Origin of the sequence: Hyphococcus lacteus (assembly GCF_041058985.1) — a bacterium.
GTDB lineage: Bacteria > Pseudomonadota > Alphaproteobacteria > Caulobacterales > Parvularculaceae > Hyphococcus > Hyphococcus lacteus.
In genome coordinates, this window is sequence record NZ_JBEHZE010000001.1 from 2,110,796 (window position 1) to 2,168,466 (window position 57,671).

The 57,671-nt window shown below is 50.4% G+C and carries 53 protein-coding genes (2 of these 53 running past the window's edge); 31 read left to right on the forward strand and 22 right to left on the reverse strand.

Annotation, left to right across the window (positions count from 1 at the left end; all coding sequences use genetic code 11):
• The 3 genes in view from leuC to leuB are tightly spaced (each overlapping or abutting the next) and all read left to right on the forward strand, a layout consistent with a single transcriptional unit that may run on beyond the window.
• On the forward strand, positions 1-964 hold the 3' portion of the coding sequence (leuC, locus tag ABFZ84_RS10040) for a 3-isopropylmalate dehydratase large subunit (protein WP_369313885.1). It extends 467 nt beyond the left edge of the window; the window shows 964 of its 1,431 coding nt (coding positions 468-1,431); its start codon lies off the left edge, out of view; its stop codon occupies positions 962-964.
• Entirely contained in the window at positions 964-1,542 is a 579-nt protein-coding gene (gene leuD / locus ABFZ84_RS10045; RefSeq protein WP_369313886.1) for a 3-isopropylmalate dehydratase small subunit, read from the forward strand. The genes leuC and leuD overlap by 1 nt, the downstream gene beginning before the upstream one ends.
• On the forward strand, positions 1,542-2,582 hold the full coding sequence (leuB, locus tag ABFZ84_RS10050) for a 3-isopropylmalate dehydrogenase (RefSeq protein WP_369313887.1): 1,041 nt from the start codon (positions 1,542-1,544) through the stop codon (positions 2,580-2,582). Before leuD ends, leuB begins: the two co-directional genes overlap by 1 nt.
• Positions 2,583-2,589: 7 nt before the next feature.
• On the opposite strand, the gene ABFZ84_RS10055 is transcribed toward leuB, so the two are convergent.
• Positions 2,590-3,036, reverse strand: a complete 447-nt coding sequence (locus tag ABFZ84_RS10055) for a nucleoside deaminase (protein WP_369314568.1) — start codon at positions 3,034-3,036, stop codon at positions 2,590-2,592.
• Between the two features lie 88 nt (positions 3,037-3,124).
• Between ABFZ84_RS10055 and upp the strand changes: the two genes are divergently transcribed.
• Positions 3,125-3,760 (forward strand): uracil phosphoribosyltransferase, encoded by a 636-nt coding sequence (gene upp / locus ABFZ84_RS10060; protein WP_369313889.1) that lies wholly within the window; start codon positions 3,125-3,127, stop codon positions 3,758-3,760.
• On the opposite strand, the gene ccmE is transcribed toward upp, so the two are convergent.
• Entirely contained in the window at positions 3,757-4,191 is a 435-nt protein-coding gene (ccmE, locus tag ABFZ84_RS10065) for a cytochrome c maturation protein CcmE (protein ID WP_369313890.1), read from the reverse strand. The two genes, upp and ccmE, sit on opposite strands and share 4 nt — an antisense overlap.
• Positions 4,192-4,332: 141 nt before the next feature.
• Here ccmE and ccmA point away from each other — a divergent pair, with 141 nt between their 5' ends.
• The 4 genes from ccmA to ccmD are packed head-to-tail and all read left to right on the forward strand — an operon-like array spanning position 4,333 to position 6,549.
• Positions 4,333-4,968 carry a heme ABC exporter ATP-binding protein CcmA gene (ccmA, locus tag ABFZ84_RS10070; protein ID WP_369313891.1) on the forward strand — a complete coding sequence of 212 codons (636 nt, stop codon included), beginning with the start codon at positions 4,333-4,335 and terminating at the stop codon, positions 4,966-4,968.
• Positions 4,965-5,651, forward strand: coding sequence for a heme exporter protein CcmB (locus tag ABFZ84_RS10075; RefSeq protein ID WP_369313892.1), 687 nt, complete (start codon positions 4,965-4,967; stop codon positions 5,649-5,651). Before ccmA ends, ABFZ84_RS10075 begins: the two co-directional genes overlap by 4 nt.
• Positions 5,652-5,705: 54 nt before the next feature.
• Complete coding sequence (locus ABFZ84_RS10080; RefSeq protein ID WP_369314569.1) at positions 5,706-6,416, forward strand: heme ABC transporter permease; 711 nt, start codon at positions 5,706-5,708, stop codon at positions 6,414-6,416.
• Position 6,417: 1 nt separating this feature from the next.
• A complete protein-coding gene (ccmD, locus tag ABFZ84_RS10085; protein ID WP_369313893.1) occupies positions 6,418-6,549 on the forward strand; it encodes a heme exporter protein CcmD in 132 nt (43 codons plus the stop codon).
• 10 nt (positions 6,550-6,559) lie between these two features.
• Here the strand turns inward: ccmD and ABFZ84_RS10090 are convergent, their stop codons facing one another.
• The 4 genes from ABFZ84_RS10090 to ABFZ84_RS10105 all read right to left on the reverse strand — a co-directional run bounded on the left by ABFZ84_RS10090 (position 6,560) and on the right by ABFZ84_RS10105 (position 12,786).
• A complete protein-coding gene (locus tag ABFZ84_RS10090; RefSeq protein ID WP_369313894.1) occupies positions 6,560-7,453 on the reverse strand; it encodes an alpha/beta hydrolase in 894 nt (297 codons plus the stop codon).
• Between the two features lie 38 nt (positions 7,454-7,491).
• The gene (locus ABFZ84_RS10095) at positions 7,492-8,319 is read right to left on the reverse strand and encodes a DsbA family protein (RefSeq protein WP_369313895.1); all 828 of its coding nucleotides are present in this window, start codon (positions 8,317-8,319) and stop codon (positions 7,492-7,494) included.
• Positions 8,320-8,371: 52 nt separating this feature from the next.
• The gene (locus tag ABFZ84_RS10100) at positions 8,372-9,850 is read right to left on the reverse strand and encodes a M48 family metalloprotease (protein WP_369313896.1); all 1,479 of its coding nucleotides are present in this window, start codon (positions 9,848-9,850) and stop codon (positions 8,372-8,374) included.
• A gap of 125 nt (positions 9,851-9,975) precedes the next feature.
• Positions 9,976-12,786: an Rne/Rng family ribonuclease gene (locus tag ABFZ84_RS10105; protein WP_369313897.1), complete on the reverse strand. Its 2,811-nt coding sequence runs from the start codon at positions 12,784-12,786 to the stop codon at positions 9,976-9,978.
• Positions 12,787-13,439: 653 nt separating this feature from the next.
• Here ABFZ84_RS10105 and ABFZ84_RS10110 point away from each other — a divergent pair.
• The 3 genes from ABFZ84_RS10110 (at position 13,440) to prfB (ending at position 19,010) form a co-directional block, all read left to right on the forward strand.
• The gene (locus tag ABFZ84_RS10110) at positions 13,440-14,822 is read left to right on the forward strand and encodes an N-acetylmuramoyl-L-alanine amidase (protein ID WP_369313898.1); all 1,383 of its coding nucleotides are present in this window, start codon (positions 13,440-13,442) and stop codon (positions 14,820-14,822) included.
• Between the two features lie 558 nt (positions 14,823-15,380).
• Positions 15,381-17,822 (forward strand): penicillin-binding protein 1A, encoded by a 2,442-nt coding sequence (locus tag ABFZ84_RS10115; protein WP_407067108.1) that lies wholly within the window; start codon positions 15,381-15,383, stop codon positions 17,820-17,822.
• A gap of 77 nt (positions 17,823-17,899) precedes the next feature.
• Positions 17,900-19,010, forward strand: a protein-coding gene (gene prfB, locus ABFZ84_RS10120) for a peptide chain release factor 2 (protein ID WP_369313900.1) whose coding sequence is annotated in 2 segments (ribosomal slippage) — positions 17,900-17,968 and positions 17,970-19,010 — 1,110 coding nt in all. Because the reading frame shifts where the segments join, the coding sequence is not laid out codon by codon here.
• A 449-nt stretch (positions 19,011-19,459) separates the two neighbouring features.
• On the opposite strand, the gene ABFZ84_RS10125 is transcribed toward prfB, so the two are convergent.
• Both ABFZ84_RS10125 and ABFZ84_RS10130 read right to left on the reverse strand, forming a co-directional pair.
• Entirely contained in the window at positions 19,460-20,875 is a 1,416-nt protein-coding gene (locus ABFZ84_RS10125) for an amidohydrolase (RefSeq protein WP_369313901.1), read from the reverse strand.
• Positions 20,876-21,009: 134 nt separating this feature from the next.
• Complete coding sequence (locus ABFZ84_RS10130; protein WP_369313902.1) at positions 21,010-21,663, reverse strand: outer membrane beta-barrel protein; 654 nt, start codon at positions 21,661-21,663, stop codon at positions 21,010-21,012.
• 163 nt (positions 21,664-21,826) lie between these two features.
• On the opposite strand from ABFZ84_RS10130, the gene ABFZ84_RS10135 reads away from it, so the two are divergent.
• Positions 21,827-23,407: an AbgT family transporter gene (locus ABFZ84_RS10135; RefSeq protein WP_369313903.1), complete on the forward strand. Its 1,581-nt coding sequence runs from the start codon at positions 21,827-21,829 to the stop codon at positions 23,405-23,407.
• A gap of 50 nt (positions 23,408-23,457) precedes the next feature.
• Here the strand turns inward: ABFZ84_RS10135 and cobS are convergent, their stop codons facing one another.
• Both cobS and ABFZ84_RS10145 read right to left on the reverse strand, forming a co-directional pair.
• Entirely contained in the window at positions 23,458-24,447 is a 990-nt protein-coding gene (gene cobS, locus ABFZ84_RS10140) for a cobaltochelatase subunit CobS (RefSeq protein WP_369313904.1), read from the reverse strand.
• A 195-nt stretch (positions 24,448-24,642) separates the two neighbouring features.
• Positions 24,643-25,278 (reverse strand): J domain-containing protein, encoded by a 636-nt coding sequence (locus tag ABFZ84_RS10145; protein ID WP_369313905.1) that lies wholly within the window; start codon positions 25,276-25,278, stop codon positions 24,643-24,645.
• Positions 25,279-25,350: 72 nt separating this feature from the next.
• Between ABFZ84_RS10145 and ABFZ84_RS10150 the strand changes: the two genes are divergently transcribed.
• The 3 genes from ABFZ84_RS10150 (at position 25,351) to ABFZ84_RS10160 (ending at position 26,789) form a co-directional block, all read left to right on the forward strand.
• The gene (locus ABFZ84_RS10150; RefSeq protein WP_369313906.1) at positions 25,351-25,632 is read left to right on the forward strand and encodes a BolA family protein; all 282 of its coding nucleotides are present in this window, start codon (positions 25,351-25,353) and stop codon (positions 25,630-25,632) included.
• A 43-nt stretch (positions 25,633-25,675) separates the two neighbouring features.
• On the forward strand, positions 25,676-26,269 hold the full coding sequence (locus ABFZ84_RS10155) for a rhomboid family intramembrane serine protease (RefSeq protein ID WP_369313907.1): 594 nt from the start codon (positions 25,676-25,678) through the stop codon (positions 26,267-26,269).
• A gap of 145 nt (positions 26,270-26,414) precedes the next feature.
• Positions 26,415-26,789: a hypothetical protein gene (locus tag ABFZ84_RS10160; RefSeq protein WP_369313908.1), complete on the forward strand. Its 375-nt coding sequence runs from the start codon at positions 26,415-26,417 to the stop codon at positions 26,787-26,789.
• Here the strand turns inward: ABFZ84_RS10160 and ABFZ84_RS10165 are convergent.
• Positions 26,786-27,502 (reverse strand): matrixin family metalloprotease, encoded by a 717-nt coding sequence (locus tag ABFZ84_RS10165; RefSeq protein WP_369313909.1) that lies wholly within the window; start codon positions 27,500-27,502, stop codon positions 26,786-26,788. The two genes, ABFZ84_RS10160 and ABFZ84_RS10165, sit on opposite strands and share 4 nt — an antisense overlap.
• A gap of 322 nt (positions 27,503-27,824) precedes the next feature.
• Between ABFZ84_RS10165 and ABFZ84_RS10170 the strand changes: the two genes are divergently transcribed.
• Positions 27,825-28,229 carry a PRC-barrel domain-containing protein gene (locus ABFZ84_RS10170; RefSeq protein WP_369313910.1) on the forward strand — a complete coding sequence of 135 codons (405 nt, stop codon included), beginning with the start codon at positions 27,825-27,827 and terminating at the stop codon, positions 28,227-28,229.
• A gap of 68 nt (positions 28,230-28,297) precedes the next feature.
• On the opposite strand, the gene ABFZ84_RS10175 is transcribed toward ABFZ84_RS10170, so the two are convergent.
• Together ABFZ84_RS10175 and ABFZ84_RS10180 are read right to left on the reverse strand one after the other, a co-directional pair.
• Positions 28,298-28,840 (reverse strand): J domain-containing protein, encoded by a 543-nt coding sequence (locus tag ABFZ84_RS10175; RefSeq protein WP_369313911.1) that lies wholly within the window; start codon positions 28,838-28,840, stop codon positions 28,298-28,300.
• Positions 28,841-28,918: 78 nt separating this feature from the next.
• Positions 28,919-29,125 carry a DUF2842 domain-containing protein gene (locus tag ABFZ84_RS10180; protein ID WP_369313912.1) on the reverse strand — a complete coding sequence of 69 codons (207 nt, stop codon included), beginning with the start codon at positions 29,123-29,125 and terminating at the stop codon, positions 28,919-28,921.
• Between the two features lie 142 nt (positions 29,126-29,267).
• Here ABFZ84_RS10180 and ABFZ84_RS10185 point away from each other — a divergent pair, with 142 nt between their 5' ends.
• Entirely contained in the window at positions 29,268-30,296 is a 1,029-nt protein-coding gene (locus tag ABFZ84_RS10185; protein WP_369313913.1) for a COX15/CtaA family protein, read from the forward strand.
• Here ABFZ84_RS10185 and ABFZ84_RS10190 read toward each other — a convergent pair.
• A complete protein-coding gene (locus ABFZ84_RS10190) occupies positions 30,284-31,411 on the reverse strand; it encodes a hypothetical protein (RefSeq protein WP_369313914.1) in 1,128 nt (375 codons plus the stop codon). The two genes, ABFZ84_RS10185 and ABFZ84_RS10190, sit on opposite strands and share 13 nt — an antisense overlap.
• 312 nt (positions 31,412-31,723) lie before the next feature.
• On the opposite strand from ABFZ84_RS10190, the gene ABFZ84_RS10195 reads away from it, so the two are divergent.
• On the forward strand, positions 31,724-32,362 hold the full coding sequence (locus ABFZ84_RS10195; RefSeq protein WP_369313915.1) for a VPLPA-CTERM sorting domain-containing protein: 639 nt from the start codon (positions 31,724-31,726) through the stop codon (positions 32,360-32,362).
• 109 nt (positions 32,363-32,471) lie between these two features.
• Here the strand turns inward: ABFZ84_RS10195 and ABFZ84_RS10200 are convergent, their stop codons facing one another.
• On the reverse strand, positions 32,472-33,623 hold the full coding sequence (locus tag ABFZ84_RS10200; protein ID WP_369313916.1) for a CNNM domain-containing protein: 1,152 nt from the start codon (positions 33,621-33,623) through the stop codon (positions 32,472-32,474).
• A 251-nt stretch (positions 33,624-33,874) separates the two neighbouring features.
• On the opposite strand from ABFZ84_RS10200, the gene rplM reads away from it, so the two are divergent.
• Both rplM and rpsI read left to right on the forward strand, forming a co-directional pair.
• Positions 33,875-34,348, forward strand: coding sequence for a 50S ribosomal protein L13 (gene rplM, locus ABFZ84_RS10205; RefSeq protein ID WP_369313917.1), 474 nt, complete (start codon positions 33,875-33,877; stop codon positions 34,346-34,348).
• A 9-nt stretch (positions 34,349-34,357) separates the two neighbouring features.
• On the forward strand, positions 34,358-34,840 hold the full coding sequence (rpsI, locus tag ABFZ84_RS10210) for a 30S ribosomal protein S9 (protein WP_369314570.1): 483 nt from the start codon (positions 34,358-34,360) through the stop codon (positions 34,838-34,840).
• Between the two features lie 147 nt (positions 34,841-34,987).
• Here the strand turns inward: rpsI and ABFZ84_RS10215 are convergent, their stop codons facing one another.
• Both ABFZ84_RS10215 and ABFZ84_RS10220 read right to left on the reverse strand, forming a co-directional pair.
• Positions 34,988-38,803: a translocation/assembly module TamB domain-containing protein gene (locus tag ABFZ84_RS10215; RefSeq protein WP_369313918.1), complete on the reverse strand. Its 3,816-nt coding sequence runs from the start codon at positions 38,801-38,803 to the stop codon at positions 34,988-34,990.
• A complete protein-coding gene (locus tag ABFZ84_RS10220; RefSeq protein WP_369313919.1) occupies positions 38,803-40,509 on the reverse strand; it encodes an autotransporter assembly complex protein TamA in 1,707 nt (568 codons plus the stop codon). The genes ABFZ84_RS10215 and ABFZ84_RS10220 overlap by 1 nt, the downstream gene beginning before the upstream one ends.
• A gap of 290 nt (positions 40,510-40,799) precedes the next feature.
• On the opposite strand from ABFZ84_RS10220, the gene ABFZ84_RS10225 reads away from it, so the two are divergent.
• The 5 genes from ABFZ84_RS10225 (at position 40,800) to ABFZ84_RS10245 (ending at position 45,452) form a co-directional block, all read left to right on the forward strand.
• On the forward strand, positions 40,800-41,894 hold the full coding sequence (locus tag ABFZ84_RS10225) for a sulfotransferase family protein (protein WP_369313920.1): 1,095 nt from the start codon (positions 40,800-40,802) through the stop codon (positions 41,892-41,894).
• A gap of 16 nt (positions 41,895-41,910) precedes the next feature.
• Entirely contained in the window at positions 41,911-42,993 is a 1,083-nt protein-coding gene (locus ABFZ84_RS10230) for an NHL repeat-containing protein (RefSeq protein WP_369313921.1), read from the forward strand.
• Positions 42,990-43,979, forward strand: a complete 990-nt coding sequence (locus ABFZ84_RS10235; RefSeq protein WP_369313922.1) for an NAD-dependent epimerase/dehydratase family protein — start codon at positions 42,990-42,992, stop codon at positions 43,977-43,979. The genes ABFZ84_RS10230 and ABFZ84_RS10235 overlap by 4 nt, the downstream gene beginning before the upstream one ends.
• 42 nt (positions 43,980-44,021) lie before the next feature.
• Positions 44,022-44,879, forward strand: coding sequence for a phytanoyl-CoA dioxygenase family protein (locus tag ABFZ84_RS10240; protein ID WP_369313923.1), 858 nt, complete (start codon positions 44,022-44,024; stop codon positions 44,877-44,879).
• A gap of 96 nt (positions 44,880-44,975) precedes the next feature.
• Positions 44,976-45,452: a universal stress protein gene (locus tag ABFZ84_RS10245; protein WP_369313924.1), complete on the forward strand. Its 477-nt coding sequence runs from the start codon at positions 44,976-44,978 to the stop codon at positions 45,450-45,452.
• On the opposite strand, the gene ABFZ84_RS10250 is transcribed toward ABFZ84_RS10245, so the two are convergent.
• A complete protein-coding gene (locus tag ABFZ84_RS10250) occupies positions 45,449-46,585 on the reverse strand; it encodes a glycosyltransferase (protein WP_369313925.1) in 1,137 nt (378 codons plus the stop codon). The genes ABFZ84_RS10245 and ABFZ84_RS10250 overlap by 4 nt on opposite strands.
• Positions 46,586-46,695: 110 nt before the next feature.
• On the opposite strand from ABFZ84_RS10250, the gene hpnC reads away from it, so the two are divergent.
• From hpnC to ABFZ84_RS10270, 4 genes are read left to right on the forward strand one after another with little or no spacing between them, the layout of a single operon-like run.
• Positions 46,696-47,601, forward strand: a complete 906-nt coding sequence (gene hpnC / locus ABFZ84_RS10255) for a squalene synthase HpnC (protein ID WP_369313926.1) — start codon at positions 46,696-46,698, stop codon at positions 47,599-47,601.
• The gene (gene hpnD / locus ABFZ84_RS10260) at positions 47,598-48,485 is read left to right on the forward strand and encodes a presqualene diphosphate synthase HpnD (RefSeq protein WP_369313927.1); all 888 of its coding nucleotides are present in this window, start codon (positions 47,598-47,600) and stop codon (positions 48,483-48,485) included. The genes hpnC and hpnD overlap by 4 nt, the downstream gene beginning before the upstream one ends.
• Complete coding sequence (gene hpnE, locus ABFZ84_RS10265; RefSeq protein ID WP_369313928.1) at positions 48,482-49,765, forward strand: hydroxysqualene dehydroxylase HpnE; 1,284 nt, start codon at positions 48,482-48,484, stop codon at positions 49,763-49,765. The genes hpnD and hpnE overlap by 4 nt, the downstream gene beginning before the upstream one ends.
• A complete protein-coding gene (locus ABFZ84_RS10270; RefSeq protein ID WP_369313929.1) occupies positions 49,762-50,484 on the forward strand; it encodes a phosphorylase family protein in 723 nt (240 codons plus the stop codon). Before hpnE ends, ABFZ84_RS10270 begins: the two co-directional genes overlap by 4 nt.
• Here the strand turns inward: ABFZ84_RS10270 and hpnH are convergent.
• Positions 50,428-51,582 (reverse strand): adenosyl-hopene transferase HpnH, encoded by a 1,155-nt coding sequence (gene hpnH, locus ABFZ84_RS10275; protein WP_369313930.1) that lies wholly within the window; start codon positions 51,580-51,582, stop codon positions 50,428-50,430. The genes ABFZ84_RS10270 and hpnH overlap by 57 nt on opposite strands.
• Before the next feature lie 52 nt (positions 51,583-51,634).
• Positions 51,635-52,627: a 4-hydroxy-3-methylbut-2-enyl diphosphate reductase gene (gene ispH, locus ABFZ84_RS10280; protein ID WP_407067084.1), complete on the reverse strand. Its 993-nt coding sequence runs from the start codon at positions 52,625-52,627 to the stop codon at positions 51,635-51,637.
• A gap of 295 nt (positions 52,628-52,922) precedes the next feature.
• Here ispH and ABFZ84_RS10285 point away from each other — a divergent pair, with 295 nt between their 5' ends.
• Together ABFZ84_RS10285 and ABFZ84_RS10290 are read left to right on the forward strand one after the other, a co-directional pair.
• The gene (locus ABFZ84_RS10285) at positions 52,923-53,585 is read left to right on the forward strand and encodes a hypothetical protein (RefSeq protein ID WP_369313931.1); all 663 of its coding nucleotides are present in this window, start codon (positions 52,923-52,925) and stop codon (positions 53,583-53,585) included.
• Positions 53,586-53,643: 58 nt separating this feature from the next.
• On the forward strand, positions 53,644-54,531 hold the full coding sequence (locus ABFZ84_RS10290) for a polyprenyl synthetase family protein (RefSeq protein ID WP_369313932.1): 888 nt from the start codon (positions 53,644-53,646) through the stop codon (positions 54,529-54,531).
• Positions 54,532-54,535: 4 nt separating this feature from the next.
• On the opposite strand, the gene ABFZ84_RS10295 is transcribed toward ABFZ84_RS10290, so the two are convergent.
• Positions 54,536-55,165 (reverse strand): ABC transporter substrate-binding protein, encoded by a 630-nt coding sequence (locus ABFZ84_RS10295; protein WP_369313933.1) that lies wholly within the window; start codon positions 55,163-55,165, stop codon positions 54,536-54,538.
• Positions 55,166-55,336: 171 nt separating this feature from the next.
• On the reverse strand, positions 55,337-57,671 hold the 3' portion of the coding sequence (locus ABFZ84_RS10300) for an MMPL family transporter (RefSeq protein WP_369313934.1). 251 nt of this gene lie beyond the right edge of the window; the window shows 2,335 of its 2,586 coding nt (coding positions 252-2,586); its start codon lies beyond the right edge, outside the window; it ends in the stop codon at positions 55,337-55,339.

The following is a 57,671-nucleotide window of genomic DNA, read 5'->3' on the forward strand; positions in this document are numbered from 1 at the left end:
AACTGAAGTCGGACACGTTCTTGCGACACAATGTGTTCTTCAGCGCAAACCTAAATCGATGCGGGTTACATTTGAAGGAACACTTTCGTCGGGCGTCGGCGCGAAGGATATGGCGCTTGCGATGATCGCACAGATTGGTGCTCATGGTGGTCAGGGTTATGCGATTGAGTATGCGGGCGAGGCTGTGCGCGACCTATCGATGGAAGCGCGTATGACGCTTTGTAATATGTCGATTGAGGCGGGTGCGCGTTCGGGCATGGTGGCACCGGACGAAAAAACATTCGAATGGTTGGACGGTCGAGACATGTCACCAAAAGGCGAGGCATGGACTGACGCGGTGAAAGATTGGGCTTCGCTAGCAACAGAAGAGGGCGCGAAGTTCGATAAAGAAGTTGTGGTTGACGCAGCCAACATTCGTCCAATGATTACTTTTGGTGTGTCACCAGATGCGGCGGGTGCAGTAGATGCTATCGCGCCAACACCGAAAACGGACCCAGAACTTCATGCTGCGGAATATATGAAATTTGAAGCCGGGCGACCATTTGCTGATGCGATCGTGAATAGGGTCTTTATTGGCAGTTGCACAAACTCTCGACTTTCGGACATGCGTGAAGCAGCGATGATTATGCGCGGCTGTAAGGTGAGCAAGGGTGTCATCGCTTTGGTCGTTCCGGGGTCGGAAGCTGTAAAACGCGCAGCCGAAGCTGAAAACTTGCATAAGATATTCCTTGATGCGGGTGCAGAATGGCGTGAGCCAGGTTGTTCAATGTGTATCGGCATGAATGGTGACCAAGGTGCCCCAGGCGAGCTAGTTGTTTCAACTTCAAACCGTAATTTTATTGGCCGGCAAGGTACTGGCGTACGAACAGTATTGGCGAGCCCGGCGACAGCTGCGGCATCGGCTATAGAAGGCCGGATTGCAGACCCGCGTCCTTACTTTGAAAATAAAAAGGAGAGCGCATAATGTCGTTCGAACCGTTTGGAAAACTTATTTCTCGAACTTTTGTTATTAGTCAGAAAAATATTGATACGGATCAAATTATTCCAGCGCGATTTTTGACGACCACGTCTAAAGAGGGGCTTGGAAAATCCGCTTTCTACGATTGGCGTTACGACGAAAAGGGCAATCCACTTAATTCTTCTGTTTTTAATGGGGTTAATCCGGATACACAAAAAATTCTCGTGGCAGGTTCAAATTTTGGATGCGGCTCATCACGCGAACATGCTCCCTGGGCGCTTTCGGATTTCGGGTTCCGCGCAGTGATTAGCTCGGATATAGCAGATATTTTCAAAAGCAATTCGCTTAAAAATGGCCTGCTGCCAGTTGTCGTTGATGAGGATACACATGCCTTTTTGTTGGCAAATCCGGGTATAGAGCTCACGATTGATCTAGAAAAATGCGAAGTCTCGCTTGGTGAAAACAAAGTAATCAGTTTTGAAGTCGAAGCTTTTGCGCGGCGTTGTATGCTTGATGGTGTCGATCCATTGGGACATTTAATCAATCAATTGCCTGACATTAAGGTTTATGAGGAGGTGCGCTAATGGTCGGAAAAATAGCCTTTTTGCCAGGAGATGGCGTAGGTCGGGAAGTCGCGGGCGCGGCACGTAAGGTACTAGTTGCAGCCGCACAAAAATATGGAGTTTCGTTAGAGTTTAACGAATGCGTATTTGGCGGTGCTGCGATTGATGAATGCGGTGATCCGCTTCCTGAACAGACAAAAACCGTCTGTCTTGAGGCTGATGCCGTTCTTCTTGGTGCCGTTGGTGGACCGAAATGGGATGGCGCTACAATTCGTCCTGAACAGGGGCTTTTAGGGTTGCGTTCGGCACTTGATGTCTATGCCAATTTGCGACCAATACAAGTTGCGAAAGGCATGGAAGGATTTTCACCGCTTAAAAAAGAAATCGCTACTGATGTTGACCTGCTCATTGTTCGTGAGCTGACGGGTGGTTTATATTTTGGAAAGCGGGAAGAAGGAATGGATACAGCACGCGATGAATGTCTTTATACCCGTGCAGAAGTTACGCGGGTAGCGCGCATAGCATTTGAAGCAGCGCGAAAGCGCGATGGTCGTGTAACATCCGTTGATAAAGCGAATGTCTTGGCGACTAGTCGTCTTTGGCGCAATGCGGTGAATGAGCTTCATGAAAAAGACTATGCCGACGTGAAACTTGATCACATGTTGGTTGATGCAATGTCGATGAAATTGATTCAAGCCCCATCATCATTTGATGTTGTGCTGACGGAAAACCTTTTTGGCGACATTCTTAGCGATGAAGCATCGGTTCTGTCTGGGTCTATCGGTCTGGCACCGTCTGCATCGCTTGGTGATGGAAGACGCGGTCTTTATGAGCCGATTCACGGGTCTGCACCGGATATTGCAGGGCAGGGTAAAGCGAACCCCGTGGGTATGCTTTTATCGGCGGCGATGATGATGCGCTTCAGTTTGGATCAAGCGGAAATTGCAAGCTGTATCGAAAATGCAATTTCACGCGCATTAGCGGCTGGGCGTGGTACCGGTGATATCGGTGGTAAAGATAGTTGTATGTCGCTTACGGATTATATTTGCGAGACTTTGTAAGCGAAATTTACTCCATTATATCTTCGTTCCACAACTCGGGTTTTTCACTGATAAATTTTTCCATCTGGCTAATTGATGGTTGGTGCGCGGCGTCGATTAATTCGACGCCGCGTTGCTTTAAGAACTCTTCATTACCGCCAAAAGTTTTTGTATCATTGATGATCAGGCGCTGGATCTTAAATTGAACAATTGTTCCTGAACACATCATGCATGGCGAGAGTGACGTGTAGAGCGTTAAATCGCGATAGCTTTTTTGCCTTCCGGCGTTCCGAAGGCAATCCATTTCACCATGAGCGATAGGGTCGCCTTTTTGCACTCGCTGATTATGGCCTGATGCGATTAATTCAGGTCCGCGTGCAAGCACCGAACCAATAGGAAGCCCACCTTGGTCATAGCTTTTCTTTGCTTCGAGAAATGCCCGTTCGACGAATTCGTGATCCCAATCATTTAGCATTTCAGATATTCTCTCCTTGGTGCGCTGATAGACAAGCGGTTTGCGATGTTCGATAAAGGCAAACGGACAGGCAACCAACAGAGGCCCCATGACCGATAATCTGACAATCGTTGACCATCCGTTGATTCAACACAAGCTGACGATCCTCAGAAATAAGGAAACGCCCACCGCGCATTTTCGCCAAGTCTTGCGAGAGGTCGCTATTTTGTTGGGTTGTGAAGCGACCAAAGATTTGCCGCTGGCAGACGTCACCATTGATACGCCGCTAGAAACTATTCAATCGCCCTATCTCGAAGGCAAGAAAATTTGCTTTGTTTCAATTTTGCGTGCCGGTAATGGCTTGCTTGATGGATTGTTAGATCTAATACCGTCAGCCCGCGTTGGGCATGTTGGTATGTATCGTGACCATGATACACTAGAGGCAATACGGTATTATTACAGAACGCCGGATGAGCTTGACGGGCGTCAAGTCATTATGGTCGATCCGATGCTCGCGACGGGAAACACTGCGATTGCCGCGGCGACGGAACTGAAAAAATCGGGCGCTAAATCGTTGAAGTTTATGTGCTTGGTTGCGGCACCGGAGGGTGTTCAAGCCTTTAACAAGGTTCACCCGGATGTACCTGTTATTTCCGCCGCGTTAGACCGGCAGCTTAACGAGCGTGGGTATATTCTGCCGGGGTTGGGGGACGCTGGAGACAGAATCTACGGAACGAAAGGCTAAGCGCTAGGCTTAGCTTCGTGGCTGATGCCTTCAAGTTCTTTGGGAATGTAGTTTTCGTCATGTTTGGCCAGAATATTTTCGGCCACAAAAACACCATTGGTATTGAAAGCCCCTTGGGCAATGACGCCCTGACCCTCGCGAAATAGATCGGGCAAAATGCCGGAATAGGTGACTGGCAATGTAGCGGTGCCGTCGGTTACGCGGAAAGTAATCTCTAGACCTTCGCCGTGCGAAAGACTGCCGGTTTCAACGAGCCCACCAAGGCGAATCCGCGTCTCCGGAGTGATCGCGGCAGTTTCGGCTTCGCTAGGTGTATAGAAATAGGAAATGTTGCGCTCAAGCGCTGAGAAGACCAGCCACGCTGCGCCGACCAATAGGAGGCCACCGAGGCTGAGTAAGCCCAATCGCCGATTTCGATGAATTGGTTTCATGGTCCACTTTTATCCTGTTCGGTGGGTGCGTACAAACCACAATCGAATGGGCTGATTGTCGCGTGCGACTTGCCTGTATTCATAAACTTGTCCAAATGTAGTCGATTGTATTGGTTAGGAATATTGGCCGGAAAGGGCATAATGGAGCCGTTCGCCCACCCAATTTCGTTGGAAGCGACCGATGTCGGCTGTGATCGCGTGGGCGAGCCGGTAGTTCGTGGTGTGTCTTTTAAGCTCCGGCCTGGAAATGCGATCCAGCTTTTTGGTCCAAATGGCTCTGGTAAATCGAGCTTACTTTCCATGTTTGCTGGGTTGATCGAGCCGGCTGAAGGTGATCTCGCCTGGCAACATGAGAACGAAAAAAGCCTCAAGCCGCTTGACGGATCGTTGTTTTTTCTAGGCCATGAAACCAGTTTGAAATTGGCGCTTACGGCTGAGGAAAACCTCAAATTTTGGGCAGATATGTACGGCGTCCGGAAAAGTTTATGTGAGGCCAAGATTCGCACAGCCCTTGCGGTTGTTGGCGCAGCTGAATTTAGCGGTGTTCGCACCATGCGGCTTTCGGCCGGTCAGCGTCGGCGCATTGACTTGGCGCGCGCGGTAATCGCTGATCGCCCGGTGTGGTTGATGGATGAGCCCGCAGCGGCAATTGACACTGATGGAGTAACTGTCATTAGTCAGATGATTGGCGGCCATATGAAGCGTGGGGGCATCGCTATCGTAGCAACCCATGATGATCTCGGGCCAAATTTCCACCGTCTGGAGTTAGGCCGATGACGTCAAGCGATCCTTTGTCGGTTCTATTTGCGATTTTACGACGAGATTTGATCTTGGCATTCCGATCCGGCGGCGGTTGGTTCTATGCCTTGTTTTTCTTTGCTGTGTTCACCGCGCTTGCGGCTATTGCATTTGGTCCTTCGCTCAATGCGTTGGCGATAGCAGCGCCAGCAACCCTGTGGCTTGCCGTTGCGTTAGCAATTCAGTTTTCGGCGTCAGACCTATTTGAAAATGACCTGCGTGATGGTTCCTTGCGCGTGATCGCGTCTGAGCAAACGGGACTAATGACTTATTGGGGGGCTAAGGTCTGCGTTATGTCGCTAACCTCAGTGTTTCCGATGGTTATTGCGTCACCGTTTTTTCTAACGATGCTAGGTTTGTCATTCACGCAAGGGCTTGGCGTTAGTCTTATCTTATTGATAGGCGTTCCGTCCTTGATTTTTATTGCGGTGCTCACGTCCGCTCTCGCAACAGGGCTTCGTGCGGGCGGATTATTGGCGATGGTCATTGCCGTTCCATTTTCTGCACCGGTTCTGGTTTTTGCCGTAAGTGCGACCAAAGCATTGTTAGCTGGGTTTGGGATCATCACACCGGAAAGCTTGATTTTGGGTGCGATTAGCTTGTTTATGGCGGTGTTGACGCCAGCTTTTACGGTCGCTGCGCTACGTGTTAGCCTTGAATAGAAAGTGTCTTCGACTATGTGGAGCCGATTTTCCAATCCTGCGAAGTTTGAAGCGATGGCCCGCGTCATAGGGCCAATATCACTGGGCGTATTCTTAGTGACTGCGACAGTTGGGCTGGGGTTGGGGCTTTTTTATTCGCCGCAAGATTACCAACAAGGCGACGCAGTTCGCATGATGTATGTTCATGTTCCGGCCGCTTGGATGGCAATGGGGGCGTATTCGTTCATTGCGGTCATGAGCCTTATTGCATTTGTATGGCGCCATACGCTGGCGGATATCGCCGCGAGGTCGGCGGCGCTACCGGGGGCGGTGTTTACGGCATTAGCATTGTTTACTGGTGCTGTGTGGGGCAAGCCAACGTGGGGCGCATGGTGGGTTTGGGATGCGCGTTTAACATCAATGCTGATCCTGCTATTCACATATTTTGGCTATATGGCGATATGGCAATCAGTGCCCGAACAAGTTCGTGCGGCGCGATTTGCGCGCATATTGGCACTTGTCGGTTTCATCAATATACCGATTATAAAATTCTCTGTTGAATGGTGGAATTCATTACATCAACCAGCCAGTATATTGCGGGCAGATGGGCCGACAATTCACCCGACGATGTTGATTCCATTGTTGTTGATGATTATCGCATATACGGCGTTGTTTACGTGGCTTGTCGTGCTTGAAATGCGAACAAGTTTAATGCGTCAGCGAATTGAAAAACGCGCGGTGAGGGCACCAAGTCGGCCAGTCAGCGCTGGAATGACGGACGAATAAAATGTACGGACATCATACGCCTTATATTATCGCAGCCTACGGCGTGTCGTTCGTTGTGATCGCAGCGCTAATTTTTATTCGTATGCGCGCGCACAAGACTGCAACCGAAGCTACGAAGCGTTTAGAGCACTGAACGTGAACGTTTAGGGATTGGGGCCCTCAAGCATCCACATCAGGCCCTTGGTCAATCCTATTGGGAACGTCGTTTTATGCGTGGCGCTCGGGATGATTACATCTCTAACCTCAAGCCCTTCATAATTTCTGCTTCGCAGGGTGGCGGCAAAACGGGTTTGATCCTCGACCATATTGCGCTCGCGGCCAGGATTAGTTTCCATTTCACCGATGGCGAAATAAACGCGCGCAGGCATCTTTGTGTTTGATGATGCAAATTTTTTCTCAAAATCAAACATCACACTCTCAGTATGCCATAATGAGGCGCTGGTAAGTATGTAATCGGTGAATGCAGTCGGATCAGTGACCAGAACATAAGCACCAAAAAGGCCGCCATACGATTGACCGACCAGAATTTTACGAGATGCATCACCTCGATATTCACGCTCTACAAATGGTACGACTTCATCGCGAAGGAATGCCAGATATTCCGCCGCGCCACCATGTTCATATTTAGCGCCGTGACCTTCATTTAGATTTTTTGGGATTGTTGGGGTTAGGTCACGGGACCGGCTGGCGACACCAGCTTCACCCTCCGCGTATGAAATGCCTACCAAGATCGCGTGTTCAAACCCGCCGCTGTTCATCGGCATATGGGTGATACCAGCGGCGGTCTGAAAACAATACGTTCCGTCGTTCAAGTAAAGAACCGGGTATCGGCGGGCTTTATTTTCTTCATCGTGAAAATTGGGAGGGAGCTTAATATAGAGATCATAGCTCCGGCCTAAATTTTCGGAAGTGATTGTGCGTACAATACTGCGTGGTATTTCATATGCGGGCCATATATTTTCATTCGCAATCGTCGGTGAAATCCAACAAGAGCAAATAAACGAAAAGACAATCAGATTAAGTAGCCGTCTCGTCATATGGCCCGACCTTCAAAATTTGGCTCAAGTGACGAAAACTAATTCGCGGCTTGCTTCGCTTCTTTGATTTTTGTGACTAATGCTTCTTCGTTGAAACCCACAAGAACATCGGCGTAGCTACCGTCCACGGCCGCTACGATAAATGCCGGCGTTCCGTCGATACCGAGAGCGGAAGCTAGCGCGTGGTTATAGTCGAGCATGTCAGGGATATGATCTTCTTTGATCGCAGCTTTCATTTCATCGACATTGAGCTTTTGTTTGCGTGCGATTGATTCAACACGGTCTTTGGTCAGGGTGCCGTTGCTGTCTAATAGGGCAAAATGCAGATCCAAAAACTTGTCTTGTCCTCTAGCTGCTAATGCCATTTCCGCTGCGTAGTTCGACTCTTCTTTGAGGATAGGGAGTTCACGGAAAACAAATTTGATGTCAGAGTCAGACTCTAGGATTTTTTTCACCGGAGCAGCCGCGCGTTTACAGTATGTACAATGATAATCGTACATTTCAATGACAACGACTTTCGCTTTTTCGGGGTTTTTACCAGCCACAAAGCTCGTCGCAGGGTCCATAAGGGCCGGAAGGTTTTCAATGGCCGCTTGTTTTGCGCTTTGCTCTTCTGCGAGGCGTTGTTCCATCGCGAAACGATTGACTGACTCTATAACGACGTCAGGATTTTCCAAAATGTAAGCGCGTATAAGAGCGTTTAAATCTTCTTCTTGTTCATCAGAAAAAGATGTTGTGACTTTTTCCTTCGGGGCGTGAGAGGCATTATCGTCGGTTTGAGCAGATGAAAATCCGACGACTGTCGCACCTAATGCGAAAGCTCCAATCAAAGCAGTACCGATCGCAATTCGTGTGGGCGTTAACATAGTCTCTCCTGTGAATCCCAGAAATTTAGGGGGTTAAAATTTGTCTGATCTATTAGTCATTAAGCTGGATAACCGGATCGGGCACATCCGGTTTTGATTTGGTGGTTTTGGGCGTTGGCGAAGGAAGCTTCGAGGGCTCACCATCATCAACGGCTTGGGGAAGTGGTGCCGCGCCCTCGGCTGACTGTGTTGCAAAAATAATGTCCGCAGCATGTCGCCAATCGGGGGAGCCGCGTTTTAAACCGCGCATCGCGCGCCGTGCAAATTGATTTGCGTCTTGTTCGGCCCCAGCTTGAAAGCGGGTCTCTGCGGTGGCTAAATTTGCCATGGGTTCGTTGCCTTGTTCGCTGTATGCGCGGGCAAGTTCAAACCATGCAAAGCCATTATCGCGTTCGAGCACTGTCGCACGTTTTAACTCTTGCTCGGCCTGACTTATTTTTTGTGGTTCACCACTGGCGAGTAAGGCGCGACCTAGATTGATACGCAAGAGTGCATTGGTGGGTAAAAGGTCTACTGCTTTCTGGTGCGGGGCGATCGCTTCGTTGGTGTGGCCATATTCAAACAAGATTTGCCCTTCTAGCTCATGAAAGTAGGGGTAGTCCGGCCGAGTTTCGGTAAGTATACGGACCTCTTTTAGTGCATTTTCGATGTCTGAATAACGATAGTAGGCAACGGCCCGGGCGTAGTGTGCGGGTTCGGATTGGTCCGAGAGCGGAAATTTACGCAAGGTATCATTTGGGTCATGTAAGAAGCCCATGATCTTGGCCTGTATCAATCGAAAACGCGCAAGTTCTTCGGGTGAATCGGTTACATCAAAATAGGGCGATTTCTCAGCGCGTTCGGTTAGCGCTGTGAGACGTTCGTTCGCAAGCGGGTGGGTCAGGAGGTATGGGTTGATACGTGCACCGGTAATAATCTGATAGTTCCGAACGCGGCTCCATAATTCCATCGCGCCTTTGCTCGACTCGCCAAGACGATCTAGATAGGTAATGGACGATTGGTCAGCGGTCGCTTCCTGACTACGACTATACTTTAGATAATTGGCAATGCCGACATTTTGTCCAAGGCCCATAAGACCGATACCAGCTTCGGGAGCACCAGCGGCAATCGCACCAGCGGCGAGCAGCAAGCCAAGGATCATCGGGCGACCTGCGTTTGCCATTGCTTCCGAGGAACGGGTTGAATGACCACCCGCAATGTGTCCCGCCTCGTGTGCAATCACGCCCTTTAGCTCGTTTGGCGTTTCAGCAAAGGTGATCATCCCGGTGTTCACGCCCATATAACGCCCACCGGCAAAAGCGTTCATTGACGCGTCATTGACCAATAAAATTTCGATTGAACTCGGGTTTATTCCCGCAGCCTTGAAGATAGGACGGGAATAGTCATCGAGCATTTTCTCGATTTCCGCATCGCGAAGCAACGATATACCTTGTGCATGCGCGACGGGGCCGCTGATGGTGGTCGCTAATGCAGCGATTCCAGCCAAGGCGGATTTAATACGCAATTTTTTTCGAACACCAAACGACGACATGCCTTTTCCTTTTGCACGCCCCCCTAGTTTAAACGCGCTTTACGGCAATTTCGAGAAGGAAACGGGGCCGGTGCCAAGATTGTGACTGTGTGTCCACCGGCCACTCAATTCCTACCGTTCCCTCATTACGCGTCGCTGCCGCGTCGCCACCAGCCCTTTTTCTTGGATTTTGGTTTTTCCGGCTCAATTGGCGAAGCAGCGGTTTCTTCCGTAGTTTTGACGGCCTCAGCAGCTTCGCTGCCATTTTGAGCATTCTTCGGTGGGTGTGCGCCATTAGCACTAGGTTCAGCTTCGACAGGATTACTTTCTGTCTTAGCTTCGGTCGGCGCAGATGGTTGTTCCGTGGCTGTGGTCACCGGCTGAGCAGATTGCGAAGTTTCGCTTTCATTTTTGTCGCTTTTATCCGCAGTGCTATTTTCTTCTTTTGCAGGTGAACTTGCTTCGGCTGCGTTGTTCGCATCGCTGTCGCTGTTCGTATCATTTGAGTTTTCGCTAGTGCGTCCACGGCGATTGCGGCGTCCGCCACGGCGTCCACGACGGCGACGTCGACGGTTCTGATCGTCGTCATCGCTATCTTTCGCTTGAGGAGAATCTGGGTTGTTTGCATCTTCGCTGGCGCTTTCGCCGTTATCGGCTGTTGCCTCTGGAGATGGAGATTCGCTTGTTTCCGCGCTTGCATCCTTGTCTTTGCGGCGTCGACGACGTCGACGTTTTTTACGTTCGCCATCGCGTTCTTCGGTCTCTGCGGTGTCGGTTGAGGTCTCTTCAATCGCCTCGATCATTTCGGTTTGATCCGCTTGAATGACCTGGGGAATGTCAGAGCGCTCTCGCGGTGTGCCGCTTTTTTCGATGTCAAAATCATCCCCGGTGCGATCAACACCTGGGATCATATGAACGGAAACGCCATATTGATCTTCGATCCTTTTCAACCAATCGCGATGATGATTGAGTACGTAAACTGTTACGTCGAGCGAGGCGTGTGCAGACAAAATACCAGCCTTGCCGGAAATCGCTTCGCCTTCAAGGGCGCGAAGGATCCGAAGAGCGGCCATTTCCGCAGAACGGATGACACCAGCACCAGAACATGTAGGGCAGGCTTGGGTCGTACCATCAATGATGCCAGAACGACGGCGCTGCCGTGACATTTCCAAAAGACCGAAATTCGAAATACGCCCTAGTTGAATGCGCGCGCGGTCATGTTTGACAGCGTCTTTCAGTGCCTTTTCGACTTTACGATTATTTTTTGGCTCTTCCATATCGATAAAGTCGAGCACGACAAGGCCAGCAAGGTCGCGTAAGCGAAATTGTCGTGCTGCCTCATGAGCCGCTTCGATATTGGTCTTCAGTGCGGTTTGTTCGATGTTTCGTTCGCGTGTTGCGCGCCCGGAGTTAACATCAATCGCGATTAGCGCTTCAGTTTGGTTGATAACAATATATCCGCCAGACTTTAGACGTACGCTCGGTTGGTACATACCATCGAGTTGTGCCTCGACGCCATGTTTCAAAAACAAAGGTGCTTTGTCTTTGTACGGCTGAACAAATTTCGCATGGCTTGGCATAAGCATCTTCATGAAGTCTTTAGCTTCACGATAGCCTGCGTCACCCTCTACCTGGACTTCGGATATATCCTTATCGTAAAGATCACGAATAGCGCGCTTGATCAGGCTTGCTTCTTCATAGATGAGACAAGGGGCGATTGATTTTAGCGTCAGCGTGCGGACGTTTTCCCATAAGCGTAAGAGGTAGTCATAATCGCGCTTAACCTCAATCTTTGTTCGCTTTGCGCCAGCAGTTCGGATGATTAGGCCCATACCCTGTGGTACGTCGAGGCTATCAACAACCCGGCGCAAGCGGCGGCGATCAGTGGAGTGGGGGATTTTGCGGGAAATGCCGCCACCACGAGCCGTGTTTGGCATCAACACACAATACCGGCCAGCAAGTGACATATAGGTTGTTAGTGCTGCACCTTTATTACCGCGTTCTTCTTTGACAACTTGGATCAACAAAATTTGGCGGCGTTTGATGACCTCTTGAATTTTGTAATTCCGAAGGAGGTTTGCACGCTTGCGCTTCGCTTCTTTATAGCGTTCGAAAAGTGCTTGACGGCTTTCGCCACCACTTGAAGCATTTTCGTCTTGGTCTTCTTTATCGGTGCTATCAGAATCGGTTTCGTCATCTGAGGTTCCCTCATCTGGCGTTGCTTCATCTGACATTGCTTCGGGCGCTTCAACGCTCTCCGCTGCCGTAGGTTCAGTGTCGTTGGAATCCGAAGCATTTTCGTCAGCTTCTAATGAAGGTCCGTCGGTCGTTGCTTCGTCACTAGCAGCAGAAGCCAGTGGCTCGTCTTTTTTCGCTTCAGTTGATTCGTCTGATGAAGTCGTCTCTGGCTGAAGGGCGACGGATTTTCTATCATTTGTGTCGTCTTCTTCGCCGTCTTCCTCTTCTTCCTCTTCTTCGTCAGGGTTTATTGCGGCAATTTCATCAACCGGATCTGAACTGTCGTCTTCGTCTTCATCGTCAGAAGAATCGTCCAACTCGTCGTTTTCAGTGTTGTCAGACGCTTTCTTTTTTTGTTTTGGTGTGTCGTCGTCCTGATCGTCGTCGTCATCGCCACGTTGAGTTAACTCGAGCTGCGCTGCGAGTTCGACAACTTCTGCTTCTGCTTCTTGCAGGGCCAGCCGGTCAGAGACGGGAATTTGATAATAATCCGGGTGAATTTCGCTAAAGGCCAAAAAGCCATGGCGATTGCCACCATATTCGACGAATGCAGCCTGTAGTGATGGTTCTACGCGGGTTACCCGCGCGAGATAAATATTGCCTCTAAGCGGCTTGCGAGATTCGGATTCGAAGTCGAAGTCTTCGACTTTGCCATTGTCGAGCACCGCAACGCGCACCTCTTCCGGGTGGGCCGCGTCGATCAGCATCTTTTTTGTCATTTTGTGTAGCTCCGCAATGTGGCGGCGAGGCCGGCACATTGGCTGTGTTAGTTCGCTGGAGCGTGGACGCGCGCAAATATCCGCGCACGCGCAGAGCGGTGTCGGAATTAATATGGGCGTTCGTTGTCATCAGCGAAAGCTGTTCCTTGCCGGTGAAAACCGACGGTTCTTTTTGGCGCAGGGTGCGCCCTTAATTTTGCTGGTGCGATTTGCACCGTTTTGCTCCTCGCGCTTCGGATCAACCGATTTCGCGGGCCGGCGGGTGGAGCTGCCGGCGTTAAGTTTCTGAAAAATCTGGATAAATCCTACTTTTCCGAAAAATTCCTATCAATGTGCCTATCCTTATATAGGCATTAAATCCTGCGTTTTGCTTTCCGCGGCATTTCACATCGTCACCTAGCGGTTTGACCGATGCAATAGCCGTTCGCAAGCACTTTTTGACAATGCCTTAGTGCGGGGAAAAAGAAAACCCATGCTTAACAGCGACTCAGTGTTCCCTATAAACCGCGCTGAATTATTAATGCTGCGTTAACGCTAGCGAAATCATATTGGTCTAGATACAACGCCCCTTACGGGTTGGGGCGATTTTACAAGATTCAGCGTGAGTATCGGCGGATAATCGATACGACGAGTGCGCGTGTGGATGGGCAGAAATGGCTTTAGTCATTGAATTTATGAAGACTTTTATGTGCTTTCGGAAAACCATCCGCTGCGTGGCTGGATTTGTTGTTTTTGCGACAGCCGTTTTGTCGGGTGCCCATGCCGTAGAGCTGAAGGATGTTCGGTTTGGCCCGAGCAAAGATACGACTAGAATCGTTTTTGATATTCAAGGAGCGCCAACCTATGCGGTCTCTGGTGATGAGGTTGGTGAAGGCCGTTTATATGTGAATTTTGAAAGCCTGTCTCTGGGGTCGGTCAACGCGGCGTTTAAGCCTGGAAAAGGGCATGTCGCCCGTTACGGTTTTGCTCTTCAGGGGAAAAACGGGACGCGTGCTGTTTTTGAATTCAATAAAACGGCGAAAATCAAAGAAGTTTTTGTCCTCGAACCCAAAGGTAAAGTTAGCCATTACCGATTGGTGGTAGATTTGCAAACGGCAGATAAAGCGGCTTTTTTAGCGAGTCTTCCCAGTGTTTACGGCGATATTGGCGCAGTCATAGAGCAAGTCATTGCCGACAATGAAACGCCGCCCAAACAAGATGCGCGGACAGTTGCGGCGACCGCATCATTGAAGGTTCCCCCAACGCCAACGCTGAAAAATCAGCCAGACGCAAAAAGCAGGACTGCTGCGGAAGGAACACCAAAGCTAAAGATTGTCATTGATCCAGGGCATGGAGGGCGTGATCCGGGGGCCATCGGGCCGGGGGGAACGTTAGAAAAAACGGTGACACTGGCGGCCGCCTTGGAATTGTCGAAAATCCTTGAAGAACGAGGAAACTACGACGTTATCTTAACCCGTGAAGCTGACAAAGACCCAAAAATCAAACGGGATCAGCGTGAAGAGCTTGCCAGACGCGAAGCGTTGGCACGCGCGGCAGGGGGGCAATTATTTATATCACTTCATGCTGACGCTGTCGCACAACCCGATTTGCGTGGCGCATCGGTTTATACCCTTTCAAACGAGGGGTCGGCGCGGTCTGCCAGCCTAGCAAAGTCGGAAGGTAATTATCACAGCTATGGTTTGGAGCTTAAAAAGTTTGATCCCGTATTAGGGGGGATTCTTCTTGATAAAGCCCAAGATACAACGCTCACACAATCGTCGAAATTTGCGGAAATCCTGATCGGCAATTTATCCGGCAAAACCCCGCTTCTAAACCGGTCCCACCGGAAAGGCGATCTGAGAGTGTTGCTCGCGACAGATGTTCCGGCGGTCCTTCTGGAAATGGCGTTCATATCTAACAGCAAAGACGAATCAAACCTGAAATCCAAGTCATGGCGCAAGCGTACCATGACGGCTGTTGCTGATTCGATTGATGATTATTTCACCGGTGAGCATGTGCAAAGGCATGCTGGCCTGCCAAAGGGTGCTGCAAAATAGCAAACCCCCTCGAAAATGAGGAATTTGCAAGGCTCTTGCGCCTCGCTGTTGTCCAAATTATGCGGTAGAAGGGCTTTTGTTATCGCGTCGCGTTTGGCGTGTGGATCAATAAGTCGTCAGAGGCAATAGGGGACGCGTTACGGTTTTTGGCGCTATGCGCGGTATCGTAGGCGGTAAAATCGGATGAGTGATCATAAAGACGACCGGCCTGAGAATAAGTCGAGAGAAGAATTCTCTCGTCCGGTGCGCGGAAACAGAAACAAAACCGAAGAAACGTCGCCGGATCACAGCATTGTTGATGATGAAGAGCCGATCGAACACGATATGTTTCATGCCGACGATACTCCTGAGAGCGATTATGACGAAAACGAAATTGTGCTCGGTGACCTCGACGAGGACTATGATGAGGATGTCGTCTTGAGCGAAGATGATGAGGCGAAGGCCCCGCCGCTTGCTGCGCCCCTGGCGGCAACAAAGCGAAGCGCGGCTACAACAGCGCCGCCCAAGAAAAAACGTAAAAAGACCGGTTCGAATGATGGCGGTGGAGCGATTGGTGTTGTGCTGAGATTAATCGGTCTTGCGCTGGCGATCGGTGCCCTTGGAGTTATCGGTGTTGCAGGGTTCTCGGCTTGGTATTTGAACAAGCTCAATCAAGACCTTCCAGATTACCAGGCGCTTGCAAATTACGCCCCGCCGGTAACCACGCGTGTTTATGCTGGCGACGGGTCTTTGGTGGCGGAATTCGCGCGAGAGCGGCGTTTGTTTGTGCCGATTGAATCGATGCCTGATCACGTGAAATACGCATTTGTATCAGCGGAGGATAAAACCTTTTACGATCATGGTGGCATTGACCTGCGTGGTATTACGCGCGCGCAATTATCAAATATCAGCAATGTTCTGCGCGGGCGTCGCCTCGAAGGTGGTTCGACGATTACCCAACAAGTTGCAAAAAACTTTCTTCTTACCAGCGAGCAAAAAGTCGAACGTAAATTACGGGAGATGCTGATCGCGCGGAAGATGGAACGGACTTATACCAAAGATCACATTCTTGAATTGTATCTCAATGAAATTTACTTGGGGAACAGATCATATGGGGTCGCGGCGGCGGCGCTGAATTACTTTGATAAATCGCTTGGTGATTTGACGATCGCCGAAGCATCTTATCTCGCGGCGATTACTAAAGGACCAAGCAATTACCATCCTATTAATAATGAAGCGCGTGCAGTGGAGCGCCGTAATTGGGTAATAGGCCGATTGCTCGACGATGGCCGTATCTCAGCAGAAGATGCCGCTGAGGCGCAGGCACAGCCGCTCGGTGCGCAAATTGCTCCTCCATTAGGTGCGCGCGACTGGACCATGGAATATTTTGCAGAAGAAGTCCGAAAGCAGATTGTCGAGCTTTACGGAGTTGAGGCGCTATACGATGGTGGGCTTTCGGTTCGTACATCCGTAGACCCTAACCTTCAAAAAAAGGCAGGAGATGCGCTTCGGCGGTGGCTGGTTAAGTATGACCAGCGTCACGGTTGGCGCGGTCCTATCAGTACGTTGGATATTGATGAGAATTGGCCAGAGGTATTTACGGAAGAAATTGATGATTTGCGTAATGCGCGCAAAGTTTCTGACGATATGGCACCTTGGCGGCCTGCGTTGGTTCTCGCTACATCTAAGGAAACTGCAAAAATCGGCTTTCCAGATGGTGCAGAGGCGACAATTCCGCTCGAACAACTAACATGGGCGCGGCAATATATTTCGGCAAATGATCTGGGCGAAGAAATCACCTCTGTGGCGGCGGTTCTAAACAAAGGTGATGTTGTGTATGTGGAGCGGATCGAAGAGGGCGTTGAGGTTTACGGCCTTCGACAAGCGCCGGCAGTCAATGGTGGTTTGATTGCGATTGATCCGCATACGGGCCGTGTCGTTGCAATGGTTGGCGGATTTTCCTTCCAGCTTTCGGAGTTTAACCGCGCGGTTCAAGCGGAACGTCAGCCAGGGTCTACGTTCAAGCCATTCGTTTATTCGGTTGCGTTAGATAGTGGTTATACACCGGCCTCAATCGTACTTGATGCACCTTTTGTGGCCCCTAGTCTCGATAGCTGGTACAAACCAGGTAACTATATCGCGGGCCGGTATTACGGTGAGAGCACACTGCGGTTGGGTATCGAGCAATCGCGTAACGCGATGACGGCTCGCCTCGCGCAAGATCTGGGGATCGGGCGTATCATTGATTATGTGAGTAAGTTTAATCTTTCCGACAGCTTGCCACGCGAATTGGCAATTTCGCTCGGGGCAGGTGAGACTACGTTAATGCGTATTACTGCTGGCTACTCAGTTTTTGTAAATGGCGGTAAAAGCGTTGATCCGGTCTTTATTGACCGAATTCAGGACCGTACGGGCAAGACTATCTACAAGCGCGATACGCGTAGTTGTCCGTCGTGCAATGCTGATTATTGGTCTGGACAGCTAGAGCCACAGTTGCCTGAAACGCGTAAACAGGTAATTGATCCGCGCACTGCATATCAAGTCACGTCGCTTCTTGAGGGGGTTGTTATTCGCGGCACTGGTTCTGCGGTTCGTCGTGCTACTAATAAACCTTTGGCAGGTAAGACCGGCACCACCAATGATTATAAAGACGCATGGTTTGTCGGGTTTTCACCAGATTTAGCCGCCGGGGTCTATGTCGGTTTTGATATGCCGCAAACATTAGGTCAGGGGGAGGCAGGTGGCACAGTTGCTGCGCCGGTCTTTGCTGACTTTATGGTTGAAGCGCTCAAGGATGAGGCGGGCATTCCCTTCCGGGTGCCTTCTGGTGTTCGTCTGGTTCGGGTGAATGCTAAGACTGGCCGCCCTGCCACCGGCGGCGATCGCAACGTAATTCTAGAAGCGTTCAAGGCCGATGATGTCATTGGCGCCGACCCTACGCGCGATGAGTTGTCGCTTGACCCGTTGAGTGCGGCACCTCGTTCGGATACTCCCAAGGACGAGTTGAACGGGCTTTACTAGAAAGCCAGTTTTCATCATATAACCACCAAACGCAGTGCCGGTTTTCGGCGCTGTTCAAAGATAGCAGGAGAGTGCATATGCGCGCCGAAATGGAATCCCTCGTCGAGGATATTAAGCAGTCATTGGAACTGCTGAGGAGGCGTCTTTGACTGGGACGCTGCCAAACGAGAACTCGACGAATTAAACGCACGCTCTGAAGATCCTACGCTCTGGGATAATCCAGAAGAAGCGCAAGCTTTGATGCAAAAACGCACGGCGCTTGAAACGCAGATGAATGCGGTGGGATCATTCGAAGGCGAGATGTCTGACCTTATCGAGCTTGCCGAAATGGCAACCGAAGAAGGCGACAATGAGAGCCTTGATGAAACCCAAGAGCTTATGTCGATCCTTCGGGATAAAGCGCAAAACGCAGAGATCGAAGCGCTGCTTTCTGGTGAAGCAGATAGCAATGATTGCTTTGTTGAAATTCATCCGGGAGCCGGCGGCACTGAGTCAAATGACTGGGCCTCTATGTTATTGCGCATGTATGTGCGGTGGGCCGGTCAGCGGGGTTATAAGGTTGGTGTCATCGAACAACAAGCCGGTGACGAGGCAGGGATTAAATCGGCAACAATCCAGATCAATGGTCACAACGCTTATGGCTGGATGAAAACGGAGTCGGGCGTACATCGGTTGGTTCGTATATCTCCTTACGACTCGAATGCGCGGCGCCATACGTCGTTTGCGTCGGTTTGGGTTTACCCCGTCATCGACGACAAGATTGATATCGACATCAATGAAAGTGAATGCCGAATTGATACATTCCGTGCGTCGGGGGCTGGTGGGCAGCACGTCAACACGACCGACTCTGCTGTTCGTATAACTCATATTCCGACAAATATTGTGGTTCAATGTCAGAACGAACGTTCACAACATAAAAACCGCGCGACTGCCTGGAATATGCTCCGTGCACGCCTTTATGAGTTGGAGTTGCAAAAACGCGAAGAAGCAGCATCGGCGCAAGCCGCATCAAAAACGGATATTGGATGGGGACACCAAATTCGGTCTTATGTCCTACAACCATATCAGCTCGTTAAAGACACCCGTACACAGGTGGAGCATCAAGACCCGGACGCCGTTTTGAATGGCTCGGTCGATGGCTTTATGAGTGCCGCGCTGGCGCAACGTGTTGGTGGCGACACAGCGTAGTAGCGCTTTTTCCCGAAGACGGAGGGAAGCGGGTGACTACAACACCGCTTTTTCGGCCATATGACGGCTTGAGGTTGCTAGCAAGGCGCTTTCTGACCTCGTTACATATGACTTAAATAGCGGATTCCTTTGCGTGATCCGCACTCAAAGGTTAACAAAGTATTAAAATGTGAATATAGTTAACGCGGTTTATTATTGACCTTGGCGGGTTTTTAGCGTTCGATAGTCACTATAGGTACTATCCCCTCCTTGTACCGATGATAATTTTGATCAGCAGAAAAAGGAGATTAGACGGTAAGCTATTCGGAACATTAATCCCGACCCACGCAACAGAACATACTCGAAAAAATAGCGAAGTCTGGTTTGCTGGCTAAGGATAAATGGGAAAGGCGCGATCGCTGCATGCGATCGCGCCTTTTTTTGATTGTACCTTTGATCGTATCAGAGAATTATTTCCGATAATCGAGGGGGGGCTTGCGGTCACCAAGGAGCGATTTATATTTGTAATTATCGCCGCGAGCCTCGATAAACTCTGCGGTTGCGGCGTCGCGAAGGTCTTTGTTCGTATAAAGCTCAATTGCTGCCAATGTCATCGCTTTGGCGGCGACTTGCGCACCCTTGACGCCAATAGTTGACCCACTTGCGGCAACGGCTTGCCAGCTATGGGCAGATGTGCCGGGTACCCACGTAGCTGCACGGACACCCACAGTTGGTGTTGCAAAAGAAACGTCGCCAACGTCAGTGGAACCATATCCAAGCGAGCGCGAATATGGCTGGATATCTTCTTGGCTACCGAGTGAAAGCCTGGGATCGTCAAAGCTCTTGCGGATATTCTCAGCAAATTTCTGTTCTGCAGGTGTATATTTTACGCCGCCGACCTCGCGAAGTTTTTCATCCATCATTTTTGCAAGCGTATCGTTGACCAGAAGGGGGTTGTTTCCATGAATGACCTCCCAATCGACTTCGGTACCCGTGCCAAGTGCAGCGCCGCGTGCTGCATCTTCGACCCGTGCCCAGATATTTTCGACGCCATCAGCGTCTGGATGACGCACATAATAAAAGACTTCGGCAAAATCTGGCACGACATTTGGCGCAAGACCGCCTTGTGTAATAACATAGTGAATTCGCGATTGTTGCGGAACATGCTCACGCATTAAGTTGACCATGTTGTTAAAGGCTTCGACCCCATCAAGTGCCGACCGCGCGCGGTGTGGGGCGCCAGCGGCATGCGCAGAAACCCCTCGGAACCGGAATTTTGCAGAACGGTTTGCGAGCGAAGTTCTGGCGGCTGCAGAGTTTTCATCATCAGCATGCCAATGAAGTGTGATGTCAACGTCGTCAAAAAGCCCCGCTCGAACCATATAGACTTTACCGCTGCCGCCTTCTTCGGCGGGCGTACCGTAAAAACGAATGCGACCGGGCGTATCGGTTTCGTCCAGCCATTCTTTAATCGAAAGCGCAGCGGTCAGTGATCCAGCACCGAAGAGATTGTGGCCACATGCATGTCCGGCTGCTTTGCCTTCGATTGGCGAGCGATCTGGAGTTGCATCCTGATTGATACCGGGAAGGGCGTCATATTCTGCGAGGATACCGATGAGGGGGCCACCACTGCCATATTCAGCGGTAAATGCAGTGGGGATCCCGGCGACGCCTTTGGTGATTTTAAACCCTGCGGCCTTTAGTCGATCTTGTAGTAATTGGGATGAACGTTCTTCCTGATAGCCGACTTCTGCCCATTCCCACAATTGTCGTGCGACGGTTGCGGTGTCGTCATATTTCGCATCAATTTTCGAGAGAACATTGTCGTCAGCGTGCGCAAATACGGGAAGTGCTGCAAGTGCGACGGATAGAAGCCAGCGTTTCATGGTGTTTCCTTCGGTCATTAACAGAAACAGCATATTGCCACGAATCCGTACGGCTTGTCATGATTGTTGAACTTGGTTTTGGGGAGCCAAGCCAATCTGGCGGCACCAAAAATGATGCCGCCTATGCGTTTTGGTTATACGCCGAACTTGAATTCGAGATTTAAGCCGAGGCTTTCGGCGTTAGATGTATCGAATTCATAATGAGTGTAGTCCGCGCGAAGGGCCATCGACTCTGTCAGATCGTATGTGGCTGATGCGCCCATGGCAAAGCCATCATCAGAGCCGCCAAATACGAGTTCATTGCCGCCAATGGTTGTTACGGTCGAGTCAATTTCTGCGAACGCGTAACCTGCACGCGCCGACACATCGAACCGATCACTTAAAGGAAGGGTTGCACGACCGTAAAAACCGATAAGGTAATCGAGCCCTAAATCGCCGGGACCGGACAATACATCGTCAAAGTCGCTGTCTTCATTATCGTCGAGATCGAAATCGTCTTCATCGCCATCAAAGTCGAATTCGCCATCATCGATTCCAAAGCTAGCATCAGTCTCTACGCCAAAATTGGGATGAAGTTGCCAACCGGCCCGTGCGGTGATTGCACTTACATTTGCATCGCCGCCCAGTTCTTCGTCAAAATCGAAATTGTTATAACCGCCAGAAAAATAAGGCCCTGTCGTTTCTTCGGGGCCGTTATAATTTTGTGCGCTCGCCGTGCTGCTTAAAACGATAGAACTTGCGCCTAGGGCGAGGGTGCTTAGGAAAAGCTTGGATTTATTCAAAGACATAGAACCTCCGATACTCGTTACAGTTGCAATTTGAATGAGAGCAACAAATACGATGGAGGTCCGTTTCATTGATTTTTGTTAGGGCGTCGGGGCCTGACATGGGGGATTTGCGCACAGCGCCAAATTTGGTCAGATTATACAAAAATATCAGGGAGATAATAATATGACGCAAGCCTCTTCAGGCGCAGCCACATCCCAAAAAGGCTTTTTAGGGTGGGTCGAGCGGACGGGTAATAAACTTCCCGATCCTGTCTTCATCTTTTTCTATCTCATCGTTGTTCTGGTTCTCATCAGTATTGTTGCTTCTTTGGCGGGGCTTTCCGCGCCGCATCCGACCAAAACAATCGAGGGCACCGACGATCCATTCATTATCAACGCTGTGAGCTTGTTATCATCTGAGAATATCCAACGACTTTGGGTGGATATGCCAAAGACATTTACTCACTTCCACCCGCTTGGGTATGTGCTGGTGGTAATGTTGGGCGCGGGGGTGGCTGAGCGGACAGGGTTGTTTGGCACCGCGATGCGTGCAGCTGTTCGCAACGCACCAAAGTTTCTTTTGACACCAATGGTCGCCTTGGTGGCGATGGTTGGTAATCTAGCGGCTGATGCTGCTTATGTGGTTCTTATTCCATTAGCCGGCGTATTGTTCGCCGCAGCGGGGCGACACCCTATTGCGGGTATCGCTGCGGCCTTTGCCGGGGTTTCTGGCGGGTTTTCCGCAAACCTGTTGCCGGGTCAGCTTGATGCCTTGTTGTTTGGCATTACTGAAGCGGCTGCGGAGTCCATTGTACCCACATGGGACGCAAACATCGCAGGTAATTGGTATTTCATTTTCACGATGACACTTATTTTCCTGCCGGTCATCTGGTTCGTGACGGACAAAATTATCGAACCGCGAATGGGCGGGTATGTACCCCAAGGACCTGCCGGTGAGATGGTTAAAGATGGCGATAAGCCGCTTTCGCAAGACCAGAAAAAGGGTTTGTCCCATGCTGGAATAGCGGCGTTATTGGTTTGTGCGGTATGGGTGTTTTTCACGGTTGGTCCGGGCACGCCATTGATTGATGAAGCGGCACGACCGGAAGCGCGGCTCTCGCCATTTTATAAGTCACTCGTCGCCGCGTTTTTAGTTTTATTTCTTGCGGCCGGTTGGGCCTATGGCGCAGCGGCAGGAACGGTAAAAGGTCATCGTGATATCGTCCGCATGATGAGTGAGGCCATGGCCGATCTTTCATATTACCTTGTGCTTGCTTTTGCGGCGGCGCATTTCGTTGCGATGTTCGCGTGGTCTAATCTTGGATTGATTTTCGCAGTGCAAGGGGCTGATGCAATTCAGGCGTCTGGCATGCCAATGCCGATTACCCTTGGTATGTTGGTTATTTTAACGGGTGTCGTGAACATATTTGTCGGTTCGGCGAGTGCCAAATGGGCCTTGCTGGCACCAGTAATGATCCCAATGTTGATGTTGTTGGGTATCAGCCCAGAGATGACCACGGCGACTTATCGGGTTGGCGATTCTGCAACCAATATCATCACACCCCTGATGGTTTATTTCCCGCTTATCCTGACTTTCTGTCAGCGGTGGCAAGGGAATTTTGGCCTGGGTAGTCTGACCGCGACAATGCTGCCGTACTCAGCCTTTTTGCTGGTAGGCGGGCTTGTGTTGGTGATGCTCTGGGTGGTTTTAGGTTTACCACTTGGGCCGGGTGCTGCGTTGCATTACACGCTGCCACCACAATAAATGATCAATCATATATAATTGAAAACGCCCGCTTTCGAGCGGGCGTTTTTTTAGGCGACGCTGATTTGCGGTGCAGCCTCGGGTAGATCTTCGCCAAATGCGCGTTGATAAAACTCGGCCACTGTCGGGCGTTCAAGTTCGTCACACTTATTTAGGAATGTCACGCGGAATGAGTATCCGATATTTTGGAATATTTCCGCATTTTGCGCCCACGTAATCACTGTTCGTGGGCTCATGACTGTTGAAATATCACCGGCGATAAATGCATTGCGGGTCATATCGGCGACACGGACCATGGCGTCGATCGCTTTGCGGCCTTCTTCGGAATCATAAAGCGGCACTTTGGCGATAACGATTTCGGTTTCTTCCTCGTGGGACAAATAATTCAACGTTGTCACGATCGACCAACGGTCCATTTGGCCTTGGTTGATTTGTTGTGTGCCGTGATAAAGCCCCGTGGTGTCACCAAGGCCAATAGTATTTGTCGTTGAGAATAGGCGGAACGATGGGTTTGGTGTCAGGACTTTGTTTTGGTCGAGCAGCGTAAGACGCCCTTCAGCCTCTAGAACGCGCTGGATGACGAACATCACATCTGGGCGGCCTGCATCATATTCGTCAAACACAAGTGCCACAGGGCGCTGAAATGCCCACGGTAGTATGCCCTCTTTGAACGCGGTGACCTGTAAGCCATTTTCTACGACGATGGCATCCTTGCCAATCAAATCGATCCGACTCACGTGGCTATCGAGATTAATACGAATGCATGGCCAGTTCAGACGGGCTGCGACCTGTTCAATATGGGTCGATTTACCGGTGCCGTGGTAGCCCTGAACCATCACCCGGCGATTATGGGCAAAGCCTGCGAGAATTGCCGTCGTGGTTTCGGGGTCGAAGCGATACGATTCATCAATCGGTGGCACATAGGAATTGGGCTTAGAAAATGCCGGAATTTCAATATCTAGATCTACGCCAAATGTTTCCTTGGCGGAAACCATGGTGTCAGGCTTTTCGAAAAACGTATCATCGGTAATCACAGTCATGGACGGCTCTTTTTCTTTTGCACATGCGAGCGCGGACCCTCGCGCGAAAGGCGCGTCGTGACAAGTACCTAAGGCATATCGGTTAGGGGCTTGAGGGCGATCAAATTGACGCGCCAGATAGATACTAGCGGGTCGGAAAGCAAAAAAGCAGCACCGAAGGGTGCCGCTTTTGGTATTGACGATATTTGCCTAGACTTAGAGAAACTGCGCTTTTTTCAAGATGGTATGGGCTTTGACCACATCGGCTAACTGCTGCTCGGCGCTTCTGTCGCCGCCATTGGAATCGGGGTGGAAGCGCCGGACCAATTCCGCGTACCGACGGCGAATCTCAGATCCGGTCGCGTTGTATTGAAGGGCCATGGTGTCAAACGCGCCAACTTGCATTTTGGTTAGCTTCTTGCCGCCACGATAGTGGCCGCGTTCGGCGGCGCGTTCCTTGGCTTCTTCGGCCATAAGCCCGAAAGCGTCGTCCGCATCGGCTGGACCACGAGCATTTGCGGCCGCTCTGGCGCGATCATTTTTGCCCATCGACCAAGTTGGCCGGTCGCCATATTGGCTCGCTTGCCTGACTTTGGCGGCTTCGTCATCGGAGAGGCCGTCAAAATAGTTCCAGTTCCGATTATGGTCGCGCGCGTGGGCAAGGCATAGCCATACTCGCTCGCGCGGCTCTCTCGGTGATTTGGGAAGGCTACAGGCGGCCTTCTCTTCGCAGTCGTCAGCTGCACATGAATGATCACCCGGATCTGACCATGCGGGCGGTTTCTTGCTTCTGCCGGGTGGTTTGACTCTGATGTCAAAGCCCAGGCGCGGTTTGTATTCTTTCTGAGTCATAGCCCTAATATGATGCGCGTTGCGTCTTGACACAATCTTGACGTCTGTGCCTCTTATGGTGTGTCTGGGGACATGTCAGTTTCAGAAACAATTCGCAATAAATTAATCCAGTCTCTCCAGCCCGAACGGGTGGAGGTGATTGATGAATCCCACCTTCATGCGGGCCATGCAGGCGCAAGGGAGGGCGGAGAGTCACATTTCCGTGTCTTCATTGTCTCAGCAAAATTTGAAGGTGCCTCGCGTGTGACACGGCAGCGCATGGTGAATGCTGCGCTCCGCAAAGAGCTGGCGGGTCCGGTTCACGCACTTGCCATGAAAACGCTCACGCCCGTTGAAGCGGAGCAAGAAGATTAAAAAAGTTGCGCCACAATCATTTTAACGAACAAGAGAAACAAGAATGGAAATTTCTGGCGCTCCGGCGACCTATGCTTTGGTGATCGCAAATGTGATTGCTAGCGTCTACGGACTCTCATTCGATAAGGGGTTTGTTGCGAGTTATCTGTTTAATGTTGGTGCATTGAAAAACGCCAAACAGCATTATCGCATTTTCACATCATCCTTTTTACACGGCGACTATTTTCATCTGTTGTTTAATATGATGACGCTGTTGATCTTTGGGCCCGTCGTTGAAAAAGTGCTTGGTACGGATGGTTTCTTGGTCGTCTATTTCGGTGCAATTCTCGCAAGCGGAATTATTTCATTTTATGTAAATAAGGAAAATTTATCATACAGTTCGCTTGGGGCGTCTGATGGCATATCGGGGGTGATATTATCGTTTTGTATGTTTGCGCCGTTGTCGCCAATCTATTTCTTGTTTGTGCCATTTCCAATTCCTGCCTTTATCTATGGTGGTTTGTTCATTGTGATATCGGCAAAGATGATGGGTGGTGGCGGCCGCACCGCACATGAAGGGCATCTGGGCGGTGCCTTGGCGGGTCTGATTTTGACATTGATGATGAAGCCAGAAGTACTGAGTAACCTTTTTGGCTAAAGTAGTTCTGTGATGGCTTACAATAAATCTAGGTATTACAGGTCCATATAGGGGGACTTGCCTATGTTAACCGAAGTTGTTGAGATTGTTCCCATCGACACTGGTCGTGTTATAGTTACCGATAGTGGGCATACGGGGATATTTAATGGGGCGCGAAAAGTTACCTCACGGGGTGCCATCCGATAATATGAACATGTCCTATGGTGCGCGTGAGCGCGCTGATGTGCCGGACGTAGCGACTCCAAAATTCGAGAACTCTGTAACAGCGCCCTCTACTTTGGAATTTGGCGCACGCGAAAAGCGAGATTTAGCTGAATCTGATACCGATTCATACAGGCGCACCGATGACGATGATGATCTGGACCATGAACCAGCGATACCGGTGTGGGTATTGATCTCCATCGCAATCGCATTTCTGTTGGTTGGCTTGGGGGCATATCTAGTCTCGCACAACAATGAACCAATGCCACGTTGTGAAAACCAACCCGAATGGAACCAATATAACTGCAAGGTCCGTTAGCGGAGCGGCGTTTGTTCGGCGGTTGCTAGTGTATTATGTGAAAGCGTCGGCATTCCATATAATCTGCGTACGCCGTCAATATCGCCTTGCTGTAAATCTGCGAATGCTTCGCCATAATTAAATGACATGATTTGCCCAAAAGGACTGGCATGATTTAATCCGATCGCATGACCAATCTCATGGGTGAGTGTATATTGAAGGTCTTGACCATTTTCATTTTTGCCAAACCCAACGTTCCAAACTTTATTAGTGCTGAGGCAAACTAAACCGCGTGTTATTGTATCAACTTCTACGCCTGAGGGCACGCTTAATACATCCGCATGGGCCCATCCATGATTGCCGAGATCAGACCCGATTAAAATATCCGCGACTTCGGTGTGGTCGGTTTTGCGAAAGCGGATTCCGGAAACAGATTCCCACATTGCAAAAGCATTGGTCGCCGCAGCCAGAAATTCACTTTCTGGGATCTTATTGTTTTCAAGTATGGGGGTGAGGCTGCCTGTCGTTTGGCAATTACGCGCGTCGTCAAACTGTGTGGGTTCGGTGATGAAGCCGTAAGTTAACTCGGTTGCGGTGCCGAGCGTCGGCTCGCCCCATTTCACAACACGACCGTCTAACTTTAGCAAGCGATAGCTAGATTGAGTGTCGGGCTGGGCCCATACAATTTGCGGAACGAGAAGCGATGAGAGCGCTAACAGAGACAATTTACGCAACAACACAAACCTCTGAGAGTTAAGCGAATGGTTTAGTTATGTTACTCAGAGTTAATGTTGCGACTTGTTCATGTCAATCACTTCAAAGCGGTGGAAACATTAAATTTTCAATCGGCATTTCGCGAAGGTCCATTCTCGCTATTGTAACAATAGATCACTATACGGATTGAATGGTATTTTATGCACCTAAAATAAGTTCCAAATAAACAGCTATTTAGAACATGAATTTGTCTCCACTTCTAAACCATCGTTAACTGGAAAGTCAGCACAGAACCAACATATGTTTTTTTGTGAGCGGGGAAACAAACAAAGGAGTATTCAAATGTCGAAAACTTTTATGTCTGCCTCAGCCCTTGCAATTCTCGCAGCCGCTGCAATCACTCCTGCGAGCGCGCAAGATGTTCCTCAATATACACAAGAAATGCCAGCCTCTAGCGCCGAAGTTGATGCAAACGTCAATCTTGAGACTGCTCAACTAACAGGTAAAAGCATTTATGACCTAGACGGACAAGAAGTTGGTACCGTCGCAGAAGTTGTGACCGCAGAAGACGGAACAGAAAAAGCGGTTATCTCTGTTGGTACTTTCCTTGGGATTGGATCAAAAGAGATTGCAGTTCCGGTGTCTGATCTTGAAGCTAAAGCTGATGGTTCAGGTTATAGCCTGACATTAACTGCCGATGAGATTGAAGCTGCTCCGGCATATGAAGGCGATACAGGTGCGATGTAAGCTAAGTAAATTAACTAGGCATTATAAGAGGCGGCGAGTTCAGGCTCGCCGCCTTTTTTCACAACTGATTAAGCCATGCGTATGGTTTTGTTTTCACGTTCTTGCATAATTTTTCGGTAGGCATAATTCACTTTTTGCGTGGCAAGCACCGCTGCTTTTTCGATATCCTCATCAAGGCAAAGCGATGCTAAAGCATCCGGGTGCACGGCTTTAATTCTGGCTTTGTAGGCGGAACGTATTTCTTCAATGTTTGCGTCACGGGCGACCCGCAACAAAATATACGGATCGTATGACGCTAATGTCTGCTTTTTTGCCTCTGGTTGTGCGTCATGCTTTTTATCGAAACATTCGCCCTTTAGGTCTGGTTTTTCGGTTTCGGTCGATTGTTCGACAAGGGATTTGATTTGGGTCTTGGCGACAATCATGGTCTCGCCGCCGTCTAAACGCACGGGAATAAATGCACGGGAATCGTTCAAAAGGTCTGACGCGCGTTCCCCGAGGCTAGTGTAAACAATGGCATTGATTGGTTCGACCGTGTCAGTCATTTGCAAAAAGACATTAATCTCATTGCGGTGACGGAATGTGCGCGCTTTGCTGTCGAACGTACTCATGTCGGCCTCTTTCCGTTCGGTGTGAACGGGTTCACGAGAGCCGTTGCAATAGGCTTGCCACCTTAACCTTTAGGGAAATTAACGCTGTTTTGCTGGCGCATTCATCCATTGGAGCAAGTATTTGGTGGGAAAAGCCCAAGCCACTCCGGCCACGATATAATATGGCACTAACAAAAGCTGATTGTGGGGGAGTCGCTCTCCCAATGCCGCCGCAGCAAAGAAATAGAGTAGCAAAGTCGGAAGAAAGAGCGAAAACCCGATCAATTTTTTATATCGCGGCGGCATGGCGCAGGTCCAAATCCTTTGGCGCTGTGCGGGCGCGACGCGGGGTCGCGGGCGGCGGAAGCGCAAATGTCCTAAAGCTTAGATTAGGCCTCTAGCAGCAAATGAATAGCTGCGCAAAATTCGAGAAAGATAGAACGCTGAAATGACACAATCCGGTGCAACTTCCCCAGCGGCAGCGCGCCGCATCGCGATATGGCTTTTCATAATGTGTGCCCTTGTGGCCTTGATGGTTATTGTCGGCGGCGCAACGCGTCTGACTGACTCGGGGCTATCGATCACAGAATGGCGCCCCGTCACGGGCGCGATACCGCCGCTCAGCGAAGCGCATTGGCTTAGCGAGTTCGAGAAGTATAAAACCATTCCTGAATATGAAGAGGTCAACTTCGGAATGACACTTCATGAATTCAAAGCGATTTATTGGTGGGAATGGGGGCACCGCTTTCTGGGCCGGCTAATCGGTATTGCGTTTTTGGTGCCGATGATCGTCTTTATGGTGACGGGACAGGTCAAAAAACCATTGGCGCTGAAATTATTCGGTCTGTTTGCGCTTGGCGGTATGCAGGGCGTCCTCGGGTGGTGGATGGTAAGCTCCGGGCTGGCTGATCGTGTGGATGTCAGCCAATACAGATTAGCGGCCCACCTTTCGCTTGCGGTGATTGTGTTTGCTGCGCAGTTTTGGCTGGCGCTTGATCTTTGGCCCTCAAAAATAATCTCGGTTTCTCGCAACCTGCGAATAGGTGCTAGCGCCCTGGCAGTCGGCGTTTTTGCGCAGATGGTCCTCGGCGCATTTGTTGCCGGGCTGCGCGCGGGACGAACATTTAACACGTGGCCTTTGATGGACGGGAAAATTTTCCCTGACGGATATTTTACTGCCAATCGTGAATTCAATGATCTGTTTGAGACGATGGCCGCCGTACAATTCAATCATCGGTTGGGCGCGTATATATTGGCAGCAGCCGCCATCTGGTTTTTTATTGCGGCCCGTAAAAGCCCGTTACGTCCGCGCGCGAATATGCTCGCTGCGATGATTGGTCTACAGATTTTTCTCGGGATTTGGACGGTGCTCGCCGCCACACCGATAGGTCTTGGGTTGGCCCACCAAGCGGGTGCTATGTTGGTCTTTGCTGGAGCGCTATATGCGGCCCACGGCGCGCGTGGTCATTCGGGCTGAAAATTGGTCGGAATAATCAATGTGTCCTCAGTACCGCCCGGCGTCTCGCCGCGAGGCGAGACAGGCTCGCCGACGGTAACGGATAAGCCATTCATCAGGCTATTTCCCGGGATGAGACGGATCACCGGTTCGTCGACATCATTTGCGATGCCGAATGCCACAACGCCGTTGCGATATATGGCACCAAGATTAGTGCTTGTGGCATTAAAGATATTGGCCTTGCCGATCGCGGGTTGATTGCTGGCATCGTTGAATTTGAAAACCCCAAGTGCGAGCCCGGATGTGCGATCAAATGCATGAAGCATTCCCGTCGTTTGATCCAAGACAAGCACATGGCCGGAGATGGCACCATCCTCGCCAGTGGAGGTTGCCAAGATTACAATGTCACCGGCATTAGAGATGTCGCCTTTTGCAAATGGACTTTTAAAAGCATCCTTATCCGTCAAACGATAGATATTGCCGTCCTCACTGGCGAGTAGGGCGGTTCCGTCAACATCAACTGTACAACTGACGAGGTTGGCTGGCGTATCGACGCTGGTTTCGCTGGCGACGGAAATGCCGGCCTCGGTCGCAGCAAGATTAAAGATTTGAAGCTTTGATTTCTGGATCACAAATAGGGTCGGTGCGTCGTCGGTTTGTGCGCGGCCCATACAATATCCGCGTACAGCACCCCTTATCTGAGGACCGACATCAAGCGGAATGAATGCGCGTGAGGCATTGTCTATACCATAGAAGCGAAACGCATTTTCATCCGTATCAAGAAAACTAATAAAACCTGCGGCTTGGGGGCCGCGTCCAATATAGTCCACGGCCAGGCCTTGTGCGCTATGGTCCTCAATCCGGGAGACAGTGTTCCCGTCTTCCATATTATAGGAGGCGACACCATTTTCTGTGGCGATGATCAGCGTTCCGTTAAAAGAAAGCGTTGGATGATCCCAAAAGGCGAGGCCGGTCGCGGCACCGCCGAGATTAGGCAATTCGTCGCTAAAATTCACGGTAATTTCCACAATCGGCTCAGGCTTTTCCAGAACCTCTTCGCGTTCTGCATCGCACGCGCTCAGCACCAAAATACCAGAAAGCGCGAAAACAGCCGTGAGATTGTGAATGAAACGCAAGATATTACTCCTGATTGAGGTTGCTATTTTCGGGAATGTGAAATTCCTGCCAAGTGACGCTGGTAAAGGAATGGCGAAAATTGTCTCGCTATTCAATGGGGTTACGACAATTTCAGTAACGTTCGCTCTTTTTCCACATATCACAGACGGAAGTTCCATGCAGCAAAACAGTCACTGTTCGCCATAAAGAGCCCGCTTCAACCGAGAATGGTTAATTTTAATGTGCGCAAAACGTGCACATGATGGTATAATGCACGTATCGCGATCCACATGAGCGTGGAGGCGGATTGGGGGTGTTGGGAGGTCTAAGCTATGAAGAAGCTCGTTCTTGGATTAGCGGTGACTCTGGCAGCTTTTGCCGGTAGTGCGCACGCTGTCTATCTCGATTTTGTAGCGGAAGCCGCCGGAAATGAGCGGGGTGTCGCGGACGGCACAACAATCAATTTTAGCGGTCTTGATGTGACATTCACATCGTTAAGTGCCGGTACATTTTTTGCTTATTTTGATGATCTGGATGATGGCAAACCAGCAGGACTAGGGGTTTGCGAAATCCTATCTGCTGGGCCGGGTTCGGCGTGTGCGGATTCGTCTGATGACAATATCCGATCCGGGGATGCCGTAACGCTGACATTTGCTGATCCAGTGACCGTAAGCAATTTTTCTTTTACCGATGCTGATCACAATGATCTGAATACGAATGATATCGACACGCTTTTAATTGCCATAAATGATGCGAATGATTTTATGCAATACACATTTGCGGAAGCGGTCGCGTTGGTGATTTCTGGTGTGGACCTTATTCGGTTCGCATTTGATGACAATGGCAACGGTCGTCAGTTCTATGTGAATGGTTTTGAAGCCGCAGCTGTACCGCTTCCTGCCGCAGCGCCTTTATTACTCGCGGGGCTTGCGGGGTTAGGCTTTGCTTCAAAAAGAAAGAAAAAGAATTAGTCAAAATTGGTCAGACTTTGACCGGTTAGAGCAAGTAGGGGAAATATGGGGGAGACCCTATTTGCTCGACCTGCTCTTTCTTTTTGTGCGGCACATCGGAACGTTTCAGTTATCGCGATATTTCGGGTTTCGTTGTTTTGTTTGCGACGGTTCGGCGCTGATGGGCTTTGCGCCGGTCTTGCCACCGTTTTTTGGCCATGTCCTGCATGTCGACCGTTTGGTCCGTTTCATCGACGATCTCTGATCCGAGCAATGTTTCGATGACATCTTCCATTGTGACAATACCGGACATACTGCCGAAATCATCTGTAACCAAAGCAATATGGTCTCGCGTTTCAATAAAGTCGTTGAATAGCCGGAAAATACTATAGTTTTCAGGCACCGTGACGATGTTACGTTTGAAGTCGGAGAGTGTTTTGTCGCCGGCATCATCAATCAAATGTTCTAAAATATCGTCTTTAAGAACATACCCCACAAAATTTTCGCTATCCGCGCTTTCGCGAAGAGGGATTCTCGAGAAAACCAGTTCTTCCTGAAGATCATAAAACGCACGCGCAGTCATGTTTTGTGGCGCAGAAACCGTAACTGTGCGTGGTGTCATTACCTGACGCGCTTTGAAGTTTTTGAAATGCAGAATGTTATGAATGAACTCAACTTCCGCTTGGTCGAGTGCGCCTTCCTCTGATCCGATTTGCGCCATCGCCAGAAAATCAGTGCGGGAGAAAATGCTTTGTTCTTTGCTGCTCGTGATAGCCCTTGTGGTTAGCTGACAGAGCCAAACGATCGGAGCCAGAATGAACAATACCATATTGAGGCTTTTCACCGTGAATGGTGCCAAGGCTTTCCAGTTGGTTGCGCCAATCGTCTTAGGGATGATTTCAGACAGGATTAGAATTGCCGCCGTGGTTGCGGCGGGCACAGCCAGTCCCGTGATTAAGGGGTTGCTCTCTGCCCAGATTTTTGTGGCTTCCTGACCAACGCCAATAGCACCAACAGTATGGCCGATCGTGTTCAGCGTTAGAATTCCGGCGAGGGGCCGGTCAATATTGTTTTTAAAATCGTTTAGGGTTTTGCCGATTTTGTCGCCCTCATCGAGCTTCACCCTCATATAGGAGGGCGAGATGCTCAGGAGTACGGACTCCCACAATGAGCAAAGAAACGAGACACATATTGAAACGACGAGAAATGCAATTAGCGAGGAAAGCATGGGGTGTGCGTTATACCGCCCGTTGTAAGGTTCATGACTGCTATATTTGCGCATGATCACGATGATTGTGTAGAGCTATTGCATATATTTTGTACGGAAAAATGCTAATAAAAACCGCAATATAGGCGCGTGCTATAAGGAACCCATTTTGGTGGTATTATTTTACCACATAAATAATCGCCTGTTTTCAATGAATTTATCGCAAAGGTGTTGACGCAAACGGTATCAACAGGTACCTGCCACGCTTCCAAAGCGGGGTGTGCCCAATCGGGCGACGGCCTTGCGAGAGAATTCAGGATAAAGACATGAAAACCTACGCCATGAAACCGGCGGAAGCGGACGCCCAGAAAAACTGGATCGTGATCGATGCGGAGGGCCTCGTCGTTGGTCGCCTTGCATCAGTGATCGCTACCCGTCTTCGCGGTAAGCACAAACCTGCCTACACACCCCATGTTGATTGCGGCGATAATGTTATCGTTGTGAATGCCGACAAAGTCGTCTTCACCGGCAACAAATGGAAAAACAAGAAATTCTATTGGCACACCGGTTATCCCGGCGGCATCAAAGAACGCACCATGGAAAAAATCATGGGCGGTGCTCACCCGGAGCGCATTCTGATGAAAGCCGTTGAGCGCATGATGCCAAAGGATTCGTCGCTTGCCCGCAAACAAATGACGCATCTGCGTATTTTTACCGGTGCTGAGCATACGCATGAAGCGCAATCGCCGGTTAAACTCGACGTTGCAGCTATGAATTCCAAAAACCAGAGAGACGTCTAGACCATGAGCATGACATCCCTTGAAGATCTGAAAGACGTTGCGACCGAAGCTGGTGCAGTAGAAGCCCCAGAAGAAGTTACGCTGCGTGAGCCAAAAATCGACTCGCTAGGCCGCTCTTATGCGACTGGCAAGCGGAAAACGGCTGTTGCGCGTGTCTGGATTAAACCAGGCGCAGGAAAAATCACTGTGAACGGTAAAGACCAAACTGAATATTTTGGCCGTGCGGTTCTTCAGATGATCATCAAGCAGCCTTTGGTTGCTGTTGAGCGCGAAACCCAATTCGATGTTGTTTGTACTGTTTCGGGTTCTGGACCTTCGGGCCAAGCTGGTGCGGTTCGTCACGGCATTTCAAAGGCGCTGACCTATTACGAACCGGCATTGCGCTCGGTTTTGAAAAAGGGCGGCTTCCTAACACGCGATAGCCGCGTTGTGGAACGTAAGAAATACGGTCGCAAAAAAGCGCGTCGTTCATTCCAGTTTTCCAAACGTTAATTTGCGTTTGGAACGGCTGTGGGGGATTATTCAATCCTCCCACATATATGAGTTTCCAAAAGCGCCGCCCTTCGGGGCGGCGTTTTTATTTTGAGGATAGTCGTTTATTCTCAAGCAAATACAATGTGATATACCGAGTTTCTAAGTCTAGAAATCATGTTTCCAATTTGCTGAGATGGTTTGGTCGCCGGTTTGTTCTAGCTCAGTTTCAATAGTGATACTGTCGGTAACGTCGTATTTCACGCGTACCGAGCCATTGCCGCCATCAGTATCTTGACTAGCGGAGACGAAAAAACCGTCTGCGACATACTTCCCGGCAGTCAGCGATCCACCGCCTTTTTCGGGGTCGATATCGACGTTCAGCAAATCCAGCCCGACAGATCTGCGTAATTTACCAGTGATGCCTTCGCCGCCAAATGGGCCTATGCCACCTAGCGAGGCAAGCGCTTCTGCGGTTTGTAGTGATTCAAACGCGGATAGATTTTGGGCGGGCTTTCCAAATAAAACCAGCGACATGACATCCTCGGAGGGCAAGGACGGGGTTGATTCTAACTCAATCGAAGGTTCGGTTGCCCGGCCCGAAATGACAATCGCTGCGGTGACGCCGTCACCAGTATTTAGCTCTGCGCGAATATCTAGAAGTGGGTTATTCGGATTGATCCGGTCGAAAGCGATCTGGCCGCGCGTGAGGTCAAAACGCCGCCCAGAAAAGTCGAGCCACCCACGGCGAAGGGTGAGATCACCCAACATGATCGCTTGACCACGGTCATTATTGGCAACCACATTGGCGGCCCATTCACTTTCAAGTCCGCGCCCGCGAATGAAAATCCGGTCATCTGCTGTTACTTTGACGTTAAAGTCGATGCCGGATTTTGGTGTTGGTGCCAGTTCGGTTGGTGCGGTATTTTCTTCATTATACGCAATAATATCGATACCAACTAGACCCGTGTTTTCGGGCGTCACGATTTCTGCATCTAATTCTGTGATGTCTATTTCGCCACCCGCGACGAGCTTGTCGAGGGGGCCGCTAACCGTAATTTTTCCATCTGCTAGGACTTTGTTGACCGGTGCGGCAGAAAGCTCTGCGCCGTCAAGGTTGAGATTGAAATCAAGGTTTGAATTCTCACCAAGCCGAATATCACCGTCAAATTTAATCGTATCGCCGCCCGACTGACCCGCGCCGCGCCCACCACCGGTGAGCACGAGGGTGCTGTCAGGGCCGGTATAGTCCGCGTTGGCTTCCATATGTATACCGGCCAGCGAGAACCCGGTTTCAATTTCCGTATAGGCACCTTCAGTCAGTTCTGCTTTTCCAGAAATAATTGGATTTTCAGTATCGCCCGCAAGATTGAAGGTCGCTGACAAAGCGCCTTCGATAGTTTGTATCGTTGGCGGCAAATATGCGGCAATGGCCTGAATGTCACCATTATATGCTATGCGGCCTGTTAATTCGCCTGAGGTTTCAATGCTAACTGACGGTTTGCGCGTAAGGCGAGCCGGTAACCGGATATCCATATCGAGGCGATCGTCTGAGCCATCGTCGGTGATGCGCATTTGCGAGCCATCCCAAACGGCTTTTCCTCTGATGGAGGCATCTTCTTCGGTTAGCAACAAAGAGCGAAGGTGGAAATCTGTCTCCGCCGGAATTTCCTTATCCGTATCAAGAGCGAGAGTCATAGAAATGCGTCCATCGGCATTGGGGATATTCACCTGATCGAAGACCGCGTCAGCGCGCCAACGCGTTTCCTCCAATGCACCGTCAAGGGAAATGTTGCCCTTCGCGCCATATGCCATCCGAAGGTTCTCAATTAACACCCCATCGCGCAGAGTAATCACGGCGGGTGCCGTTAGTTTCGCATCTGTCGCAAAAACAAGTGCTTCGAGACTATTCAGCCTAACGATAATATTCTTGCGCGCGTTGATCTGGGCTTTTGCAGCGATGTTTTCGATGGTCTCAGTACCGGGTGCGGCAAAGCTTTTGGCTTTTAATGAGACAGCGATTGCGCCGGGTGGGCCTTGTGCGTCTATCGCTAACCCATTCGCAGCGAGGTTGTTAAAGGCAATATGATCTGCATTAACAACCATGTTGTTGAGTGCATCATTGCGTGAGAGAACGCCTTTGGCGGCTATATCACCGACCAAATCAATACCGGGCCAAGGGGCCGCGCCTTCATCACCATTATAGGTGAGGTCGAGATTGATCGTTTGGAGAGTGCTATCAATATTGACGTTGCCGCCAAGATTAAAACCGTGCCCAGCATATGAAATCGTCGGTAGTCTGATGCTGCCGTCATTCGAGGTGCGAATACTCGCATCAAGCTTTCTTGGTCCGCCATCAATAGCGCGAGCGGTAATGTCGCCATTCGGAAATTTGGGTAAGCCGGCGATTGCGGCGTTGATTGAAAGGGCCGGAACAGAACCACTTTCCGTTGATAATTTCGGTGCTTCCAATTCAGTGTTAATCGTGAAACGATTCAATGTGCCGCCTAGTTCGATTTCGCCGGTGAAGTTTTTTTCGGGTGATATATTGCTGGAAAAAAGCCTCACATAATTTGGCGTAACGTCGAGATCGCCGCTAAAGGCTAGGGCATTAGTTGTCGTGTTATATGTACCATTTACGTTTATTGTGGTGCCATCACTGGTCAGCGCTTTGATACCGGATAACCGAATACGGTCGTCGAGATTAGTGTCAATATTTCCGTTTACGGATAGCCCATTCGCGAGTGCGGCAGAAAAATTCTTGTTTGGCGCTAGAGTTAACTCAACATCACCAGCGAATACTTTACGCAAGTCAGTGGTGCCGTCGGTGATAATTGCGGTGCCACCATCGCCGGTCATTGTCGCGCTAAGCGCATAATCATCGCGTCGCCAGTCGAGTGTGGCATCAAGATTGACCGTTTCGCCGATAAGGGATTGTAATTGAGATTGATATTCCGGACCAAAGCCAATCGAAAGATTCGTGCTTAGCTGTTCGACCAATCCATCTGGCGCTTGCCATGCAAACAGTCCATCGACGGCACCCACGGCAGCGGTAAGTTTTTGAATGGTAACTGACCCGCCGTTCGGTTTGGTATCATAACGCGCATCAAGTACGAGTGGCGCAGATAATTCAGGGATATCGTTCAAACGGCTGCCGGGTACGAAATTGAGGGTAATATCGCTACCGGAAAAACTCACGAAATTAGATCGAAACGAGCCTTCTAAATTCCCATAATTACCGATGTTGGAATTCACTTCGATAACGGCATCATTTAATGCGCTATCGCCCGTGGCGGCAAATCGCAGAGGCGCGTTGAGGCCGCCTAGCGTTGCTATAACCCCGCCAGGTTCTGCGGTTAGTGTTGTGTCAATGAAAATCCGGTTGTTGCGCGGCGATTTTTGGAAAGTGACATCAGCGTGATCTGCGCCGCCATCACTGGTGATCGTCAAACGCAGGTCGATCTCCGTTCCTTCGAGATAAATAGCGCCAGTGCCGTCAATGCGTTGTTGGTTACCATTCAGGTTTGTATTGATGTCAATCAAGTTGATCGAATAGACGTCAATTTGTGGGAGGTCTTGGATAATTTTTATGCGTCGTGCGTCTTCTTCTTTGGCTTCTTTCTGGGGCGGGTTACGTAAAAGCGATACACCGGTAAGGGAGATCTCTTCGACAGAAATTCGTTTACGAATTAATGCAAGCGGGTGCCAACGTAGTTCAAGCTTGGCGGCAGAAAGCCAAACACCGTCATCGTCTGAAAACACAACATCTTCAATGATGATATGACCGGGTAATGATCCTTTGATCTGGCCGATATCGGTTTCACTGTTTAGTGCGTTACTTAACTGTGCTTCCGCTAATTCTGACAAGAGCCCACGACCGGGAGTGGTGTTGAGGAATAGCGATCCAGCCACGACCGCGCCACCTAGTAAGGCTACAGTCACGACCAAGATAATGAGCAACGGTTTTTTCAGATTCAAGGACATTAGAACGGTTGCCCCAATGCGATGTAAATCTGAAAGTCGCTATCGCTCTCTCGTTTATCGATAGGGAAGGCGATGTCCGCGCGAATTGGCCCGATGGGCGTCAGGTAGCGAACACCCACGCCGTAGCCGTAAAAGAACTTGTCGTTAAACTTAGGAATAGATTCGGATGATACTGATCCTGCATCTATAAACGCTGCGAATTGAAGGTTTTTGATGGTTTTGACACGTGCCTCAAATGCACCATCAATTCGAGAGCGGCCACCGATGGGGTTGAAATCTTCATCAAGTGGTCCAGCCTCTTGGTATCCATACCCGCGAACTGAACCGCCGCCGCCAGCATAATAGCGCTTATTTAAGGGAAGTGCGTCAAACGAATTGGCGAAAGTCGCGGCTAGCCCAGCACGCGCCGCGAGTGTAACGATATCATCCTTACCGAGATGAATGCGGCTGCGGGCGGTAATCTCGGATTGTGTAAAGTTTTCAGAGCCGAAATAGGGGGTCACAGTCCATGCAGCACGAAAGCCCTTGGTCGGATCTAGAAGGTTATCCTCCGAGTTCCATCGAACGGCGAGCGGGGTTGATACGAAATATGTACGGTCCTCGACGCCGTCCGAACGCACATTTGAAGTTTCGAGTTTAATCGCGCCGCGTGTTTCCAACCGCTCATCAAGCCACCGTTTAGAAAGCCCTCCTGTTACCTCGAATGTTCGGGCATCATAGGCATCAGTTGTTTCATTCAAGAACGCAGTACTAGCGAATGCTTGAGCGCCAAGTCCGGGCAGGGGACGCGTGACGGCTACATTAATCGATTGTTCAATTTGTGATCCGGTTAGCTCAGCGGTCAAATTTTCGCCGTGGCCGAGTATATTGCGATGTTCAAAAAACAATCGCCCTCCGGGTCCTTCGGTTGTTGAATAAGAAACACCTGCGCCAATTGTACGGCGCTTTCTTTCTTCAAGTTCAACGAGAATTGGAGTCTCGCCACTTTCGCGTGTTTGGCCCGGAGACACATCGACTTTTGAAAACAAACCAGTCTGACGCAAATGGTCGTAGTACGCGGTCATTTTCTTGCGTTCAAACTCTTCGCCATCCTCCCAAGTTTTCATCCGTTCAACAAAAGTATCGTCTGTTTTTTTTGTACCGGAAATGATCGGCTGGCCAAAAGTTGCTTTCGGCCCGCTGGTGAAAACGAAAACCGCAGATGCTTCATTGGTTTCGAAATTGGCGATAGCGCGCCGGTTTACGATCGCGGCGGTTGGGTATCCGTTGTTCCAAAGATAGGTAAGAAATGCCTCTTGCTGGTCGCGCAAGCTAGCGCCGTCAGCTGCATTCGTTGTTTTGACATTTGCCGCGTTAAGATCTCTTGGCCGTTCTTCGCCTTGGTCTTGATAAATGATATCGTATTCGGTCACTTTGAATGCGGTGCCGGGCGAGATCGCAAAAACCACTTTAGGTTTTTGCCGATCTTCAGCGGCGATGAGAGTGAAGTCAGCACTGCCGGCATAATATCCAGCGGCTTTGAGCGCGTCATTGAATGCTTCAATGTCGCGCCGTGCTGCGCGCCGTAAAGCGGCAGAGGTGGGATATTCTCGCGTGCCCTTCATTAGCTCGGAAATAATGGCCAATTTGTCGCCAAGCCCGTTTGGTGCGCCTTCGATATCGGCTTGATAAGAATCTGCCGCACGGGCAGGCAACCCGGCCGCCACCAATAGCACCGTGGAAATGCATGTAATTACAATGCTTTGCCGTCTCTTACGCAACTTTCTCTCGCTCGACTGCCGCACCCACTAAAAGCCGCAGGTTTTGTTTGTTGACGTGCTATCCGGCACCCTGTCACGGCATGGTTAATCTAGTGCTGCCAGATGGCCGATTTAAGGCCAAAACCGCTGCAATCACAGTGATTTATTTTCGGCATTTTGCGACGGATTCTGGAGATTGCTTCCGGACTGCGCTATGCCCCACCTTCAGTTCAACAAGGTAATGGTCGAGGAGTTCCATGGCGCATCCCCTAAGCGGAGCAAATTTGGGTACGCTAGCAACGGTTGTCGGACGTTCGGGAATGCCGAGCAGTCCCATCAACAGTGCCGCTATTGGGCTTGCCGCGCTCGGTCGGTGGCCCGCCTCTATGGCCGAAAAGTTGATCATGGAAAGCCGATTACCGGCGCTTGATGATATGCAGCCACCGGTCTTTATCCTTGGGCATTGGCGGTCAGGCACAACCCACCTTTACAATGTGATGTGCCAAAGTGGTGAGTGGGGTTATGTGCCGCCAGTTGCGACGGGTTTGCCGTGGGATCTTTTTGGCATAGCGAAAGCATTTAAACCAATGTTGGAACGCGCGCTGCCGGAGCATCGCTATATTGATAACATTCCAGTTACACCGACCAGCCCGCAAGAGGATGAAATCGCCATCGCTAATATGTCGGATGTTTCGTTCTATCACGGCATATATTTTCCGCGCGCATTCAAAGAAAATGTAGAGCGAGGATTGTTTTTTGAGGGCTGTTCAACCGCGGAAATTCGTGGATGGCGAAAGCAGTTTTCGTATTTCTTGCGCAAGCTTTACCTGCATCAAGAAAAACGACCGTTGTTGATTAAAAACCCGGTCTACACAGGACGCTTTGCGATGCTGCGCGAGATGTTTCCGACAGCGAAATTCATTCATATTCATCGTAATCCGTATGATGTATTTGTCTCTATGCGGAATTTCTATAAGAAATTGTTTAAGGAACTAGCCCTTCAAAGCCATGATCACGTGGATATCGATGAAACAATACTAAGTGTATATGATCGCGTGATGCGTGCATATGAACAGGATGCCGCCGAGGTGTCTTCGGAGCAGTTGGTCGAACTTCGTTATGATGCGTTAGATTCCGCACCACTCGAATCAATCGAAACAATCTATGGAGCCCTTGATTTACCCGGCTTTAGCGAAGCCAAGCCTCATTTTAAAAACTATCTTGCATCGGTCTCAACCTTCAAGAAGAATGACTTTGGGTATTCTGATGAAGCAGCCGCCAAAGTAGAGGCGCGTCTCGGCTATTTCATTGAAAAATGGGGATATGAACGGCCAGGACCAAAGGCCGAATGACCTGAGAGGACGCGCCATGGGGCTGGCACAACTAAAGCACGGAATATTGACTGGGCTGAGTTTGGGTTTTGTCGGTTGCAGTCAGCAAGAAATTGCGGTTCCTCATTTTTCATTAGATCAATGTTCGCGCGTTTCTTTGATAGACGAACAGTCTGGTGAAACAATACGTGGTGCCGAGGATTTGGTTTTTGATGCCGAGCACGGGCGGATTTTTGTCGCTGCTTATGACCGCCGTAAAACCGAAAAGGCCGCGAAAAAATCCAATTCAGAAACACTGCCTAGCGGCGGGATTTATGCGATATCAATCAATCAGATTTTCGCCGAAGGAATCGATGAAATAACAGTTCGCCCATTGGCGCTACCAGATGAATTTTCAGGTGGATTGCGGCCGCACGGCATGACTTATGATGCGCATAATAAAGAGCTGATTTTCATTAATCGAACATACGAAAAAGATGGGCGTAATTGGAAAATGACGCCACGCCTTCAGCGCATTGGTGCGAATGGTGAGGTTTTCGTTGGGATAACGACCGATGCGCCTTGTGCGGCGAATAATGTGGTGTCTACGGACGGTGACATTCTAACGAGTTTCGATCATGCGTCCTGTGGGTGGCAAGCGGGCATTGAAAATTTATTCAACCTAAAGCGCAGCGGTTTTGCGAATGGAAGCAATCCAATTTTTAAGGGTGTTGGATTTGCGAATGGAATTGAAGTGACCGCCAACGGAGATATTGCGCTTGCGGCAACGCGAGAGAATGCGTTGATAATTCTTGATCCAAATAACGGCAATGTTTCGGAGCTAGCACGTATTGAGTTGCCGGGTGGGCCGGATAATTTGACGATTACATCTGACGGTAAAATCATCGCCGCTATTCATCCAAAAATGCTGAGGCTTGCGCTTAATCGAAAATTGGGGCTTGGCAAAGCACCTTCACGGATTGTTAAAGCTGACCCAGATACGGCAGAGGTAGAAATTTTGTTCGACGATCCTGATGGAACAAATTTTAGTGCTGCGACGGTGGGTATAAGTTTGCCCCAAGGGTTAGTGCTCGGGTCTGTTACTGATGCGGGATTGTTAGTTTGCCGCGAGGAAATGTGAGCAGTTATACAGTTGTACCAGGCGGTGCTGGGTTTGTAGGGAAAGTGTTGGTGGCGACACTGCGCGAACGCGGCGAGCGGGTTCGCAGTTTTGATCTCGCCCCAGCAAGTCACCCAGATGACGTTCAGGGATCAATACTGAATTCGGATGATTTGCGCCGGGCATTTGAAGGCGCGCAGAGCATCTTTCATCTTGCGGGAAATGCGCAGCTTTGGGCGCGGGACAACACAGTATTTGAACGGATAAATCATCTGGGCACGAAAAATGTTCTCGAAGCTGCGTTAAGTGCTAACGTTGGGCGCGTGGTGCATTGCTCTAGTCTTACTACGCTTGTTGGGCGCAAAACATCGATTGAACATTCAACTGCAAACGAAGACCTGCGGTTAGAACCGGCTTCTATGTTGGGTGCATATCCGCGTTCCAAGCTGTGGGCAGAACGCGCAGTAGAATCGGCAGTATCCAATGGCCTTGACGCAGTAATCGCGGTTCCGACAGAGCCGATCGGGCCGGGGGATGTTGGTTTGACGCCGCCAACACAAATGATTCTTGATTTCGCGAACGGGAAAACCCCAGCTTATATCGATTGTATCTTGAATTTTGTTCCGCTTGATAGTTTAGCTCAAGGTCTGATTGCGGTTCGTGACAAAGGGCGGCGTGGGCAGCGCTACATTTTGGGCGGCGCAAATACACCGATGCGTGATTTGCTGGTAATGATTGAAAGCGCCACCGGCCGTAAAATGCCGAAGACCAAGCTTCCGTATTTTGTGGCGCTATTGGCTGGAGCCATCGATACGGGTTTGGTTTCGACATTAACACAAAAGCCACCCAAAGCGCCATTAACCGGCGTTCGTCTTGCTGGGCGACAGGTGTCATTCTCCAGCGAAAAAGCCGCGAAAGAGTTGGGTTGGCGCGCCAGCGAACTAGCGCCCGCATTGCATCAAACGCTTAAATGGCTGGAAGAGCAGGGGCTGCTAAAATCTGTTTAATTGCGTGCTCAATATCGGCACTATGCCTTGGAAGAGGCATCTATGACCCATCTGAATATTGAAAACTCCGTTGATTATTGGCTTGATGATGTAGCATTTGCAACGCATCGAGAGAATTTTGAACGCGACGGTTATGTAGTGTTTGAAAAAATTCTTTCCAAGGATCAAATAGTAACAATAGGCTCCGCATTGGCACCATATTTAGGTGAAAACATTAAGGGCCGAAACGAATTTGAAGGCCGTCATTCGAACCGTGTTTACGCGATGTTGGCTAAATCACCGGTTTTTGCAGAACTTGTAACGCACCCTTTAGCGTTAGCTTTTGCTGAAGCTGAATTAGGCCGGGACTGCTTGTTGTCCGCATGCCTTGCGATCAACCTCCAATCTGGCGAGACAGCGCAACCATGGCATTATGATGATGCGCATTGTTCTTTGCCCCGTCCACGCACGTCATTGGGGGTTAGTACATTCTGGTCGATTTCAGAAACGACAGCGACGAATGGGGCCACAGAAATAATCCCCGGTAGTCATCTGTGGGGTGATGATCGGTTTGCAGGCGCGCTTAATGACGAGGATTTTGATAAGACCATGCGTCGCGATGGTGACCCTGGGGCCCGCGATGACGCTATTCAAGTTATTATGCCCGCAGGTTCGTTGATGATCGCTAAAGGTACGTTGTGGCATCGTGGTGGTGCAAATCAGGATAAAGAACCGCGGTTACTCATCACGCCCCAATATTGCCCGGGGTGGGTGCGTCAGCTCGAAAATATGCTTTTGGCGGTACCGCCGGAAATTGCCAAAACTTTACCGCTACGCGCACAGGAACTCATAGGTTATTCAATTTGTTCGCCTTTTATGGGCTATGTTGATGGGCGTCATCCGAACCGGTTGTTAAAATAGGCGCGGAACCGAGATCAGAATTGAAACGTTATTGCCCATTATATTAATCGAATTGGCGCATATATATGTGATATCAGGTTTTTTGGAGGTGACATCGTGAAGTTTAATAATGTCATTGCGGCGATCGCGCTTGAAGACGATCTGGCTGAAGGTGTCATTAAAGCCGCAAGAAGTCTTGCGGAAAAAGATGGTGCCTCACTTGAGATATTGAGCGCTTGGCCTTTGTTAACTGCGATGTTGCCAGTGTCATCGGGTGATGTTGCTGCTAATTCTGCCGTTATGTCCGAAGCGATGGTACAACGCAATCGCGAGGCACGAGCACAGAGCGAAGATAAGCTGAAGGCCCTGGTCGCGCGACTTGCCCCAACGGCAACATTTGTTCTTCTCGATGGGGAACCAGCCGAAGTGATTGGCCATTACGCAAAAGATAAAAATGCAGATCTAATTGTGACTGGCTCGCACCAGCGTAATTTTTGGGGTTCACTTTTTCAAGGAAGCGCATCACGCGATTTAATTCGCGAAGCTCCGTGTGCTGTATTTTTGGTTACTAAGGCTTATGCGGCAAAGCTTTAATAGCTCCGTCCTTTCCATTGACCACCTTGCCCGCGCCAATGCCGCATGGCCGATGTAAAGGTCATCGCAGCATAAAGCCCCGCAGACACTGGAAGCAAAACAGCTTCCCACGGCGCACGTCCGTAAAGACGCAATGTTGGCCAATAGGTATAAGCCATTAACCCGCAAGCAATGGCACTAAAGAAAATCGCAATGAAATTAGTATGGTAGAACACCGACAATAAGATGAGAGGTGCCGCAAGATAGACGAAGCCCATCCCAATTAGTGTCCCGATGAGCAAGAGTGGCGAAAATGATAACTGCGCATAGGCGGTGCGTGCGACCATGTTCCAGATTGATTGAAGTGAACGATTATCCCGAAGGCTAATAACTTCGTCTGATGCAACCCCTAGCCAGATTTTGATCGATGGCGTTAGGTTTTTAATTTGACGCGCAAAGGCACAGTCATCGATCAACGCTTTGCGGATTGTGGTCATGCCGCCGATTGTTTTGATCGCGTCTTTGCGAACCAACATGCATCCGCCGGCAGCTGCAGCGAGATTGTCGTCAGGGTTATTTGCACGCGGAAAAGGGTAAAGCTTTTGGAAAAAATAGATGAATGCGGGGATGAGGAATGAAGCCCACGGTCCGCGCGAATCAAGACGGGCCATTAATGACGTCAAAGCTAGTTTTTCGTGCTCCGCCTTTGCGACCAAACGGCTTAATGTGTCAGGGGCGAAGAGAATATCAGCATCGGTCAGCAATACATATTTAGCGTCTGGTGCAATTTGCTCCGCGCGGGTAAGTGCATTTTCGACGGCCCATAATTTACCGGTCCAGCCCGACGGAAGGTCCGGCACGGAAACCACATCAAGCGTCGCGTTTGACTTCGCTATATCTGCGGTTCCATCGGTTGAGCCGTCATCGGCAAGGATCAACGTAAGTTCACCCGGATAGTCGCTATTTTGATGGGCAGCCACGATCTGCCCAATGGTTTCTGCTTCGTCTCTGGCGGGAATGATCGCGACGACATGGGGCCATTTATTGGGGGGCGGTGCGTCAGTAAGCCGTTCTGAACAATGCCAAAAGGCACCATGCATATAGGTTAGCCATAACCAGATGAGACACGTGAAAAGAGCTATAATTGTCAACATAATAGCCAAGGCTTTACGCCTCTGTGGCCTTTGCGCCAAGTCCCGTCAGGAAACCGTCAAGATACAACAGATTGCCTTGGAAAGCGCAGGAAAATCCGTAAGGTGCGGGCATGACGACACACGCAGAATCATCACAACCAGAAACCGATCCGTCGCTCGGCGCCGCCGAGACGCCTTCGGGTAAAGGTGCCAAGGACGAGAACTTTCCCGTCGGGTCATTCTTGTTACCGAAACATCTCAGGCCCCATGTGGCCACCTATTATAATTTTGCGCGTGCGATAGATGATGTCGCTGACAATCCTTCGCTAAGCAGCGCGGAGAAAATCGAACGATTGCGCGCGTTTGAAGCAGCGCTATTGGGCGAGCCGGGATATGGTACAGAGTATCAAAAAGCCCATGCCCTTCATGAAAGCATGAAGGAGACCGAAGTCACCACAAAGCATGGCTCAGATTTAGTGGCGGCGTTTGTGCAAGATGCACGAAAAAACCGATATGAGACATGGGACGAATTGGTTGGCTATTGCCAATTATCAGCATGTCCCGTTGGGCGATATCTTCTTGATTTGCATGGTGAGGATAGCGAGGCATATTTTTATTCCGACGCGCTTTGCATCGTTCTTCAGGTCGTAAATCACCTTCAGGACTGCGGAGAGGACCGTCGAGATCTGGACCGAGTTTATATTGTTGGTGATTGGCTTCGCGAAGAGGGCGGGTCAATTAGTGATGTGGATCAAGCTGCGGTAACGCCAGCGATGCGCACAACGATGGATCGAATGCTTGATGGGTGCGAAGCATTAATGGTCGATGCGCGAAAATTGCCGAGTGTTATTAAATCAAAACACCTAGCGATGGAATCTGCAATTATTGTCCGCTTGGCCGATAGGCTGATTACGTTGTTACGCAATGGTGATCCGCTGGCAACACGGGTTTCCCTGAGCAAAATAGATTTTGCCGTCGCGGCTGTCGGAGGGGCGATCTCTGGGTTTTTTGCTGCCGGCAAGGGCACAGAACAATGACAGCCAGTTCGGCAATTTCGCTCGAAGACGCGCGGAGGCATACCTATGAAACGGTGAAGCGATCGCGCACTTCGTTTGGTCCCGGTATGCGAATTTTGTCGAAGCGCCGCCGTGAAGCGATGTATGCGGTTTATGCTTTTTGCCGTGAAGTTGATGATATTGCTGACGAAGAGGGTGACACTGGCGAAAAACGAGTGGCGCTGGCGGGCTGGCGGGCGGAGATTGACCGAATTTATGATGGTCGCCCGGAATTCCCGACGGGTATCGCACTGTTAGAACCTGTGCGGGAATTCGATTTGCCTAAGGATGAATTTTTTCTTGTGATCGAAGGGATGGAGATGGATGCGGCCGGCCCGGTGATTGCACCTAACATGGACGAGTTACTAGCTTACACAAGGCGCGCCGCAGGGGCAGTCGGGCAGCTATCGATGCCGGTTTTCGGTGCGCCCAGGACCGCTGCTGCATCGCATTTTTCAATTTCATTGGGGGACGCGCTTCAGCTGACTAATATTTTGCGTGATGTCGAAGAAGACGCAGCGGAGGGGCGTTTGTACCTCCCGCGTGAACTGCTTGAGAAACATGATTGCCCATTAAACCCTGATGCAATCGCACAAGCACCGGGCCTTCCTGCTGTACGTGCTGAGCTGGCAAAATTAGCGCGTGCAAAATTTGCTGATGCGCGAGAGGCATTGGGCACGCTTGACTGGCGCATTTTGCGTCCAGCCCTTTTGATGATGGGTGTCTATGAGCGTTATCTAGATAAAATGACCTTGCGTGGCTGGGCGAATGGTCAACCGCGGATTGAAATGAGCAAGGCTGAAAAGCTATCTATTGCTATGCGTTGGCTAGTGGCACCGAAATTAGTGGGCAATCATAAAAAATGAGCCGTGTACATATTATTGGCGCAGGGCTTTCTGGCCTTGCTGCCGCTGTTCGACTTATTGAAAATGACGTAAAAGTCACCGTTTATGATAGCGCGGGACATGCAGGCGGTCGATGTCGGACATTTTTTGACAAGCATCTCGAACGGGAAATTGATAACGGCAACCATCTGATCATGTCGGGCAATAAATCGTCATTGTCCTATCTTGACCGGATCGGCACAGTCGATCCGTTAACGGGGCCAAAATTCGCGCTCTATCCATTTGTTGATGTAGTGACCAAAAATCGTTGGACGGTTCGACTTAACGAAGGGCCGATTCCGTTTTGGGTTTTTGATAAAAAATGGCGCGTGCCCCACACGAAATTGATGGATTATGTGCGGGCGGCAAAAATTGCTTTTGCAAATGACGCGCAAACTGTTGCGGATGTGGTTGATCCTGACAGCGTTCTGTTTGAGCGCTTTTGGGAGCCATTGACCCTTGCCGTTTTGAATACGACCCCGGAAAAAGGCCAGGCAAAGCTACTTTGGCGGGTGATCCGCGAAACCTTTTTGTTAGGTGGGCAGGCGTCAATACCGCTAACGGCGAAGACCGGGTTGGGGCATGCTTTTATCGACCCGGCGGTGAAATTCATTGAAACCAATGGCGGTACGGTGCGAGTAGGGGCGCGGTTGCGTAGCGCTTGGATGGAAGGCGGCGAGGTGACGAGCCTTAATTTCCCTGATGAGACTGTAACTCTAGAGCCAGAAGATAAAGTTATTTTTGCGATCCCGCCGTCGCGACTAAAACAATTATTGCCTGATATTGATCCGCCTGAGGATGAAGCGAGTATTCTAAATATTCATTATCGATTGGGCCGACCAGTACCCAAGGAAGCGCTCGGAGATGGCCCCTTTATCGGCATGGTTTCGAGCGCAGGACAATGGGCGTTTGTACGTGATGATGTAATCTCGATTACAACTTCTGCGTCAGATGCGCTCGGTACAGATGATATGCCGAATGACCAAGTGGTTGCCCAGATATGGAAAGAGGTGTGTGTCGCGCTTGATTTGGGTGAGGCAGCATATGAGCGTGTTCGCGTGATCCGGGAAAAACGCGCAACGCCGGATCAATCCCCTGCGGGTGTGAGAAAGCGTCTCAAACCGGAAACCCATTATCGAAATTTGTTCCTTGCGGGCGATCACATTGACACTGGCGTCCCCGCAACGATTGAAGGCTCGATCAGGTCTGGTGATCGAGCTGCGGAACTCGTGTTGCATGCAAATATGCAGGGTAAGCCGTGAGTTTTGTCGGTGTCATATGCGGGTTGAAATCTGAAGCACAAACCGTTGAGCGTTCGGTTGGTTCGCCAAAAACCCGCATCGGAATATCTGGTGCAAATGCCCAACGGGCTGAGGACTGTGCGCGGAAATTTTGTGAGGAGGGGGCTTCAGCGATAATTTCGGTGGGTATTTCGGGCGGTCTTGATCCCGCCCTAGTGCCCGGCGACTTTGTTATTGGTGAGGCAACAATAACGCAAAGTGGATCAGCTTTTGGCAGTGACCGAGCGTTATTAAACGCTGTGAAGGCGCACTACGCTAAACAGCGATACGCGCTGCAAGAAGAGACCGGCTCTGCCCCGGTTTTTGGAAACTTGTTTGGCGCAGATGAAATTATCGAGAGCGCTCAGAAAAAAGCTACGCTGTTCGAGCAGCACGGCGCTATCGCTGTTGATATGGAAAGCCACGGCGCGGCTCGCGCCGCCGCCCATTTTGGATTACCATTTATTGCAATTCGCGCCATTGCCGACCCGGCTGATCGAGCGCTGCCTATGGCGGCGCTTAATGCAGTGGCACCCGACGGATCGACCCGCATATTTGCGACACTTGGCGCAGCTACGCGGGATCCAAAACAGTTCCCGTTACTGATGAAATTGGGTGCAGATAGCGCTGCGGCGACAAAAACATTACGCCGCGACCTCGGCCCGCTCTTTCTTCGCTTTTTTCTCAGCCTCGATCTTTGACATCTCAGCGGCCACGAGTTTTTCGTGCACATCAACCGCGGGACGCGCATTTGAAAGGTCAATTTCCGGTGCCATCGGGCCTTCGGTTTTGATTTTAAACATGTTCGGAATTTTGAACAATTTGAACGGGTTCTTTACCGCGTCCATTGCGGCTGTCGGTTCATAACCACAATGCGCCATGCAGTTTGAGCATTTTTCGTATTTACCGGTGCCATATTGTTCCCACTCGGTGGTTTCCATCAATTCCTTAAAGGAAGAAACATATCCTTCCCCCAGAAGGTAACACGGTTTTTGCCAACCAAAGACGCTGCGTGTTGGTGAGCCCCATGGCGTGCATTCATATTCTTGATTGCCCGCAAGGAAGTCGAGGAAAAGCGATGAATGAGATAGGTTCCAAAGCCGACCACGTTCTTTCCCAATTTTAAAAATATCACGGAACAGTTGTTTGGTTTTTTCGCGTGATAGGAAATGGTCTTTATCTTCGGCGCGCTCATAGGCATAGCCCGGCGAGATCGAAACATTGACACCAAGATCGGTTGCAAAATCGAGATAATCAGCAACTTGAGTTGCGGTCATGTTGTCAAAGATCGTCGCATTGACGTTAACCTGAAAGCCTCTTTCTTGAGCGGCTTTAATGGCTTTCACAGCAATCTTGAAAGTGCCTTTTTGATCAACGGCGTGATCATGTTCTTTTTCCAGGCCATCTAGGTGGACAGAGAAAAACAAGAACGGTGATGGTTTAAATAGATCCAGTTTCTTTTCAAGAAGAAGTGCGTTGGTGCAAAGCGAAACAAACTTCTTACGCGCCACAATGCCTTCGACAATTTCGCCGATATCTTTGTGAATTAGCGGCTCACCACCGGGGATCGCAACAACGGGCGCGCCGCATTCATCGACTGCATCAAAACATTCCTGCACGGACAGACGCTTGTTGAGGATCGGCGCAGGGTAATCAATTTTACCACAACCGGGACACGCCAAGTTGCAACGGAACAAGGGCTCAAGAAAAAGTACGAGCGGATATTTCTTACGTCCTGTCAGCGTTTGCTTCATGACATAGGCACCGATGCGAAGTTGCTGGTGGAGCGATACTGACATTTTAATTCTCCGGACGATTATTGTTCTGTGTTTCGATAGTGGTTCGTGATTTTTAGGCGTTACTGACGGCCCAAGCTTCCATGGCATCTTTTGGACGTGGTACATCGGCCAATTCCTTGGGGAGCTTGAAGTGGACGTTTTCTTGAACACCATCAAGGGTTTCTACGGTGACATCACGGTAATTTTTAAGACGTGAAATTGTTTCCTGCACTAAAGTTTCCGGCGCGGAAGCACCAGCCGTCAGGCCCACAGTTTGCACACCTTCGAGCCACGCCGGATCGAACATTGATGCGTTCTCGATGAGATAACTCGGGATGCCGAAATTTTCGCCAATTTCACGCAAGCGATTCGAGTTAGAGCTGTTATGTGCGCCGACAACCAGAAGCAAATCAACTTGCTTCGCCATGGCGATCACAGCGGTCTGCCGATTTTGTGTCGCGTAACAGATATCGCGCGTGTCAGGCCCGACAATGTCGGGGAAGCGCACGCGAAGTGCTGCGATGACATCTTTGGTATCGTTCACCGAGAGCGTGGTCTGGGTAACGAAAGCAACTCGGTTCGGGTCGGCAACATTGAGGTCTGCGACGTCTTCGGGTTCGGAAATTACATGCACCGTACCCGGAATTTGTCCCAGTGTGCCTTCGACTTCTGGATGGCCGATGTGACCGATCAGAACGATATCATAGCCCTTTTCGGCATAGCGACGCCCTTCTTTGTGGACTTTGGTCACAAGTGGGCAGGTGGCATCGATTACGTCCAGCTCGCGCACGAGTGCGCCATCTTCGACTTTGCGAGCAACGCCATGGGCGGAAAATACGGTGACTGCGCCGGTCGGGATTTCGTCGATTTCTTCAACGAAAATCGCGCCACGTGCGCGCAATGTTTCGACAACATATTTGTTGTGAACAATTTCGTGGCGGACATAGACAGGCGCCCCAAATTTTTCGAGGGCACGCTCAACAATGTCGATTGCCCGTTCAACGCCCGCGCAGAAACCACGCGGTTGGGCAAGAACCACTTTTATATTTTCGTTCATAGACGCCATTATCACTCGCCCCCACACCAATTCCGCATCGGCTATTTTCGTTAATTACTTGAATGCTTTATTTCACGCGGCTGCCAACGCGGCAACCACCTAAAGCCGTATTCTCTCAGACATATATCGCGTGTTGCGCTGCGGTGCAAAACAAGCCGGGGGCAGGTAACGCAGATTTCATCGACCGTTGCCAAAGGGGCACGGCCAAAGAGCCATCGCCACAGCAGCATGAGTCGGGAGCGTGACTTGGCGTGGTTTGGCCGGTGGTGTAGCCTTCGGGCGGGGAAAATTGAGGGGGATGGGCGTGTTTGCAAAATTTACTGGCGGAGAGGATGGCGCTTGGCCGTTATCCAAGATTATTGCTGCGCTTGAAGACCAATATGGCGTTCTCGACGAACTAGGCGAGGACGGGCCGCTAAAAGTTTTCGGCATTCAGGAGAACGGCATCAATTTTGTGGTTGCCCTGATGCAATCGGGCGCTGGTTCAGGGCAGGTGGTGGAATTTGGTTTTCTCGCGCGATTTGCCGGCTTCCCCGTCAACGATCAATTAATTGAGGCACTGAATCGTAATTTACACATCAGCATGGTCGCGATTGAGGCCGGAGATTTGTTTCTCATGGCCGGACTGCAGGTGACGGGTCGTTTTGATCAGGGCCAGTTCAGCCTATTGTTAGAGACGTGGCGGCGGGATCTGATGATGACGCTTCATGGACTCTCCGAAGCCCACTCGTCGTTAGTGGCGGCCTTCCCCGCGGCGCGGTTAGAGGCCGCCCGCAGTTTTGCGGTCAATGTAGCACCAGCCCCGGCGGATGACCGACCGATTGATATGCTGTCGAGTTTTCTTGGCGGAAAAAACAAAAAAGCCATCTGTGAAGAATGCCATGGTCGCGGCAAGCGGGGCTTCATTGCGAGGATGTGCGGGACTTGTGAGGGAAGTGGTTTTACGAAACCACGCCAGCAGCCTTGAGGGTTGGGGGCGGGCAGGCTAACAAGCCAGCCGGAATCACAAGCGACAAGGGCAGACCATGACGGCGTTTTCAGAGACGATTAAAGAAACAGCAGCACTCGTCGAGACTGCGCTTGATGAATTTTTGCCTCAGCGCGATGGCCCATTGGGTCGCGTCGTCGATGCTATGCGTTGGGGGTCGCTTGATGGCGGTAAGCGGTTGCGGCCGTTTTTAGCCATTGCCGCAGCCGATATGTTTGAAACCCCCCGTGAGCGGTCGATCCGCGTTGGTTGCGCCGTTGAGATGATCCATTGTTATAGCCTGATCCATGATGATCTTCCGGCCATGGATGACAGCGATTTGCGTCGTGGTCGTCCGTCAGTTCACAAAAAATTTGACGATGCGACGGCGATTCTGGCTGGCGATGCATTATTGACGCAAGCATTTGAAATTCTTGCCGAAGCCGATACCCATCCGGATGGAAATATCCGCTGTGCGATTGCGCTCGAATTGGCGCGCGCGTCGGGCAAAATCGGCATGGTTGGCGGGCAAATGATCGATATTTATGCCGAGCAAAAGGACTTTGACCTGGCGGGCGTGACTGAACTTCAGCGCCTAAAAACCGGAGCATTAATTCGCTTCTCGGCTGTCGGCGGGGGTATTGTTGGCGGTGCCAGTGACGATGAAGTTGCGGCATTAAGTGCGTATGCCGAAGACCTTGGCCTAGCGTTTCAGATCGTCGATGACATTCTCGATGCAACTGCTGATGCTGAAACGCTCGGTAAGCCAGCCGGTCAGGATGCCGAAATGGATAAAGCCACATTCATCAAATTGATGGGCATGGATGGGGCGAAGTCAAAAGCATCAGCGTTAGTAGAGCGCTGCAAGTCGCATCTCGACCGTTTTGGTGCGGCGGCTGAACCGCTCAAAGGGGCAGCGGATTTTGTCTTTGAGCGGAAGAGCTAGGGCGCTAAGCGGACGCTTCACTTTCAAGTCGGTCGAGCAAGGCGTCGACACCATTCGTTGAAACGAATGACGAGAACTCTTCACGCTTCACAAGCATAATTGAAACGCCGGAAACGATAATGTCGATGGCTTTGCGATCACCCGAGCGCAGTTTTCGGACGCGCCAATCAACCATGATCGGCGATCCTTCTTTGCGGTCGAATTTAGTGCGAACGATCACGTCGCGCGCGCCAAGTTCTTTAGCTTCGACGACTTCGAGTGGTTTACCGACGATTTCTTGAAACTGTTCAGCGTAGAGTTTTGTAATATATTGCGGAAAAATTGCGTCATAACGCGTGGTTTGTTCGTCGCTCATACTCTTGCGCGTGTCGCCAATCATGAACTTCCCGATGATGTCGAGCGCCATGCCGTCGGCGAGAACCTGTCGGAAATTCTCTAACTTCTCGGCTTCGCTTTTGTTCTCATCCGTTAAAACTGATGTTGCATTAGCGGTGAGTGATTTTGCGAAGGCAACTGCGCCGTCTACCGTGCTGACTTCAACTTCTGCAGCCGGTTGGGTTTCTTGCGCCAATGCGGGCGTTACAGCGGAGGCAGCAAGAAGCGCGGCAAACACGCGAACACGAGACATAAACATGGTCGAAACCTCAGATTTGGTAAGCGGCGAGACATCGCCTCAGGTAGGTTTGTTCAATATGGGACGATTATGGCCGAATTCCAGCACCAAAATGCCTAAGCTGCGGCTGTGAATGAATTTTTCGTTATCTATCAGTGTACTACAGGCGAAATGATGGGGAATTTATAGCCCTTAGGGGGAGCGCGCTTTTCGTTTTGCGGTCTGCTGTTCCTCTAGCTGAAATGCTGCCGGTAATACGATGAGGGTACACACCAGTGTAAACGCAATGGCGATTGAAAGAAGCTCGCCCATTGATGCTGTGCCGCGATGCGGCGAGAGCATTAGGCTGCCGAATGAAGCAACCGTTGTTAAGGCGGAAAAGAATACGGCGCGTGGCGTGGATGTGCCGTAAACGCCTTCGCCCGCTTTCACCTGTTGGTTGCGCAATACCAAATGGATGCTGCTATCGACGCCAATGCCAATAAGAAGCGGAAGGACGATCACATTCGCGTAGTTGAACGGAATGTTGAGCAATACCCCTGTGGCGGATGTTAGAATTGCAGCGAGCGCTAGCGGGAACAGCATTAAAATGACGGTGCTAATTTTGCGCACGAGCAACCAAAGAAAAATGGCAATAGCGCCAAAGGCTATGCCGGTTGCTTCTAGCATCGCGGCAGAAATCGTCTCGCCTGCTTTTCTGGCCTGATAGGCACCACCCGCAAGATCTGGGACAACGGCCTCGACATCTTTTACAAATGTATCAAGTGCACGGAAATCACGAACATCGTCCTTAGGCAATATGTCGATACGCCATTGGCCGCCTTCGCTCAAATATCGTTCGCGTAGTGCAGCGGGCAGGGTTTCTATTTCAATATAATCCGCATTCAACTGTGTGCGTAATTGCGTGATGAGTTGGGGCCAGAACGCGAAGATATTTTCCTCAAGAATTTCTTCGTGACCCTCGATCGTGTCGAGTAATTGCGAAAGGCGCGCGCCTGATCCGTCGGTGTAAGCGATCTTTAATCGTTGTTGTAATTTGTTGATGCCGATTTGCGCATCAGGGCCGGACACTGAACCGGCTTCAGCATCGAGTGCGAAGACAAGCGTTCCCGCACCAAAGTCGATCAGCTCCAGCTTTTCGTCTTGCTCGTCCGGAACGAAGTCGGGCAATAGCCGCACAGCATCAACTGTCTCAAGTGATGAGATATTTTGTGCGATTTCAACGGCTTCGGCTTGTGTTTGAACCAGACTGCTTAATCGATAAGGCACGGTTTCAGGGTTATCAAACAACAAATTAAACCCTTGGACCGACGGTGAATATGGATTGCGAAGCGCCATTTGGTCAGCGTCGAAACGAACTTGTGGCATCAAGAATAGCGCCAAGAAACCGAGCGCAATGGTGGCAATTGCAACCGGACCAGAGATTTTACTGATTGCGTCAAAAATCCCGCGAATATTGCCAGTTGGTTTTCGTTTGGGCTGGCCTTTGAAAAGTGCGAGGGCAGCGGGGGCGAACGTCACCGTTACAAAAAATGCGATGATGACACCGGCACCGGCGATGATCCCAAGCTGGGCGATTCCGTCAAATTTCGTCGGAACGAAAGAAAGAAATGCGATTGCGGTTGTGGGGCCGGCTAAGGCAAGGGCGGGGCCGACTTCGTGAATTGTACGACGCAAGGCTGACTGGTTCCCGCGTCCTGCGGCTCGGTGCTCCTGAATGTGCAGCAAAAGATGGATGGCAAAATCAAGCCCAAGCCCCACCAACAAAACAGTAAAGGCAACTGAGACGAGATTCAGCTCGCCCACAAAAGCGGCTGCAAATGCAGACGTAAAGGTCAAGGTGATCACCAGCCCGACAAGGGTCAAAACGGCCATGGCGACGGAGCGGTAACATAGCAGCAGCAAGACACTTACGAGGATCAGCGAAAGCAGTAAGGAAAGTCCGATCCCGGTGGTGACGGCTTCTAATTCTTCGAGCCGCAGGGCAGGATCGCCAGTGATATAGGTCTCAACGCGGTTTCCGTAGTCGCTGTTTAAACTTTCGGTTTCCGCACGGAGGACATTGATAGCAGCTTTCGCAGGTTGCAGGCGGGCATAGTCGAGTACGGGTGTGGCGTAGACTAAGCGCGTATAGGCTTCGCCTTCGCGTTGACCGGCATCAAGCGCACCCATCCATGAAAATGGACGACGTTTGTTTTCTATGCTGGCCTCAACCACATCCGCGAGTTCCGTATAAAGCTGGTCAAGTGTTTCTTTACCGAGGTCCGATCGCTCAGCCAGCGCATCATTTTCCGCGAGGGCAGAGAAGAAGGTCCCTATGGTTGGGCTTTTGATCAGAGTTTCTATCAGGCCCGATGCTTTTGACATTTGGGTCAGCCGGGCTTGGAGTTCGCTTTGATCAAGATAGAGAAGGCCATTCTCTCGAAAAAATGGCTCCTGAGCCGGGGCGAATACGGCGGTAAAACCTTCGGTTCGATCGAGCAATCGGTTGCGCAAATCGGTGGCGTAAGCGTCAGCTTCGTCAAGC

Coding starts and splice junctions, on each gene's coding strand:
- leuD (WP_369313886.1), top strand. CDS start 964: ATGTCGTTCGAACCGTTTGGAAAACTTATTTCTCGAACTTTTGTTATT.
- leuB (WP_369313887.1), top strand. CDS start 1,542: ATGGTCGGAAAAATAGCCTTTTTGCCAGGAGATGGCGTAGGTCGGGAA.
- ABFZ84_RS10055 (WP_369314568.1), bottom strand. CDS start 3,036: ATGCTAAATGATTGGGATCACGAATTCGTCGAACGGGCATTTCTCGAA.
- upp (WP_369313889.1), top strand. CDS start 3,125: ATGACCGATAATCTGACAATCGTTGACCATCCGTTGATTCAACACAAG.
- ccmE (WP_369313890.1), bottom strand. CDS start 4,191: ATGAAACCAATTCATCGAAATCGGCGATTGGGCTTACTCAGCCTCGGT.
- ccmA (WP_369313891.1), top strand. CDS start 4,333: ATGGAGCCGTTCGCCCACCCAATTTCGTTGGAAGCGACCGATGTCGGC.
- ABFZ84_RS10075 (WP_369313892.1), top strand. CDS start 4,965: ATGACGTCAAGCGATCCTTTGTCGGTTCTATTTGCGATTTTACGACGA.
- ABFZ84_RS10080 (WP_369314569.1), top strand. CDS start 5,706: ATGGCCCGCGTCATAGGGCCAATATCACTGGGCGTATTCTTAGTGACT.
- ccmD (WP_369313893.1), top strand. CDS start 6,418: ATGTACGGACATCATACGCCTTATATTATCGCAGCCTACGGCGTGTCG.
- ABFZ84_RS10090 (WP_369313894.1), bottom strand. CDS start 7,453: ATGACGAGACGGCTACTTAATCTGATTGTCTTTTCGTTTATTTGCTCT.
- ABFZ84_RS10095 (WP_369313895.1), bottom strand. CDS start 8,319: ATGTTAACGCCCACACGAATTGCGATCGGTACTGCTTTGATTGGAGCT.
- ABFZ84_RS10100 (WP_369313896.1), bottom strand. CDS start 9,850: ATGTCGTCGTTTGGTGTTCGAAAAAAATTGCGTATTAAATCCGCCTTG.
- ABFZ84_RS10105 (WP_369313897.1), bottom strand. CDS start 12,786: ATGACAAAAAAGATGCTGATCGACGCGGCCCACCCGGAAGAGGTGCGC.
- ABFZ84_RS10110 (WP_369313898.1), top strand. CDS start 13,440: ATGGCTTTAGTCATTGAATTTATGAAGACTTTTATGTGCTTTCGGAAA.
- ABFZ84_RS10125 (WP_369313901.1), bottom strand. CDS start 20,875: ATGAAACGCTGGCTTCTATCCGTCGCACTTGCAGCACTTCCCGTATTT.
- ABFZ84_RS10130 (WP_369313902.1), bottom strand. CDS start 21,663: ATGTCTTTGAATAAATCCAAGCTTTTCCTAAGCACCCTCGCCCTAGGC.
- ABFZ84_RS10135 (WP_369313903.1), top strand. CDS start 21,827: ATGACGCAAGCCTCTTCAGGCGCAGCCACATCCCAAAAAGGCTTTTTA.
- cobS (WP_369313904.1), bottom strand. CDS start 24,447: ATGACTGTGATTACCGATGATACGTTTTTCGAAAAGCCTGACACCATG.
- ABFZ84_RS10145 (WP_369313905.1), bottom strand. CDS start 25,278: ATGACTCAGAAAGAATACAAACCGCGCCTGGGCTTTGACATCAGAGTC.
- ABFZ84_RS10150 (WP_369313906.1), top strand. CDS start 25,351: ATGTCAGTTTCAGAAACAATTCGCAATAAATTAATCCAGTCTCTCCAG.
- ABFZ84_RS10155 (WP_369313907.1), top strand. CDS start 25,676: ATGGAAATTTCTGGCGCTCCGGCGACCTATGCTTTGGTGATCGCAAAT.
- ABFZ84_RS10160 (WP_369313908.1), top strand. CDS start 26,415: ATGGGGCGCGAAAAGTTACCTCACGGGGTGCCATCCGATAATATGAAC.
- ABFZ84_RS10170 (WP_369313910.1), top strand. CDS start 27,825: ATGTCGAAAACTTTTATGTCTGCCTCAGCCCTTGCAATTCTCGCAGCC.
- ABFZ84_RS10175 (WP_369313911.1), bottom strand. CDS start 28,840: ATGAGTACGTTCGACAGCAAAGCGCGCACATTCCGTCACCGCAATGAG.
- ABFZ84_RS10180 (WP_369313912.1), bottom strand. CDS start 29,125: ATGCCGCCGCGATATAAAAAATTGATCGGGTTTTCGCTCTTTCTTCCG.
- ABFZ84_RS10185 (WP_369313913.1), top strand. CDS start 29,268: ATGACACAATCCGGTGCAACTTCCCCAGCGGCAGCGCGCCGCATCGCG.
- ABFZ84_RS10195 (WP_369313915.1), top strand. CDS start 31,724: ATGAAGAAGCTCGTTCTTGGATTAGCGGTGACTCTGGCAGCTTTTGCC.
- ABFZ84_RS10200 (WP_369313916.1), bottom strand. CDS start 33,623: ATGCGCAAATATAGCAGTCATGAACCTTACAACGGGCGGTATAACGCA.
- rplM (WP_369313917.1), top strand. CDS start 33,875: ATGAAAACCTACGCCATGAAACCGGCGGAAGCGGACGCCCAGAAAAAC.
- rpsI (WP_369314570.1), top strand. CDS start 34,358: ATGACATCCCTTGAAGATCTGAAAGACGTTGCGACCGAAGCTGGTGCA.
- ABFZ84_RS10215 (WP_369313918.1), bottom strand. CDS start 38,803: ATGTCCTTGAATCTGAAAAAACCGTTGCTCATTATCTTGGTCGTGACT.
- ABFZ84_RS10225 (WP_369313920.1), top strand. CDS start 40,800: ATGGCGCATCCCCTAAGCGGAGCAAATTTGGGTACGCTAGCAACGGTT.
- ABFZ84_RS10230 (WP_369313921.1), top strand. CDS start 41,911: ATGGGGCTGGCACAACTAAAGCACGGAATATTGACTGGGCTGAGTTTG.
- ABFZ84_RS10240 (WP_369313923.1), top strand. CDS start 44,022: ATGACCCATCTGAATATTGAAAACTCCGTTGATTATTGGCTTGATGAT.
- ABFZ84_RS10250 (WP_369313925.1), bottom strand. CDS start 46,585: ATGTTGACAATTATAGCTCTTTTCACGTGTCTCATCTGGTTATGGCTA.
- hpnC (WP_369313926.1), top strand. CDS start 46,696: ATGACGACACACGCAGAATCATCACAACCAGAAACCGATCCGTCGCTC.
- hpnD (WP_369313927.1), top strand. CDS start 47,598: ATGACAGCCAGTTCGGCAATTTCGCTCGAAGACGCGCGGAGGCATACC.
- hpnE (WP_369313928.1), top strand. CDS start 48,482: ATGAGCCGTGTACATATTATTGGCGCAGGGCTTTCTGGCCTTGCTGCC.
- hpnH (WP_369313930.1), bottom strand. CDS start 51,582: ATGTCAGTATCGCTCCACCAGCAACTTCGCATCGGTGCCTATGTCATG.
- ispH (WP_407067084.1), bottom strand. CDS start 52,627: ATGGCGTCTATGAACGAAAATATAAAAGTGGTTCTTGCCCAACCGCGT.
- ABFZ84_RS10290 (WP_369313932.1), top strand. CDS start 53,644: ATGACGGCGTTTTCAGAGACGATTAAAGAAACAGCAGCACTCGTCGAG.
- ABFZ84_RS10295 (WP_369313933.1), bottom strand. CDS start 55,165: ATGTTTATGTCTCGTGTTCGCGTGTTTGCCGCGCTTCTTGCTGCCTCC.